At 60.0% G+C, this 57,671-nt stretch carries 51 protein-coding genes and 3 pseudogenes (1 of these 54 cut by a window edge); 33 read left to right on the top strand and 21 right to left on the bottom strand.

The genetic code is table 11. From position 1 onward, the window contains the following. Positions 1 to 5: 5 nt before the first annotated feature. Entirely contained in the window at positions 6 to 1,031 is a 1,026-nt protein-coding gene (locus KW403_RS19110) for a TRAP transporter substrate-binding protein (protein WP_223022819.1), read from the bottom strand. Positions 1,032 to 1,243: 212 nt separating this feature from the next. On the opposite strand from KW403_RS19110, the gene KW403_RS19105 reads away from it, so the two are divergent. The 7 genes from KW403_RS19105 (at position 1,244) to KW403_RS19075 (ending at position 8,490) form a co-directional block, all read left to right on the top strand. Beyond that, positions 1,244 to 2,170 carry a helix-turn-helix domain-containing protein gene (locus KW403_RS19105; protein WP_246638003.1) on the top strand — a complete coding sequence of 309 codons (927 nt, stop codon included), beginning with the start codon at positions 1,244 to 1,246 and terminating at the stop codon, positions 2,168 to 2,170. A 99-nt stretch (positions 2,171 to 2,269) separates the two neighbouring features. Continuing rightward, on the top strand, positions 2,270 to 3,118 hold the full coding sequence (locus KW403_RS19100) for a phosphodiesterase (protein ID WP_223022817.1): 849 nt from the start codon (positions 2,270 to 2,272) through the stop codon (positions 3,116 to 3,118). A 126-nt stretch (positions 3,119 to 3,244) separates the two neighbouring features. After that, on the top strand, positions 3,245 to 4,573 hold the full coding sequence (locus tag KW403_RS19095; RefSeq protein WP_223022816.1) for an extracellular solute-binding protein: 1,329 nt from the start codon (positions 3,245 to 3,247) through the stop codon (positions 4,571 to 4,573). A gap of 81 nt (positions 4,574 to 4,654) precedes the next feature. Continuing rightward, entirely contained in the window at positions 4,655 to 5,539 is an 885-nt protein-coding gene (locus tag KW403_RS19090; protein ID WP_223022815.1) for an ABC transporter permease subunit, read from the top strand. A 10-nt stretch (positions 5,540 to 5,549) separates the two neighbouring features. Further along, the gene (locus KW403_RS19085) at positions 5,550 to 6,467 is read left to right on the top strand and encodes an ABC transporter permease subunit (protein WP_223022814.1); all 918 of its coding nucleotides are present in this window, start codon (positions 5,550 to 5,552) and stop codon (positions 6,465 to 6,467) included. A 20-nt stretch (positions 6,468 to 6,487) separates the two neighbouring features. Beyond that, positions 6,488 to 7,636 carry a sn-glycerol-3-phosphate ABC transporter ATP-binding protein UgpC gene (ugpC, locus tag KW403_RS19080; protein ID WP_246638002.1) on the top strand — a complete coding sequence of 383 codons (1,149 nt, stop codon included), beginning with the start codon at positions 6,488 to 6,490 and terminating at the stop codon, positions 7,634 to 7,636. Continuing rightward, a complete protein-coding gene (locus KW403_RS19075; RefSeq protein ID WP_223022813.1) occupies positions 7,633 to 8,490 on the top strand; it encodes an endonuclease/exonuclease/phosphatase family protein in 858 nt (285 codons plus the stop codon). The genes ugpC and KW403_RS19075 overlap by 4 nt, the downstream gene beginning before the upstream one ends. Positions 8,491 to 8,512: 22 nt before the next feature. Here the strand turns inward: KW403_RS19075 and KW403_RS19070 are convergent, their stop codons facing one another. The 7 genes from KW403_RS19070 to deoC all read right to left on the bottom strand — a co-directional run bounded on the left by KW403_RS19070 (position 8,513) and on the right by deoC (position 17,025). After that, positions 8,513 to 9,259 (bottom strand): ABC transporter ATP-binding protein, encoded by a 747-nt coding sequence (locus KW403_RS19070; RefSeq protein ID WP_223022812.1) that lies wholly within the window; start codon positions 9,257 to 9,259, stop codon positions 8,513 to 8,515. Next, positions 9,256 to 10,062 carry an ATP-binding cassette domain-containing protein gene (locus KW403_RS19065; RefSeq protein WP_223022811.1) on the bottom strand — a complete coding sequence of 269 codons (807 nt, stop codon included), beginning with the start codon at positions 10,060 to 10,062 and terminating at the stop codon, positions 9,256 to 9,258. The genes KW403_RS19070 and KW403_RS19065 overlap by 4 nt, the downstream gene beginning before the upstream one ends. Beyond that, a complete protein-coding gene (locus KW403_RS19060; RefSeq protein ID WP_223022810.1) occupies positions 10,059 to 10,910 on the bottom strand; it encodes an ABC transporter permease in 852 nt (283 codons plus the stop codon). Before KW403_RS19060 ends, KW403_RS19065 begins: the two co-directional genes overlap by 4 nt. Continuing rightward, a complete protein-coding gene (locus KW403_RS19055; protein WP_246638009.1) occupies positions 10,907 to 11,857 on the bottom strand; it encodes an ABC transporter permease in 951 nt (316 codons plus the stop codon). Before KW403_RS19055 ends, KW403_RS19060 begins: the two co-directional genes overlap by 4 nt. A gap of 73 nt (positions 11,858 to 11,930) precedes the next feature. After that, complete coding sequence (locus KW403_RS19050) at positions 11,931 to 13,445, bottom strand: ABC transporter substrate-binding protein (protein ID WP_223022809.1); 1,515 nt, start codon at positions 13,443 to 13,445, stop codon at positions 11,931 to 11,933. Between the two features lie 212 nt (positions 13,446 to 13,657). Next, positions 13,658 to 16,054: an aldehyde dehydrogenase family protein gene (locus KW403_RS19045; RefSeq protein WP_223022808.1), complete on the bottom strand. Its 2,397-nt coding sequence runs from the start codon at positions 16,052 to 16,054 to the stop codon at positions 13,658 to 13,660. Positions 16,055 to 16,065: 11 nt separating this feature from the next. Next, positions 16,066 to 17,025, bottom strand: a complete 960-nt coding sequence (gene deoC, locus KW403_RS19040; protein WP_223022807.1) for a deoxyribose-phosphate aldolase — start codon at positions 17,023 to 17,025, stop codon at positions 16,066 to 16,068. Positions 17,026 to 17,256: 231 nt separating this feature from the next. Between deoC and KW403_RS19035 the strand changes: the two genes are divergently transcribed. Together KW403_RS19035 and KW403_RS19030 are read left to right on the top strand one after the other, a co-directional pair. Beyond that, positions 17,257 to 17,763, top strand: coding sequence for an RNA polymerase sigma factor (locus KW403_RS19035; protein ID WP_223022806.1), 507 nt, complete (start codon positions 17,257 to 17,259; stop codon positions 17,761 to 17,763). Continuing rightward, positions 17,760 to 18,515 (top strand): hypothetical protein, encoded by a 756-nt coding sequence (locus KW403_RS19030; RefSeq protein WP_223022805.1) that lies wholly within the window; start codon positions 17,760 to 17,762, stop codon positions 18,513 to 18,515. Before KW403_RS19035 ends, KW403_RS19030 begins: the two co-directional genes overlap by 4 nt. A gap of 103 nt (positions 18,516 to 18,618) precedes the next feature. On the opposite strand, the gene KW403_RS19025 is transcribed toward KW403_RS19030, so the two are convergent. Together KW403_RS19025 and KW403_RS19020 are read right to left on the bottom strand one after the other, a co-directional pair. Beyond that, entirely contained in the window at positions 18,619 to 19,359 is a 741-nt protein-coding gene (locus KW403_RS19025) for a c-type cytochrome (RefSeq protein WP_223022804.1), read from the bottom strand. A gap of 86 nt (positions 19,360 to 19,445) precedes the next feature. Then, the gene (locus KW403_RS19020) at positions 19,446 to 20,726 is read right to left on the bottom strand and encodes a sulfite oxidase (RefSeq protein ID WP_223022803.1); all 1,281 of its coding nucleotides are present in this window, start codon (positions 20,724 to 20,726) and stop codon (positions 19,446 to 19,448) included. A 372-nt stretch (positions 20,727 to 21,098) separates the two neighbouring features. On the opposite strand from KW403_RS19020, the gene KW403_RS19015 reads away from it, so the two are divergent. The 8 genes from KW403_RS19015 (at position 21,099) to KW403_RS18980 (ending at position 31,152) form a co-directional block, all read left to right on the top strand. Continuing rightward, positions 21,099 to 22,757 carry an ATP-binding protein gene (locus tag KW403_RS19015; RefSeq protein ID WP_246638001.1) on the top strand — a complete coding sequence of 553 codons (1,659 nt, stop codon included), beginning with the start codon at positions 21,099 to 21,101 and terminating at the stop codon, positions 22,755 to 22,757. 5 nt (positions 22,758 to 22,762) lie between these two features. After that, the gene (locus KW403_RS19010; RefSeq protein ID WP_223022801.1) at positions 22,763 to 24,370 is read left to right on the top strand and encodes a putative bifunctional diguanylate cyclase/phosphodiesterase; all 1,608 of its coding nucleotides are present in this window, start codon (positions 22,763 to 22,765) and stop codon (positions 24,368 to 24,370) included. A gap of 349 nt (positions 24,371 to 24,719) precedes the next feature. Next, on the top strand, positions 24,720 to 26,537 hold the full coding sequence (locus KW403_RS19005) for an IlvD/Edd family dehydratase (protein ID WP_223022800.1): 1,818 nt from the start codon (positions 24,720 to 24,722) through the stop codon (positions 26,535 to 26,537). A 36-nt stretch (positions 26,538 to 26,573) separates the two neighbouring features. Then, the gene (gene denD, locus KW403_RS19000) at positions 26,574 to 27,569 is read left to right on the top strand and encodes a D-erythronate dehydrogenase (protein ID WP_223022799.1); all 996 of its coding nucleotides are present in this window, start codon (positions 26,574 to 26,576) and stop codon (positions 27,567 to 27,569) included. 6 nt (positions 27,570 to 27,575) lie between these two features. Continuing rightward, on the top strand, positions 27,576 to 28,484 hold the full coding sequence (locus tag KW403_RS18995) for a GntR family transcriptional regulator (protein WP_246638000.1): 909 nt from the start codon (positions 27,576 to 27,578) through the stop codon (positions 28,482 to 28,484). 121 nt (positions 28,485 to 28,605) lie between these two features. Continuing rightward, a complete protein-coding gene (locus tag KW403_RS18990) occupies positions 28,606 to 29,340 on the top strand; it encodes an SDR family NAD(P)-dependent oxidoreductase (protein WP_223022798.1) in 735 nt (244 codons plus the stop codon). 25 nt (positions 29,341 to 29,365) lie between these two features. After that, a complete protein-coding gene (locus KW403_RS18985; protein WP_223022797.1) occupies positions 29,366 to 30,208 on the top strand; it encodes a fumarylacetoacetate hydrolase family protein in 843 nt (280 codons plus the stop codon). A 20-nt stretch (positions 30,209 to 30,228) separates the two neighbouring features. Then, positions 30,229 to 31,152, top strand: coding sequence for an NAD(P)-dependent oxidoreductase (locus KW403_RS18980; RefSeq protein ID WP_223022796.1), 924 nt, complete (start codon positions 30,229 to 30,231; stop codon positions 31,150 to 31,152). A gap of 3 nt (positions 31,153 to 31,155) precedes the next feature. Here KW403_RS18980 and KW403_RS18975 read toward each other — a convergent pair whose 3' ends face one another. The 7 genes and pseudogenes from KW403_RS18975 to scpB all read right to left on the bottom strand — a co-directional run bounded on the left by KW403_RS18975 (position 31,156) and on the right by scpB (position 37,945). Next, the gene (locus KW403_RS18975) at positions 31,156 to 31,596 is read right to left on the bottom strand and encodes a PACE efflux transporter (RefSeq protein ID WP_223022795.1); all 441 of its coding nucleotides are present in this window, start codon (positions 31,594 to 31,596) and stop codon (positions 31,156 to 31,158) included. Between the two features lie 129 nt (positions 31,597 to 31,725). Then, positions 31,726 to 32,625, bottom strand: a complete 900-nt coding sequence (ltnD, locus tag KW403_RS18970) for an L-threonate dehydrogenase (RefSeq protein ID WP_223022794.1) — start codon at positions 32,623 to 32,625, stop codon at positions 31,726 to 31,728. A gap of 26 nt (positions 32,626 to 32,651) precedes the next feature. Continuing rightward, positions 32,652 to 33,554 carry a carbohydrate ABC transporter permease gene (locus KW403_RS18965; protein WP_223022793.1) on the bottom strand — a complete coding sequence of 301 codons (903 nt, stop codon included), beginning with the start codon at positions 33,552 to 33,554 and terminating at the stop codon, positions 32,652 to 32,654. 11 nt (positions 33,555 to 33,565) lie between these two features. Then, a complete protein-coding gene (locus tag KW403_RS18960; RefSeq protein WP_223022792.1) occupies positions 33,566 to 34,495 on the bottom strand; it encodes a carbohydrate ABC transporter permease in 930 nt (309 codons plus the stop codon). Between the two features lie 73 nt (positions 34,496 to 34,568). After that, entirely contained in the window at positions 34,569 to 35,885 is a 1,317-nt protein-coding gene (locus tag KW403_RS18955) for an ABC transporter substrate-binding protein (protein WP_223022791.1), read from the bottom strand. Between the two features lie 124 nt (positions 35,886 to 36,009). After that, positions 36,010 to 37,073: pseudogene (locus KW403_RS18950) on the bottom strand (ABC transporter ATP-binding protein). A gap of 203 nt (positions 37,074 to 37,276) precedes the next feature. Then, a complete protein-coding gene (gene scpB, locus KW403_RS18945; protein WP_223022790.1) occupies positions 37,277 to 37,945 on the bottom strand; it encodes an SMC-Scp complex subunit ScpB in 669 nt (222 codons plus the stop codon). 511 nt (positions 37,946 to 38,456) lie between these two features. Between scpB and KW403_RS18940 the strand changes: the two genes are divergently transcribed. From KW403_RS18940 to KW403_RS18895, 10 genes are all read left to right on the top strand, one after another. Further along, complete coding sequence (locus tag KW403_RS18940; protein ID WP_343224070.1) at positions 38,457 to 39,800, top strand: sodium-dependent transporter; 1,344 nt, start codon at positions 38,457 to 38,459, stop codon at positions 39,798 to 39,800. A gap of 111 nt (positions 39,801 to 39,911) precedes the next feature. Next, on the top strand, positions 39,912 to 40,889 hold the full coding sequence (locus KW403_RS18935; RefSeq protein ID WP_223022789.1) for a LysR family transcriptional regulator: 978 nt from the start codon (positions 39,912 to 39,914) through the stop codon (positions 40,887 to 40,889). Continuing rightward, a complete protein-coding gene (locus tag KW403_RS18930) occupies positions 40,886 to 42,397 on the top strand; it encodes an NAD(P)-binding domain-containing protein (protein WP_223022788.1) in 1,512 nt (503 codons plus the stop codon). The genes KW403_RS18935 and KW403_RS18930 overlap by 4 nt, the downstream gene beginning before the upstream one ends. 7 nt (positions 42,398 to 42,404) lie before the next feature. Then, on the top strand, positions 42,405 to 42,911 hold the full coding sequence (locus KW403_RS18925; protein ID WP_223022787.1) for a CMD domain-containing protein: 507 nt from the start codon (positions 42,405 to 42,407) through the stop codon (positions 42,909 to 42,911). Beyond that, positions 42,908 to 43,483, top strand: coding sequence for a peroxidase-related enzyme (locus tag KW403_RS18920; protein WP_007010296.1), 576 nt, complete (start codon positions 42,908 to 42,910; stop codon positions 43,481 to 43,483). The genes KW403_RS18925 and KW403_RS18920 overlap by 4 nt, the downstream gene beginning before the upstream one ends. Positions 43,484 to 43,524: 41 nt before the next feature. Next, positions 43,525 to 44,616, top strand: a complete 1,092-nt coding sequence (locus KW403_RS18915; RefSeq protein WP_223022866.1) for an NAD/NADP octopine/nopaline dehydrogenase family protein — start codon at positions 43,525 to 43,527, stop codon at positions 44,614 to 44,616. A gap of 89 nt (positions 44,617 to 44,705) precedes the next feature. Next, entirely contained in the window at positions 44,706 to 45,815 is a 1,110-nt protein-coding gene (locus KW403_RS18910) for an ABC transporter substrate-binding protein (RefSeq protein ID WP_090330116.1), read from the top strand. A 174-nt stretch (positions 45,816 to 45,989) separates the two neighbouring features. Continuing rightward, positions 45,990 to 46,916 (top strand): ABC transporter permease, encoded by a 927-nt coding sequence (locus KW403_RS18905; RefSeq protein WP_052017439.1) that lies wholly within the window; start codon positions 45,990 to 45,992, stop codon positions 46,914 to 46,916. Further along, positions 46,913 to 47,698, top strand: a complete 786-nt coding sequence (locus tag KW403_RS18900; protein ID WP_223022786.1) for an ABC transporter permease — start codon at positions 46,913 to 46,915, stop codon at positions 47,696 to 47,698. The genes KW403_RS18905 and KW403_RS18900 overlap by 4 nt, the downstream gene beginning before the upstream one ends. Before the next feature lie 2 nt (positions 47,699 to 47,700). After that, positions 47,701 to 48,789 (top strand): ABC transporter ATP-binding protein, encoded by a 1,089-nt coding sequence (locus KW403_RS18895; protein WP_223022785.1) that lies wholly within the window; start codon positions 47,701 to 47,703, stop codon positions 48,787 to 48,789. Between the two features lie 30 nt (positions 48,790 to 48,819). Here the strand turns inward: KW403_RS18895 and KW403_RS18890 are convergent, their stop codons facing one another. Then, on the bottom strand, positions 48,820 to 49,536 hold the full coding sequence (locus tag KW403_RS18890) for a DeoR/GlpR family DNA-binding transcription regulator (protein ID WP_223022784.1): 717 nt from the start codon (positions 49,534 to 49,536) through the stop codon (positions 48,820 to 48,822). Positions 49,537 to 49,756: 220 nt separating this feature from the next. Here KW403_RS18890 and KW403_RS18885 point away from each other — a divergent pair. The 3 genes and pseudogenes from KW403_RS18885 to KW403_RS19405 all read left to right on the top strand — a co-directional run. Then, positions 49,757 to 49,980: pseudogene (locus KW403_RS18885) on the top strand (autoinducer 2 ABC transporter substrate-binding protein); the annotation flags it as partial. Positions 49,981 to 50,020: 40 nt separating this feature from the next. Next, a complete protein-coding gene (locus KW403_RS19410; protein WP_246637996.1) occupies positions 50,021 to 50,203 on the top strand; it encodes a hypothetical protein in 183 nt (60 codons plus the stop codon). Next, positions 50,200 to 50,289, top strand: a pseudogene (locus tag KW403_RS19405) (hypothetical protein); the annotation flags it as partial. The gene KW403_RS19410 and the pseudogene KW403_RS19405, both read left to right, overlap by 4 nt. Before the next feature lie 106 nt (positions 50,290 to 50,395). On the opposite strand, the gene KW403_RS19400 reads toward KW403_RS19405, so the two are convergent. Then, positions 50,396 to 51,874: a serine hydrolase domain-containing protein gene (locus tag KW403_RS19400; RefSeq protein ID WP_246637995.1), complete on the bottom strand. Its 1,479-nt coding sequence runs from the start codon at positions 51,872 to 51,874 to the stop codon at positions 50,396 to 50,398. A 116-nt stretch (positions 51,875 to 51,990) separates the two neighbouring features. Continuing rightward, positions 51,991 to 53,970, bottom strand: a complete 1,980-nt coding sequence (locus tag KW403_RS18875) for a putative bifunctional diguanylate cyclase/phosphodiesterase (RefSeq protein ID WP_223022783.1) — start codon at positions 53,968 to 53,970, stop codon at positions 51,991 to 51,993. A 220-nt stretch (positions 53,971 to 54,190) separates the two neighbouring features. On the opposite strand from KW403_RS18875, the gene KW403_RS18870 reads away from it, so the two are divergent. After that, a complete protein-coding gene (locus tag KW403_RS18870) occupies positions 54,191 to 55,273 on the top strand; it encodes a class I SAM-dependent methyltransferase (protein WP_378597098.1) in 1,083 nt (360 codons plus the stop codon). Between the two features lie 29 nt (positions 55,274 to 55,302). Here the strand turns inward: KW403_RS18870 and KW403_RS18865 are convergent, their stop codons facing one another. Then, positions 55,303 to 56,088: an N-formylglutamate amidohydrolase gene (locus KW403_RS18865; RefSeq protein ID WP_246637994.1), complete on the bottom strand. Its 786-nt coding sequence runs from the start codon at positions 56,086 to 56,088 to the stop codon at positions 55,303 to 55,305. A gap of 131 nt (positions 56,089 to 56,219) precedes the next feature. On the opposite strand from KW403_RS18865, the gene KW403_RS18860 reads away from it, so the two are divergent. Beyond that, on the top strand, positions 56,220 to 57,011 hold the full coding sequence (locus KW403_RS18860; RefSeq protein ID WP_246637993.1) for an ABC transporter ATP-binding protein: 792 nt from the start codon (positions 56,220 to 56,222) through the stop codon (positions 57,009 to 57,011). Continuing rightward, on the top strand, positions 57,004 to 57,671 hold the 5' portion of the coding sequence (locus tag KW403_RS18855) for an ABC transporter ATP-binding protein (RefSeq protein ID WP_223022780.1). Its footprint extends 55 nt past the window's final position; the window shows 668 of its 723 coding nt (coding positions 1-668); it begins with the start codon at positions 57,004 to 57,006; the stop codon falls past the right edge of the window. The genes KW403_RS18860 and KW403_RS18855 overlap by 8 nt, the downstream gene beginning before the upstream one ends.

Here is a 57,671-nt window from a genome sequence, read left to right as displayed (position 1 = left end):
GGCGCTTACTCTGCGCCCGCAGCCTCATATTCCTTTTCGTATACGGCGATCAGGTTCTCGCCCTCATCGCCGGCGCGCTCGATAAAAGCAGCGCGTGCAGCCGGATACATCTTGTCACGGAAAGCGGCTTTCTCTTCATCGCTCATCTCGCGGATGTCGATACCGGATGCCTTGATCTCCTCAAGCGCCGCAGCGACAGCCTCGGCCTTGTGGTTGATCAGTTCGGGAATGACCTCATTGAAGGTATCCACAATGGTCTTCTGATGCTCTTCGGGAAGGCTTGCCCACCAGGCCGGGTTGAAGAGGATCACGTCTTCCATCGCGCCATGGTCAGAGAGCACGAGGTGCTTCTGCACTTCGTAGAATTTCATGCGCTGGATGGTGTCGAGCGGGTTCTCCTCACCATCGACAACGCCCGTCTGCAGGGCGGTGTAGAGCTCGCCAAAGGGAAGCGCGATGGCCGAAGCGCCAAGCGAGTTAAACTGCTCGATCAGGATGTTGGAATCCATCACGCGGAATTTCTGTCCGGCGAAATCCTCAAGGCTTGCGAGCGGCTTGGAGGAGGTGAAACTCTTCTTGCCGTTGGGCCAAAGGCCGATGCAGGTCACGCCGCGCGAATTGAAGCTATCGCAAAGCGCCTCACCGAACGCACCGCCGCGGATCTTCTGGGCGGTTTCATCATTGTCGGGAAGCAGGAACGGGATATCCAAGATGGAGACGGCGGGGTTGAAACCGCCAAGGAAGGCAGCCGGAGCCACTGTCGCCTCAAGGGTTCCAAGCTGGACACCCTCGGTCATTTCGCGCTGCTGACCGAGCTGGCCCTGCGGGAAGAGCTGGAACTCAACCGCACCGTCGGTCCGCTCATTGACCAGCTTGGCCACCTTCTCAAGATGAACATGGCGCGACTGCTGCGCCGATTCCAGATGGCCGATCTTGGCAACGAAATCCGCAGCGAAGACGCCTGTCGCGAATGCCGCGCCAGCCACGCCCATAACAGTCGTTGCAGCCAGTTTCGTAAAGAGATGTTTCATTGTTCCGCCTCTCCTTTGGTTTTTAAACAAGCAGATTACGAGCCCCCAAAATGCCTGTCAACGGAAATTCTCAAAAATGAGACGATTTGCTTTTTTGTCCAAATTGTGAGCTTTTGGTGGGAATTTGAGCAGCTGCGTTGACAAGCCGGCACAGCGCACCCGATAACGGAAGGCACGGGAACTTGCGAGAAAAAAGCGTGTCACAGGGCGACTTGATCAGATTCAGCGACATCGGTGCCCGGCTGCGCGCGTATCGTCTCGGCAAGGGGCTTGCTCCCGATGAACTGGCAGAAAAGCTCGGCATCTCGCGCGCCGCGCTTTATCGCGCGGAAAAAGGCGCAATTCGCAAGATCGAAATGCTCACCAGCATCGCCGATGTGCTGGGCGTTTCGCTGCCAAGCCTGATGGGCGTCGGCGTGGAGTATGTTTCAAGCGCCATCGCCTTTTTCGAGCGCATGCGGCAACTCGAAGACGACTGCCAGCAGGTGATCGGCCTGTTCAGCCCGGTTTCCTATCTCCTCACTTCCGATGCCTATGACAATGCTTTGCAAGAGGTGCTGCGCGAATCCGTTCCCGCGGAAGTCGATCCCGACGACAGCGCGGGAGAGCTGGTCGATGCGCTCATCGATATTTTGCGCGCACGCAAGAAAGCGTTTCGTCTGCGCCGGCCACTGATCGTGAGCCTGATCGCCTCGTCCGATCTCGAAGGATTTCTGCTACATGGGCTGATCGGTCGGCACGACCTGCCCCCGGATGTCGTCGATAAACGCCGCCTTCAGGCACGCCGCGAAGCCGAATACATTCTTTCCATGCTACGCGAACAGCCAATCGGCATCCAGATCGGCATTGTACGCGAGCCGGTGCCCGCAACCAGTTTTCAGATCTTCCGACAACAGGACAGGTCGGTTCTGGCCATCAGTCCCTTCCGGCTCGGCGAACAGCCGAACATTCGCGTAGGCGTGGCGCTCATCACCTCGGCGCCGGAAGCCATGACCCTGCATGAAGACATTGCCGAACGGCTCTGGGGAGATGCTCTGAAAGGCGAAGAAGCGGCGAGTTATCTCGAGACGATGATCGAAAAATACGCAATCGCTTCCGCGCCTCACCCACAGGCCGACGCCTCGGTCACCCCCCTGTAATATAGTCGCAACAAATCTGTCAGCCGTCCGACACAGGGCGATGATACCCGCTGTGTGGTGGCCACCCGGCCCGAAACCACACAAGACAGCGGGGCAATCATGCTGAAATTCATCGTCATGAGCGACATCCATCTTTCACCGGAGGGCTTCGCCACAAACGGGCTGGACACGACCAAGCGCCTGCAGGCGGCCATCGACAGCGCAAATATCAATCATGGTGATGCTGATTTCTGCATTTTCGCCGGCGACCTTGCCGACCGCGGTGAAATTCCGGCCTATGAAACTCTCGACCGCATGATCGACCAGCTCCGGATGCCGGTGGTACTCACGCTCGGCAATCACGATCACCGCGACCGGTTCAAGGACGTGTTCGGCACCCTGCACGACGATGAAAACGGCCACATCCAGAAGGCCATAGACGCAAAGGGATACCGCGTCATCGTCATCGATTCGTCTGAGCCGGAGATCGTCAGCGGTGTGCTCTGTGACCAGCGGCTTTCATGGCTTGCGGCTCGCTTGGAAGAAGCGAAGGACCGGCCCGTCATCATCGTTATGCACCACCACGCTAACGATCTTTACATGCCCGTGGACCGGATCAAGCTTCAGGAATCGGAGCGATTCCTCGACGTACTGAAGACGCATCCCGACATTCGTCAGGTGATTGCCGGCCATGTGCACCGGCAGACGACGGGCCTGTGGCATGGCATCCCGCTGACCACGATTTCGGGCAACCATTATGACGTGAACGCCCATCTGCCGGGCATGCCTGGCGAGCCATTGCGTCTCGATGGCCCTGCCCAGTATGCCGTGGTTCTGGCAGACGAGAACAGCACGCTTGTCCACTTCCACGATTACATTCACCGCCACGCGGAAATGGCCGACGGCCTGTTCGGCAAACGGCGCAGGCACGCCGACGACGGTGCTGAGCGCGAAAAAGTGGCCGGCTAATCAGCCGCTTGCCAGCTGTCAAATAAGTTTCATTTCGCGGTCACCCGACTGTCAAGGCACACCGATAGGCCAAGGCGCGACCGGTGCTGGTGCCGGCGACCGCTTCTTCCATCCAAGGGAAACACAATGCAAAAGACACTTATTGCAGGCGCGTTCGCGCTGTTGGCACTGTCCACATCGGCCCAGGCCGAGAAGGTCAAGTTCGAATACTGGTACGGGCTTACCGGCCAGCTCGGTGAGCAGGTCCAGGCCACCTGCGACCGCTTCAACGCCTCGCAGGACACATACGAAATTTCCTGCGTCAGCCAGGGCGACTATGCCACGGCCCTGCAGAACACCATCGCCGCCTTCCGCGCTAAGAAGCACCCTACCATTGTTCAGGGCGTCGAGGTTTCGGCCCCGGACCTGATGCTTTCCGGTCAGGTTTATCCGGCTTACAAGCTTATGGAAGATCACGGCATCGACATCGACTGGGACTCCTATTTCCCGGGCATCGCCAACTACTACGCCGACTCTGAGGGCCGCCTGTGGTCCATGCCGTTCAACTCCTCCACGGCAATGATGTACTGGAACGTCGATGCGTACAAATCCATCGGCCGCGACGAAGCACCCAAGACCTGGGAACAGTATGAGCAGGTCCTGCGCGAGCTGAAGGAAGCCGGCAGCGCCTGCCCTGCCGGTTACGCTCCGTCCTCATGGGTCGACCTGGAGCAATTCTCCATGGTTCATGGCGAGCCGATCGCCACGAAAAACAATGGCTATGACGGTCTCGACGCCGAAGTGGTGTTCAACACCACGCTCCACGCCAAACACATGAAGGACATCAAGCGCTGGATCGATGAAGGCTTGCTGGTCATCAAGACCCGCGAAACCGGCCTCTCCACCCGCGACGCCTTTGCTGCCGGCGAGTGCGCGCATTACTTCGGCTCCATCGCGAGCCACCAGGCCGTCACCGAGCAGGTCGGCGAAGGGTTCCTCTGGGACGTGGCCATGCTGCCGGTCTATGAGGGCACGGAGCGCAAGAACTCGGTCGTGGGCGGCGCATCGCTCTGGACGCTTTCCGGCAAGACCGAAGAACAATATCGCGGCGCTGCCGAGTATTTCAAATTCCTCGCCAAGCCCGAATCCGCCGAGTTCTGGAGCACGGTGACAGGCTATATTCCGGTGACTGACGAAGGCTTCGACTATCTCGTCAAGAAAGGCTTTTACGACGAACGCCCCTACAAGGGTCGCGAGAAAGCCATTGAATCACTCACCTACACGCCGGTCACCCCACTGACCCGCGGCATCCGCCTCGGCAGCTTCGTGCAGATCCGCGCCGAGTGGACCTCGCAGATGCAAGCCGTGCTGAGTAGCCAGAAGACCCCGCAGGAGGCATTGGACGATGCCGTCGAGCGTTCCAACGCGATGCTGCGCAAATTCGAGCGCACCTACGCAGGCAAGACGCTTCCCTGACGTAGGGCAGATTCGGCGCGCCACGGCTGGTTAGCCGTGGCGCATCCATTTCAGCCTGCCTCCGCAACCCTCGGAACGTCCATGCAAAAGCGCGCTTATTTCAAGGCCAACTGGCTGGCCTATCTCTTCATTGCCCCCCAGTTGCTGATCATATTCGTGTTCTTCTATTGGCCGGCATCGCAGGCCATGTACTGGGCATTCACCCTTGAGCAGCCCTTCGGCGGCGGCAATCAATGGGTCGGGCTCGACAATTTCAAGGCCGTTTTCTCTGACGAAACCTACTGGGCCTCTATCTGGCGCAGCATTATCTTCGCCGTGCTTTCGACCGGGCTTGCTATGTCCATCGCGCTGGTGCTGGCGCTCTTTGCCGACCGACAGTTGCGCGGCTATCGTTTCTTCCGCGTCGGGATGATCTGGCCCTATGCCATCGCGGCACCAGCCGCGGCGCTCGCGTTCCGCTTTCTTTTCAATCCTCAATCAGGCGTCTTTGCCTATCTCAACACGCTGTCGCCCGGTCTGTGGAACCCGGCACTCTCCGGCGTCGATGCCATGACGGCGATCATCATCACCCAGGCGTGGAAACAGGTCTCCTATTCCTTCATTTTCTTTCTGGCCGGTCTCCAGTCCATTCCGCGCTCACTGATCGAGGCCGGCTCCATGGATGGTGCGCGGGTGATGCGCCGCATGCTCGACCTGCAGCTTCCGCTGCTCGCGCCGACCATCTTCTTCCTGCTGGTCATCAACATGACGGATTCCTTCACGGACTCCTTCGGCATTGTCGACATTCTGACCGAAGGCGGTCCGGCCCGCGCCACCGAGCTGATGGTCTACAAGATCTATGTCGATGGCTTTCAGGGGCTCGATTATTCGGGTGCCGCTGCGCAGTCACTGGTTCTCATGGGGCTCGTCATCCTCATGACCTTCTTCCAGTTCCGCTTCATCGAACGCCGCGTGCACTACACGTGAGGAGCAAGCCATGATCGAACGCACCCCCCTCCTCAACATCGTCACCCATGTGATCCTCGTCGCCGGCGCCCTGCTTCTGATCGTACCGATCTGGCTCGCATTCGTCGCCGCCACGCTGACCGTGGCCGAGGTCAACTCGACCAATGTGCACTACCTCCCCGGTGGGGAATTGTGGAACAATCTCACCGCCGCATGGACCCGCGCCGAATTCGGCGTGAAGTTCATGAATTCGATGATCGTCGCCATCGCCGTCGTGATCGGCAAGGTGATCATCTCGGCCATCAGCGCCTTCTCCATCGTCTTCTTCAACTACCGCCTGCGCATGGTGTTTTTCTGGGTGATCTTCATTACCCTGATGTTGCCGCTGGAAGTGCGCATCGTGCCCACCTACTCGGTGGCCGCCAACGCGCTCTACCCGTTCCAGACCATCCTCGATGTCACCGGCATAAGCTGGCTGATCGCGCAGGTCTCCGGCGTCGAGCTCTCGCTCGAATGGAACATGCTGAATTCCTATACGGGCCTGATCCTGCCGCTGGTGGCGACGGCCACCGGCACGTTTCTCTATCGCCAGTTCTTCCTCACCATTCCCGACGAACTGGTGGAAGCGGCCAAGATGGACGGCTCCGGCCCGTTCCGTTTCTTCATCGAGGTTCTGCTGCCCCTGTCGCGCACCAACATCGCGGCTCTTGCCACCATCATGTTTGTCTATGCGTGGAACCAGTATCTGTGGCCGCTGCTCATCATCACCGACCGGGCCAACTACTCCACCGTGGTGATGGAGCTGCGCCGCCTCATCCCCGGCCCTGACGCCATTGCCGACTGGAACGTCGCCATGGCCGGAACACTCATCGTCATGCTGCCGCCGCTGCTCGTCGTTGTCCTCATGCAACGCTGGTTCGTGCGCGGCCTCATCAGCACCGAAAAATAGTCTAGAGAAAGGCTGTCATCATGGCCGATATCAACATTCGCAAGGTCGAGAAATTCTACGGCAAGAACCAGGTCGTCCATGGTGTCGACCTCGACATTCACGATGGCGAGTTCATCGTCATTCTCGGCCCTTCGGGCTGCGGCAAGTCCACGCTTCTGCGCATGATCGCCGGGCTTGAAGAAATCAGCGCTGGCGAGATCGCCATCGAGAACACGGTGGTGAACCGGCTTGAGCCACGCGAGCGCGGCTGCGCCATGGTGTTCCAGAACTATGCGCTCTATCCCCACATGACCGTCGCGCAGAACATCGGCTACGCGCTGAAGGTCGGCGGCATGCGCAAAGCCGAACGGATGCAGAAGGTGGAAGCCACGGCCAAGAGCCTCGGCCTCGACCAGCTGCTTGACCGCAAGCCGGCACAGCTCTCGGGCGGTCAGCGCCAGCGCGTTGCCATGGGCCGCGCCATCGTGCGCGAGCCGAAAGTGTTCCTGTTCGACGAGCCGCTTTCCAACCTCGACGCCAAGCTGCGTGTGCAGATGCGCCTTGAAATCCGCCGCCTTCACCGCGCGCTGAAAGCCACCTCCGTCTTCGTGACGCACGATCAGGTGGAAGCCATGTCGCTCGCCGACCGTCTGGTGGTGATGAACGCGGGCCGCATCGAACAGGTCGGCACGCCCGAAGAGGTCTACCACGCGCCTGCAAGCGTCTATGTCGGCGGCTTCATCGGCTCGCCGGCCATGAACTTCCTGCCCTGTGGTGTCTCCGAGGACGGAACCTTCGCGGTGATCGACAACACACAATTTCGGCTGCCCATCGACCCCACTATCGGCAAGACCATCGCCGGCCAGTCGGTCATCGTGGGCCTGCGGCCCGAAGATCTGAAGATCGTGCCCGAGGCCAATGACCCGCACCTTCTCACCGTCGCCTTCGATTTCTCAGAGGAACAGGGCAGCGGCCGCCTCATGCATGGCCGTCTCGCCGGGCGCGATTTCGTGCTGCATTCCGCCGGACGCAGCCATCCGGAACCCGGCACACCCTGCTCGCTCTCGATTGCCCCTGAAAGCGTGCATCTCTTCGACCCAACGACCGAAAAACGCATCGTGGCGGAGACCGGCCCTGCCGACAAATTCGCTGCAGTAAGCCAACCCGATTTTGCCGGAGCCATTCAATGAAGCTCGTCAGCTACAACATCCAGTACTCCAAGGGGAAGGACGAGCAGTTCAACCTCGACCGCATTGTCGCAGAACTCCAGGGCGCGGATCTGATCGCCCTGCAGGAAGTGGAAACCCATTTTCCCCGCACCGGGCTCATCCATCAGGCGCAGGAGATCGGCGCGCGCCTGCCCGGTTACCACTGGGTTTATGGCCCCGGCATCGACATCGACGCCTCGATCGTCGCTGATGACGGCACGGTCACGCACCGTCGCAGACAGGTCGGCAACATGGTGCTGTCGCGTTGGCCGATCCTTTCCTCCATGAACCATCTCCTGCCCAAGATGGCGCTGACGAACCAGTATCACCAGCAGCGCGCAATGATTGAAACCGTGATCGCGACGGACAACGGTCCGCTGCGCTTCTGCTCGGTCCATTTCGATCATATCGGCCCGCAGACGCGGCTGCCGCAGGTGCATCATGCGATGGACCTGCTCCTCAACGCCTCCCATCGCGGTTCCGCATGGGGCGGAAACATCGCAGGCGACTGGTATGAGATCCCACCGCCACCCGTACCCGAGCGCACCATCGTGATGGGCGATTTCAACTTCACGCCCGACAGCGAGGAATATGCGCTTCTGATCGGCGACCGCTCGGAGAAGCATGGCCGCCTCGTGCAGGATGGCGGGTTTACCGATGCATGGGTGGCCGCCGGCAATGACGAGGATGAAGGCATCAGCTTCATCGGCACAGGCGTGCGGATCGACCATTGCGTGGTAAGCTCGAACATGGCCTCGAGCGTGCGGCGCGCCTGGATCGACATGGATGCGCAGGGCTCGGACCACCAGCCCCTGTGGGTCGAGATCGAAGGCTAATTCTTGACTGCGGGTGCCGGCCTTAAGCCGGCATCCGCGGCACGCTCGCAAGCAGCTTTTGCGTATAGGGGTGTTTTGGATTTTCCAGAATGTCGGCGGTCCTGCCGCTTTCGACGACCCGTCCCTTTTCCAGAATGACGATCTCTTCGCACAGCGCCGCGACAACGGCCAGGTCGTGCGAAACGAGCAGGATCGTTATCTCTTCCGAAAGCGCCTTGAGAAGATCGACAATGCGCGCCCGCGTCGAGAGGTCAAGCGCGCTCACCGCCTCATCGGCAAGGATGAGCTGCGGCCGCGCGACAATGGCGCGCGCAATGGCGATGCGCTGACGCTGACCACCGGAAAACTCGTGCGGATAGCGGTTTATGGCATCCGCCGGCAGGCCGACATCGTGGAGCGCTTTCTCAATCGCCTCCTGATGAGAGCCCGGAATGCCGAGCGCCCGCAATGGCTCGGCAATGATCGATTGCACCTTCTGGCGCGGGTCGAGCGATGAATAGGGATCCTGAAAGACAGCCTGAACCGCCTTGCGATACCCGCGCATGAAGGCGCGGTTGCCGGGATCGAGCTCGATGTCGCCGAATTGAATCTGCCCGCGAGTTGGACGCGCCAGCCCGAGCAGAAGCTTTAGGATCGTGGATTTTCCGGACCCCGATTCACCCACCAAGCCGACATTCACGCCAGCCTGAAGGCTCAACGAGACATCGTGCAGCACCTGCTGTTTGCGTGAATAGCCGAAGGAGACGTTCTCGAGTGAAATAAGGCTCATCGTGCAGGCCCCAGCGCCTTGTCAAACGCGTTCGCCGCATCGACAAGCGAGCGCGTGTATTTGTGTTTCGGCTCATCGAACACGGCATGGACTTCGCCCCGTTCGATGACCTCGCCACGGCGCAGCACGACGACGTTTTCCGTCACGCGCGCCACCACGGGCAGATCGTGGCTGATAAAGAGAAGCGCCATGCCTTCTTCGCGCACCAGACCGGACAGAAGATCGAGGATTTCTACCTGTGTGGTCACGTCGAGCGCTGTAGTTGGCTCATCCGCGACCAGCAGTTTCGGGCGGCAGGCGAGCGCCATGGCAATGGCCACGCGTTGCCGCTGACCACCGGAAATCTCGTAAGGATAAGACTTCACGATCCGGTCGATGTCGGGAAGCGAGACACGCTCAAGCAGCGACCGCACCTCGCGCGCGGCGGCTGCGCGGTCAACAGCCTCGCCCGCGCGGCGATGCCTGCGGAAGACCGGCTCGGCCACCTGCTTCCCCACCTTCATCAACGGGTTGAGCGCAGTGAGCGGCTCCTGAAACACGGTGGCAGCCGCCGCGCCCCGCAGGGGAATCATCGCACTCTCGGACGCTCCCACCATTTCTTGGCCATCAAGTTTGATGGAGCCCTGAATCTTGAACCCGCCCGGCAGAAGGCCGATGGCGGCAAGTGCCGTGAGCGACTTGCCAGAGCCGGATTCGCCGATCAGGCCAAGCCGTTCGCCGGGCGCGATGGAAAACGAAACGTCGGAAACCAGCGTCGTGCCACCGGTAGCGAGGGTCAGGCCGCGAATATCGAGAAGGCTCATTGCCGGCCCCTCCGGGTCGGGTCGCCCGCATCGCGCAGACCATCGGCCAGAAGGTTCATGCCGATCACCAACGTGACTAGCGCGATGCCCGGCGCGATAGCGCCGAAGGGCGCGGTGTAGACGGTGCCCTGCGCCTCCTGAAGGAGACGGCCCCACGAGGCGTTGGGCGGCGGCGCGCCGAGGCCGAGATAGGACAGCGAGGACTCCGCAATAACGGCGAGGCCGAACTGCAACGCGAAATTTACCGCCAGCATCGGCCAGATATTGGGCAGGAGATGGCGAAGGACGATGCTCGGCCACGACGCACCCGCCGTGCGCGCCGCGGTGATGTAGTCCATCGACAGAACGCGCTTGGCCAGAATGCGGGTCAGCCGCGCGACAATGGCCGAAATGGCGATGCCCAGCGCAAGCGTGGCCGAAAACAGGCTCGCGCTTTCGGTTGCCGCCACCACAAGCATGGCCAGAAGCAGCGTCGGGAAGGCGATCAGAATGTCGAAGGCGGCTGCCAGAATGTCATCGAGATACCGCGTGGCGAAGGCCGACAGAACGCCGAGCGTGACGCCGATCACCGCCGCAATGGCCACCGCGCCGAAACCGACGATCAGCGCGATGCGCGAGCCGATCATGATCTGCGTGAAGAGATCGCGCCCGAGACGATCCGTGCCGGCCCAATGGGCCAGTGACGGCGCTTCCAGCCGCCCACCGGCCATGCCCGTGGGGTCGTAGGGCGTCCACACCAACGTCAACAGTGCGACCGCGACATGCAGACCGACGAGAACAAGTCCCACGGTAAGCGTGAGGGAACCGCGCCGGTTGGGCATTGTCGCCGTTTCCACCTGCCCGCTCATGACCGCGCTCCCCGGCTCTCACGCAGTCTCGGATCGACCAGCCGCTGGCCGAGATCGGCAAGGAAACCGATCAGAAGAACCAGCAGCGTGGAGATGAAAAGCACGCCCTGAATGTTGGGGAAATCTCGTTGCTCAATGGCAAGGAGCAGCATGGAGCCGAGGCCCGGCAGGTTGAACACCCGCTCGACCACCACCGCACCAAGCAGCGCCGTGGCAAGCTCGATGCCGAGGATCGACATCACCGGCACCGCGCCGTTGCGGATGCCGTGGCGCACCAGCGCTTCGGAAAAGCCCGCGCCAAGCGCGCGCGCCGTGCGCAGATAGTCGCTGCCCAGCACATCCTGCGTGGCCGAGCGCACATAGCGCAGAAGCGAGGCGGACATCACGATGGCAATGGTGAGGATCGGCAGAAACAGGGTGCGCAGCGCCTCGACCGGCGTTTCCCAGCCGCGCGGCGGAAAGCCGCCAGAGGGGAATAACCGCAGATTGACGGCAAACAGCGTGACCAGAAGAATCCCCACCCAGAAAACGGGGATGGCGATGCCGAGCTGCGAGATCACCGAAATCGCCGCGCCATACCAGCGATCGGCCTTCACCGCCGAGAGAATGCCGAGCGGCACGGCGATTACCAGCGCCAGCAGGAACGAGAGAACGGTGAGCGGCAGCGTGACCGCCAGTCGGTCCATGATTTCCGGCAAAACCGGCGTGCGGCTGACAAAGGACGTGCCGAGATCGAAACGCGCCAGACTGGTGATGAACTGGACGAATTGCTGGGCAAGCGGCAGATCGGAACCGACCTGCCGCCGCGCGGCCGCGATCTGCGCCTCGTCGGCGCCGACCGAGATCAGCGCATTGGCGGGATCTCCCGGCAAAAGCCTGAGCAGTATGAACAGAACCACACAGGCCGCCAGAAGCGAGAAGAAAAGAATGGCGAGCCGCCGGGCGATATAAACGAGGATCGGAACCTCCCTCAGGACAATTCCACGCGAGGTGGAACCGTATGGCGGCTCGCCGGATCGGTTACTGAGCCTGCTTGACGATATCGTATGCGAAGAACTGCGAGTTCAGGCCGTTGACCGGATACCCGCTGACCGACGCGGTCGATACCACAATCTGCGGATAGAGATAAAGCCATCCGCTGGCAGCATCCTCGGCGATGATGCGATTTGCCTGCGTGAGCTTTTCATCGCGCTCGGCTTCCGAGCCGCTTGCCTCCGCAGAGGCAATCAGCTCCACCACTTCCGGGTTGTTGTAGCCCCAGTAAAAGTCGGGATTGCCGTAGAACACGATATCGCGGTGGTTCACATGCTCCTGAAGCGTCGCCTGAAAATCCTGCGCCTGGTAGATCTTCGTGTACCACTCATTGGCAGTGATGATGTTGATGTTCACCGTGATGCCGACCTTGGCCAATTCGTTCTGAAGGAACTGGGCGACGATCGGATGCGGATCGTAGTTCGGCGTGTCGAGCGTGAAAGTGAAACCATCCGCATAGCCCGCTTCCGCCAGCAGCGCCTTGGCGCTTTCCGGGTCGTAGGGGTCGACATCGGTGAGATCGACGTACCACGGGTCCGTTGGCGGTACGAAGGAGCCGATCAGCGTGCCGTAATCGCCCCAGATGGAATTCAACAGACGCTCGCGGTCAATGGCACGGGCAACGGCCTTGCGCACCTTCACGTTGTCGAAGGGGGCAACACGGTCGTTATAGGCGAGAACTTCCTTGGTGGTGGACTGGCCATCCGTGACGACAAACGACGGATTGTCCTGGAACTGGATCAGGGAATCCGGGCTCTGCACGCTGGTGATGATGTCCACCGCGCCGGTCAGAAGCGCGTTGTTGAGAGCGGTCGCCTCCTTGAAATAGGAGAAGGTCACGCCGCCATTCTTCGGCTTCTCGCCCCAGTAGTTTTCATAGGGCGAAAGCGTGATGCTGGAACCGCGCCGCCAATTATCGAGCTTGTAGGGGCCGGTGCCGTCCTCGCTGGAGGTCAGATCCTCGGCGGCATCATTGACGATCCATACATAGGTCAGATTGTAGGGCAGCGAGATGGAGCGCTCCTTGAGGGTGACCACAACGGTGCTATCGTCCTTGGCCTCCACGCTCTCGATGTTCGCCAGGCTGCGCTTGCGCGAGCTCTGGGAGGCCTCGGCGGTAACACGCTCGATGCTGTGCTTTACATCGGCTGCGGTCAGCGGGTCGCCGGAATGGAACGTAACATCCGGCTGCAGCGTGAAGGTATAGGTGAGCCCGTCCTCGCTCATCTCGAAACCGGAGACGAGCTTTTCCACCACGTCGCCATCGTCGGTGAGCTGGAACAGCCCCTCATAGACATTACCGTTGAAGGCCTCGTTGATGCCCTGCCCGGCACCTGCCGTGTTGTCGAGGTTTTGCGGCTCATAGAGCGAACCGATGCGAATGACGGCGGAAGGGTCTGTATTGTCCTGCGCCATGGCGCCCGTCGCGCCAACAATGGCGAACGCCACACTTATCGTCAGGCTGCGAAGGCCCAGACCCGTCTCTTTCAGCGATGCTGTCATCTTGCTTGTCCTTTGCGAATTCCAAACCGCGCGGTTACCTGCCCATGGCCTTGAACCCGCTGTTTCGTGGCTAATCTAACCGGCAAACACGATGACTGCGAGACATTTGAATCCCGCATGGAGCGAAATGTTCGCACCGGACCGACATTTCTACGGGGTCGGTGCGAAATCTATTCCTTCAGAACGCTAATTCGTAGAACACAAGACGCGCGTCAGGCGCCGTAGGGAACCCAGATGTTCTTCACCTGAACGGCGCGGCGCAGGTAATCGCGCCCGCGTCCCTGCGCGTCATCCAGCCAGTCCGGCATGCGGCCATGATTGACCCAGGTCGACTTCAGGTTCCCGGCCGATGCTTTCTCCACCATGGCGCTGCCTTCCGCCGATCCGAAATACCAGAGGGCTGCTACCTCGTCGTGCTCGGCAAGCGTCTTCACCAGAAGATCGCGCTCGCCGGTGACGATGTTCACCACGCCACCCGGCACATCGGACGTGTCGAGAAGCTGGTAGAAATCGCCGGCGATCAGGGGATGGCGCGCAGACGGCACGACCACGACCCGGTTGCCCATGGCGATGGCCGGCAGCACCAGCGAAACCAGAGACAGAAGTGGGGCCTCGTCCGGACAGGCAATGCCCATAACCCCAAAGGGCTCGTTCATGGCAAGCGTCACATGGCGCGACTGGGTGGAGTGGACCGCCCCGTCGAACTTGTCGGCCTGCGCGGCGTAATAAAAGATGCGGCGCAGCGCGGTATCGAATTCCTCTGCCGCCTTCTTCGCGCTGATGCCCGTGCTCTCGCACAGAAGCGCTTCCATGCCCTCGCGCCGCGCCTCCAGGTTCTCGCCCAGATAATAGAGCACCTGCGCGCGATTGTGGCCGGTCGCGCCGCCCCAGCCGCCGGCCTTCGCCGCTGCCTCGACCGCATTGCGGATGTCCTTGCGATTGCCGATGCCGGCCTGCCCGATCAGCACGCCGCCCTTGCCGGCGACCGAATAGACATAGCCGCCATCGGGCCGTGCCTGCTTGCCGCCGATATAGTTCTTCATGGTCCGGTCGATGCCCTCGACCAGAACCTTGCCCTCACCCGCCGGAGAGGCGGAGGGAATGAAGGCTTCCGATGCCTTGGGCGCGGAAAGCTTCTTTTCCCAGTCTGCAGCGAGATATTCGTAAAGCCCCTCGCGCGCGCCCTCGCGACCGAAACCGCTCTCGCGATAGCCACCGAACCCCGCGCCCGCATCGAGCATGTTGGTGCAGTTGATCCAGACAACGCCGGCTTTTACCCGCGCGGCAAGATCGAGCGCCACATTGATGTTTTCCGACCAGACGGAGGCGGCAAGCCCGTAGCGGCTGTTGTTGGCGAGTGCGGCGGCCTCGTCCGGCGTGCGGAAAGTCATGGAGGCGGCGACGGGGCCGAAGATCTCCACCTGGCAGACGGTTGCGGCAGGCTCGACATCGGTGAAGAAGCCGGGCGCAATGTAATTGCCCTTTTGAGGCAGCGGGGCGGAGGCCTGCCAGAGGGTTCCACCTTCCTCCACACCCTTTGCCACCAGCGCGGAAATCCGCTCCACCTGCACCGGCGAAACGATGGCGCCCACATCGGTGGATTTGTCGAGCGGGTCACCGACGCGCAGCGTTTCAAGACGCGCCTTCAGCTTGGCGTGAAAGCGCTCGGCGATGCCTTCCTGCACGATCAGGCGCGAGCCGGCGCAGCACACTTCGCCCTGGTTGAACCAGATCGCGTCCACCACGCCCTCGACAGCCGCATCGATATCGGCGTCCTCGAACACGATGAAGGGCGACTTGCCGCCCAGCTCCAGCGAGAGCTTCTTGCCGGAACCGGCGATCTGTTCGCGGATGACGCGGCCCACCTGTGTGGAGCCGGTGAAGGCCACCTTGTCGACGCCCGCATGGCCGCAGATGGCGGCACCCGTATCGCCATCGCCCTGGACAATGTTGACCACGCCGGCCGGCAGACCAACCTCGTGGCAGATCTCGGCAAAGGCGACCGCCGTAAGCGGCGTCAGGTCGGCGGGTTTCAGCACCACCGTGTTGCCAGCGGCGAGCGCCGGTGCGACCTTCCAGGCAAGCATCAGCAGAGGGAAGTTCCACGGGATCACCTGCCCGCACACACCCACGGGCGAGAAGCCGCGGAACTCGTCTTCCACCATCTCGGCCCAGCCGGCGTGGTGATAGAAGTGGCGGGCGACCAGCGGAATGTCGATGTCGCGCGTCTCGCGCACCGGCTTGCCATTGTCCATGGTCTCAAGCACCGCAAGAAAGCGCGAGCGCTTCTGCACATGGCGGGCAATCGCGTAGAGATATTTGGCGCGCTCATGACCGGAGAGCTTCGACCATTTGCCGAACGCACCACGCGCCGCTTTCACAGCAGCGTCCACATCCTCTGCCGTGCCGCAGGCGATCTCGGCAAGTTGCGAACCGTCCGAGGGATTGGAAACAGCAATCTGGCGTGCGCCCTTCGGTTTGACAAACCGTCCATCGATGAAATGGCCGAAGGAGCGGCCATGGGCATTGAGCCACGCGACAACATCGCCATTGGCTTCCGGAGAAGGGCCGTATTCCATGGTGCGCAGAATATCCTTGATGGAAGACATGTCTTTGATCCTCATGCGACCGCGTGACGGTTGGCGCTGGAATAGCGACCGGTCACGTAGTGCTCCAATTGCCGTTCGATGTCGCCCAGAAGCGAGCTTGCGCCGATGCGGAAGAGATTCGGCTCCAGCCAGCGGTTGCCCGCCTCCTCTTTCATGAGCGTCAGCCAGGCGAGAGCATCCTTGGCGGTCTTGAGTCCGCCCGCCGGCTTGAACCCGACGATCTGGCCCGAATAGTCGCGGTAATCGCGCAGTGCGCGCACCATGGTCAGGCTCACCGGCAGCGTGGCGTTCACGCCTTCCTTGCCGGTCGAAGTCTTGATGAAGTCGGACCCGGCCTGCATGGCGACCATCGAGGCGCGGTAGACATTGGTGAGCGTGCTGAGATCCCCTGTCGCCAGAATGGCTTTCATATGCGCCGCACCGCAGGCCTCGCGCATCGCGGCAATTTCGTCATAAAGCGCGCTCCAGTTCTGGGTCAGAACATGCTCTCGCGTGATGACGATGTCGATCTCGTGCGCGCCCTCTTCCACCGCATAGCGGATTTCGGCAAGCCGCAGCGGCAACGGCATGAGACCGGCCGGAAAGCCGGTGGCCACCGATGCTACGGGAATTTTGCTCCCTTCCAGCGCCTTGACCGCATGGCCAACCATGGTTGGATACACGCAGACAGCGCCGGTGGTGATGCCCGCATCGGCAAGCCCCAGCGCTTCCAGGATGTCCTCGCGCACCGGACGTCGCGCCTTGGCGCAAAGCCGGCGCACGCGTCCCGGCGTGTCGTCGCCGGCAAGCGTGGTGAGGTCGATACAGGTGATGGCCTTCACCAGCCAGGCCGCCTGATAGGCCTTCTTGATCGAGCGGCGCGCCGTCAGCGTGCCCGCCCGGCGCTCGGCCGCCGTGCGGTTCACGGACACATCCTCGAACCATTCAGTTTTCAGTTGCGTGCCGGTGTTTCGGGCGAGAGCGTCGGTCATGGCTGCGTCCGTGGTTTCGGGACCATCCGCCAAGGCGGGTGCCCGATTAATATGTTACGATAGAAACATTATGTTTGGATCGTTTCATAATATCCAACAACCTGTCAACCCACCTGTCCTTGCCTCACATAGACGCGAAGGTTTAATTTGCCGGAAGGACATCTCCGTGTCGGTCAACGCGTTCAACGCCGCGGACCGACCCGGAGACCGGGGGAACGCGGCCAGCAGAAAATGGGCAACCTTTCGCAGATCGAACTGCTTCTTCCTGAGCTACGCGCTTATGCGCGCTCTATTTGCGGTCCCACAGAAAGCGCGGAGGATCTTGTCCATGATGCGATCGAACGCGCGCTCCGCCACGCCACGCGCCCCGAACGTGTGGAAGAGTTACGCCCATGGATGTTCCGCGTCATCCGCAACCTGCAATATGACGAGCTCAGAAAAAGACGGGTGCGCCGTGAATATATCGCAGTGCAAAAACGTCTTTTGGATGAGAGTGATGGAACAGGCAGCGGGGGCCGTGACATCTTGATCCGCCTCGCCTTCGAAAAACTGCCCCCCGAAATCCGGGAGGTGTTGTTTCTGATCGATATTATGGGCTTCAAATATGCGGAAGCGGCCGAGGTGATGAACGTGCCCATCGGCACAGTCATGAGCCGTGTCAGCCGGGCTCGCAAGGAACTTTTGCGTCGCGTCAATGGCGACGGACAGAATGAAAAGCGGACAAAGCAAACCCCATGAGCAAAGTGACGGAAGAGGACTTCATCAAGGTCAACGCATTTCACGACGGCGAAATGACCGAAGACTGCGCAGCTTTCGCGCAGCGTCTCGAAACAGAGCCGGAGCTGAAGGCGTTGCTGACCGAGATCGGTGAAGTCTCCGCCAGTCTGAAGGCCCTGAAACCGCAACCGGCAATCCTTGCGCCTGCCCGAAATGACAATCGCGGTTTGTCACGACGGTTTTCACGCTCACGGAAACTCCGGTTGTTCGGGTCGGCTCTCGCGGCCTCCATTGCGCTTGCCGTCGCTCTCTCCCACACACTTCACCAACCGGACGAGTTCGCGCCAGACGGCCCACTCGCCATTCACGAGATGTTCTCTGCGCAGACATTCGTCGCACAAGACCGCGTTTTCCAAACGATTTCGGGCGAGCAGCTTGCGGCATTTCCTGATCTTTCAGCAGCCAATCTCACGCTCGTGGCTGTCAGGGCAGTGCCGCTCGGCATGGCAGCCCATTTCGCGGGGCATGAAGGTTGCCGGCTGACGGTTTTTTCGAGTGCAGAACCGCTGACTGAGGCGGGTTCGGCTCCCGCGCTTCAGAGTGCGGCATGGGAAGTGCCAGATCGCCGCTATCGCATCGTAGCCACCGGGATGGACGCGGGGAAGTTCGCCGCGATCGCCGCCTATCTGAAGCAGGCAACCCGTAAGATGGCGAAGCCCGACACCGTGATCGCCCTGAAGGACGCCACGGCCCGGGCCACGTCATGCGGGTAAGACACCCCGGGGAGAGAGGAACGCCCATCGGTCCGGCAATGCGTGAAAGCGAGCCCCACACCGTTTCACCCTGGCCGGTTGAAACGCTCGCTGCCAACAAGCCCTAGTTTGGGTTGGGGAAGTTGGGACGATCTTCATTATAGTGCGTTGAGAGATAGTCCAGAATATCGTTGCGGTCCGGCTCTGGAATGTCGTCCATGCCCTGCTCATCGATCATCCAATCAAGCATCTCGTCCCAGCCCTCACGGGTAAGCCCCTGCTGCGCAATGATCATCTCCGAGTGGCAGGCCGTGCAGGCATAAAATATCGTGTCGACCCCCGGCGCAACCTTGAGACGCCCGAAATCACCTTCGATCTCCTGAACGTCATTCTTCGCCGACTCCGCGCTCGCTGTCTGCTCGGCCGAGGCGGTCTCTTCCATCGCAGCACCAAACCCAACCGGCACTTCGGAGAATGTGTTGAGATAAGCGATCAGGTTGAGGCGATCCTCTTCCTTCTTCAGGCCGGCAAACGCCATTTTGGTGCCCTTCACCGCCGTGCGCGGCTGAAGCAGATAGGCATCCAGCCGTTCAACTGTCCATTCCCCGCCATAGGCCTTCATCGCCGGGGAATAGGCATAGCCCTCGGCTTGCGCCACCGGTTTTCCCACGATGCCGTAGAGATTGGGGCCGAGCTTGTTTTTTCCGGCCTTTTCAATCGTGTGGCACGCGACGCAACGTTTGAAGATCTTTTCTCCTTTGCCAATATCAGCATTGGCCAGCGAGGCCTGGGCATCCGCAAATGCGGGTGCTGAGGCAAAAAGAGAAAATGCGACAAGGCCCAGCCGAACGCGAGCAAGGTTCATTCTTCAATTCTCCATGAAAATGGTTGCGTGAAGCGGCATTCGCCGCCTCACGGTTTCCAGATGATTGAATGTCTGGCGCTATGCGATCAGCTGGCGCGTACACCAACGCGGTGCATGGTGTTGTTCAGATAGCCCTTGGGGTTCCAGGCGATCGCAAAAGGCTGCATGTCGCCTTCGCTGTCCGTCGCGCGCGCCCAGATTTCATAGTAGCCGGCCTGCGGGAATTTGACTTTGGTGCGCCAGTTTTGCCAGGCCCCGTCATTGACCGGAGCGTCCAGTTCCACCGTCTGCCAGGTCGTGCCGAAATCAATGGAAATGTCGAGCTTGCTGATGGACCGATCACCTGACCATGCATGACCCCGCACGTCCGTTTCCATGCCGATGTCGGAACCGTTGGCCGGAAAGGTAACCAGAGATTTCACCGGCATGCGCTCGATGATGACGAAATCCTCTTCCGGAACATCCTGCCCGGGCGCCACCGGGTAGGCCGGCACGCGGTAGGAGGTACCGGTCATCTTGGGGCCGTCATGCATCTGGTCGCGCAGTTCGATCCGCGTCAGCCATTTCTGGGCGGTCGAGGCCGGCCAGCCGGGGACCACCAGGCGTAGCGGCGCACCGTTCATCGGGTGCAAGGCCTCGCCATTCATCTCGAAGGCAATGAGAATGTTGTCGGTCATCGCCTTGTCGATTGGCAAGCCTCGCGATATCGGCAACTTGTCGGGATTGCCTGAAAGGTGGCCATCGGCGCCATAATGGGCGGTGTAGACCACATTCGACTGAACGCCCGCCTTTTTCAGAACATCCTTCAGCCGCACACCCGTCCATTCCGAGCAGGCCACGGCACCATGAGTCCATTGGTTGCCCTTCGCCGGCGGGTTGAAGGCGCTGCGTCCGTTGCCGCCGCATTCCAGCGTCAGTTGCAGCGTAACCACTTCAAACTGCTCGCGCAGATCGGCGATGGAAAGCTCCAGCTTGTTGTCAACGAAACCGTCGATCGTCAGCGTCCAGCTTTCCGGGTCCACATCCTCAGGCGGAATGCCATTGTTGCGAATGAAATGCCGGCTTGTCGGCGTCACCGCATCATCAAGCAGTTCAGCCGGCGTCTCGGCATTGACCGGGCGATCGTTGAGAAGCGTGAGACCGTCCTTTCCGGCCAACGCGTCGGTGACTTGGGCAAACGCGGCCGGCAAAAGCCCTGCAGGCATGTTCCGGTGAAAAGGTATCGAGGCACCAACCATCGCTGCCATGGTGGCAAGGCCAGTATTCTTCAAGAAATTGCGTCGCCCTGAATGAACCACACCGGCTGATTCCTCGTCGACAGGTGCTGCTTCGCTGTGCGCTCTGGTCGTTTCGGCAATGCGCGTCATCTGGTTCCTCCCTCTGCGCTGGCACTATTGGCTGGCGGACACGCCTGACGGCATGCTTCACCCCAAAGACGTGCAAGCGAGGAAATTTATTCCGTCGCTCCGTGAGGAATTCAGTCAGAAAAGCCGGCTTCTTAACGCAATAATTATGAAATGCGTGGCAAACTCTCGTTCTACGCGACTTCAAAGAAGCACAATTCCGATAGGTTGCAGGAACAAGGCACGATGGTTGAGCGCTCAAACGGTTTTGCAAGTGCGGTATCCGGACAGAATGAATCGGGCTGCCATGTATGCTCGGTCAAAGGATCCGAAGCATATATCGAGCTTCCGATCATCGGGACGACCGAAGAACTTCGCACAACGGTTGGGAAGTTCTTGGCGATCGCCGCTGGCGCACGTGAACTCTTGGGCGTGGTCACCGAAGTCTCGTTGAAAACTGCTCAGGCAGACTCCAGCCCAGAACCGAGAGCGATCGCCCGCGTCGACCTGGTGGGTGAAATCTCCCGAGACGAAACAGGCCGGCAGCGCTTTCGAAGAGGCGTTGGAGCATATCCCGCCATCCGCGACCGGGCCCGCATCATAAGCAGCGAGCAGCTGCGGCTGATCTTCCGTGGAGACAAGACGACCTTTGCCGAGATCGGGCGATTGCACAACGACACCACTGTTCCCGCCTATGTAGATGTCGAAAATCTCGTCACAAAGCATTTCGCGGTGCTGGGATCCACCGGCGTCGGCAAATCCAGCGGGCTTGCCGTCATCCTTCGACAGGTAATCAAAACCTGGCGCGAATTACGCGTGCTGATCCTTGATCACCACAATGAATATGGCAGCGTTTTTGGAAACGAGGCTAATCTCATTGGTGCAAAAAACCTGCGCCTGCCTTTCTGGCTTTTCAACTTCGAAGAATTTTCGGACGTCCTGTACGCGGGCAAGCCACCCGTTCCGGCAGAGCAGGACATTCTCTCCGAACTCATACCGCTTGCGAAGACCCAGTATCTAAATCGCCGTCACAGCATGGAGCGGGCAAGCGCATTGCGGAAAGTGGAGCCGCGGCAGTCTGGTTTCACTGCCGACACACCGGTTCCGTATCTGATGCAGGACCTTCTAGCGCTGATCGATGAGCGTATGGGCAAGCTGGAAAACCGCTCTTCGCGCATGACGCATCACCGATTGATTGGGCGCATCGAAACGCTCAAGAACGACCCGCGTTACGCCTTCATGTTCGCCAACGCAACGGTCGGCGGCGATACGATGGTAACGATCCTGACCGAGCTTTTCCGCCTCGAGGCAAATGGCCGGCCTGTCACAGTGATACAGCTTGCCAGCCTGCCGATCGAGGTCGTGGACGCCGTCGTGTGCGTTATCTCAAGGCTCGCCTTCGATTTTGGCATGTGGAGCGATGGCGCCATGCCGCTGCTGCTTGTCTGTGAGGAAGCGCACCGCTTCGCGGCTGCCGATCCAAGCGTCGGCTTCCTTCCGAGCAAGAACGCGCTTTCGCGTATTGCCAAGGAGGGCCGCAAATATGGTGTCTATCTCGGCCTGGTGACCCAGCGGCCTGCAGAACTCGATGCAACCATCATCTCGCAATGCAACACACTCTTCGCGATGCGCATGGCGAATGACCGCGATCAGGCGCTGCTGAAGTCAGCTGTGTCTGACGCGACCGCAAATCTGGTGGACTTCGTTCCTTCACTCGGAACCGGGGAAGTGATCGGTTTCGGAGAGGGTATGCCACTTCCCGTTCAGTTCGTCTTCAATCGGCTGTCTGAAGAGCTTCTTCCCAGAAGTGAGGCCGCGGCGGCGCTTCCAAAAGATCTCAATCCCGGTTCGCGACGCGAGTTCGTTCATGCGGTCGTCGAACGCTGGCGCGGCTCTATCATGAGCCAGGCTCAGACTGAGGCTCCACCGGAAGCCGCGCCATCCATTGTCGCCGAAACACACACGCTCCGTCGCAACCCCACGCCCGCAGAAGCCGCAGAGGACAAGATCTCGAAGGCTCTTCAACTGGCGCGGCGTGAATATCTAAACAGGTAGTCACAATGAATTCGGGCCGCCCGGCAGGCGTCGATCTCGAGGCGATACTCGAACAGGCTCCCTTCGGCCTGACCATTGCCGACCCAAACGGCCAACGCGTTTACAGCAATCAGCAGGGCAATCTGTGCTCCCCCTCGCTCGATACGCAAAGCATGCGCGAGCTACGCTTTGTGTCAGAAACAGGGGGCCGGACCTTTACCTGCAGCTTTTGGCTAGAGCTGGAACCGAAGCCTCCAGTCGATGAAGAGATTTTCAGGCTGGCCTTTTTTGACGAATTGACCGGTCTTCCAAACAAAACGCTTCTGGCACGCACAATCGGTGCGGAGCTTCAGGGCCAGTCCGATGCCGAGTCTGCCCTCATGTTGATTGACCTCGATGGTCTCGGCCGAACCAACGATTATTATGGTGCAGCTTTTGCCGATGGGCTCATCGCTGCATTTGCCGAACGCCTCGCTGCCTGTGTTCGACGTTCCGATATTCTTGGTTATCTCGCAAACGGCATGTTCTGTGTGTTTGTGACCGACCTCTCAGATTTCGACCTGACGGAATACGCGAACACGATCCTCAATCGGTCCAAGGAGCCTTTCCAGGTCAAAGGGGTCGAAACCTTTTCTTCTGCTTCCATCGGCATCAGCATGTTTGCCAAGGACGGGAGCAATTTTGAAGAATTACTGGTCGCGGCGGATCAAGCGTTGCGCGGCGCCAAATCCGAATCAAAGGGAAGGGTTGGTTACAAGCCCGAGAAGGCAGTGGGCAACGTCCATGGCGACATGTCAGTTGAACAGCGCCTGCGCACCGCATTGAGAGACCGCAAACTTTGCTGTGCCTACCAACCGAAAGTCGACATCCATACCAATGGCGTTGTCAGCGTCGAGACATTGCTGCGCTGGAGAGATGACGACGGTCAGCTGCGCGTGTTGGGCGATTTCGTCAATCTCGCCACCGACGCCGGAATCATCGATGCCGTCGCCGAGCATGTTGTTGATGAGGTGATGTCATCGCTTCCGCAGATTGATTCCGTTTTCTCTCCCGGCACATCAATCAGTCTTAACATCACGGCGCATCAGTCGACCAATCCCGAGTTCATGAGCAAGTTACTCAGGCAACTCACGTCCTATCACCGGCCGCAGCGCTTCATCCTCGAGATCACCGAAGAGGCGTTTCTGAATGGTGACCTTCTGAGCAAAAACATCATGCCCATGGTACGAGAGGCGGGTGTGAAGGTCTCGATTGATGATTTCGGCGTTGGATATTCATCCCTCTCCGCGCTGGCTGCCGTGACAGCAGACGAGTTGAAGATCGATCGGTCGTTCGTGCAGAACGTCCATCAGAGACCACGCAGCCAAAGTGTACTCAAGGCCATCGAATCGCTCGGACGCGCGCTCGGCATGGCTCTCGTCATCGAGGGCGTCGAAACCCGCGAAGAGGTGGACTATCTGAGGCAGAATACCGCGATCAGGATCGGGCAGGGCTATTACTTCAGCAAGCCCTTCGCGCTTGAAGAGTTCGTGCTCGAAGACGAAGCACTTCCGCCGGCGCGCCAACCGGAAGCGGCCCGCACCCACACTCCCACCCGCATTGCAGGAAGCCGCTCGCCAAGGCAGCATCCCTGAGCATCTGTCTAATCAATAGGAACTGAACGCCGGTCCGCAACCGCGTTCCATTGATGGATTTCGGGTTTCATTGGGCAGTGGCCGGCCTGGACCCTCATCGAAACCAGCTCGCTTCTAAAGCCGCACGACGTATCCATAAATGATACAGCATCTACCACTGCTACCGGGGCGCGAAACCTGGGGAGGGAAACAGCGTTCGAAAATGATGTTTTCCATGGATTTTTGCCAAATTATTGACGCGGAAACCACCCCGCTGGCGAAACAAAAATGGAAGCTGGAAAACATTTTGTGTATACATTATGACGTCAAAAGCTAAAATGTGATTGTTCTTTAAGTATCCGGAGACGACATGACCGAGAAACCAAAAGCCCCCGCACTGCGCTCGCGCGCGTGGTTCGACAATGCGGGCAATCCGGATATGACAGCGCTTTATCTGGAACGCTACCTGAATTTCGGGCTCTCGCAGGAAGAGCTCCAATCAGGCAAACCCATTATCGGGATTGCCCAGACGGGTTCGGATCTTTCGCCCTGCAACCGGCATCATCTGGAGCTGGCCAAACGCCTGCGCGAAGGCATCCGCGAAGCCGGTGGCATTGCCATCGAGTTTCCGGTGCATCCCATCCAGGAAACGGGCAAACGCCCCACTGCCTCGCTCGACCGTAACCTTGCCTATCTCAGCCTTGTCGAAATTCTCTACGGCTATCCGCTCGACGGCGTTGTGCTCACGATTGGCTGCGACAAGACCACACCGGCGCTACTCATGGCGGCTGCGACTGTCAACATTCCGGCCATCGCGCTGTCGGTCGGGCCCATGCTCAATGGCTGGTTCCGAGGCGAGCGCACGGGCTCGGGCACCGTAGTCTGGAAAGCACGCGAGATGATGGCTGCCGGCGAGATCGACTATGAAGGGTTCGTGAGGCTCGTGGCCTCCTCCGCCCCTTCCACCGGCTATTGCAACACGATGGGTACAGCCACCACCATGAACTCGCTCGCCGAGGCGCTTGGCATGCAGTTGCCCGGTTCCGCCGCGATCCCCGCGCCCTATCGCGATCGGCAGGAAATGGCCTGGCGCACCGGCCTGCGTATCGTCGACATGGTGCATGAAGACATCAAACCCAGCGACGTGATGACCCGCGACGCCTTCATTAATGCGATCCGCGTCAACTCGGCCATTGGCGGCTCCACAAACGCCCCCATCCATCTCACAGCCATTGCGCGGCATCTGGGCGTCGAGCTTTCGATCGACGACTGGCAGACCTACGGAGAAAGCATTCCTCTTCTCGTGAACCTGCAGCCCGCAGGCGAGTATCTGGGTGAGGATTATTATCATGCCGGCGGTGTGCCGGCGGTGGTCAATCAGCTCATGTCTGCCGGACTTATCAACGAGGGTGTGTTGACGGTGAACGGCAGGAGCATCGGTGAAAACTGCCGAGATGCCGCGATCGCCGATGAGAAGGTGATCCGACCCTTTGGAAAACCGCTCAAGGAGAATGCGGGCTTCCGTGTGCTGAAGGGCAATCTGTTCGATTCCGCCATCATGAAGCTCTCTGTCATTTCGGAAGAGTTCCGTGCTCGCTATCTCTCGAATCCCGAAGACCCCATGGCCTTCGAGGGCCGCGCCATCGTGTTCGACGGCCCTGAAGACTACCACGCACGGATCGACGATCCGGCGCTCGCCATCGATGAAGAGAGCATTCTCTTCATGCGCGGAGCCGGCCCCATCGGCTATCCGGGTGCGGCGGAAGTTGTGAACATGCGCGCGCCCGATTACCTCATCAAGCGGGGAGTCACCTCCCTGCCCTGCATCGGCGACGGTCGCCAGTCGGGAACGTCGGGCTCGCCGTCGATCCTCAATGCCTCACCGGAAGCCGCTGCCAATGGCGGGCTCGCAATCCTCAGAACCGGCGACCGCGTGCGCATCGATCTCAGGAATTGCACCGCCAACATCCTGGTTTCCGAGGAGGAGATAAACCAGCGCCGCTCCGAGCTGGAGAAAGCAGGCGGATACGCCTATCCCGCGCACCAGACACCCTGGCAGGAAATTCAACGCGGGATGGTCGCACAGCTAGAGGCAGGCATGGTCCTGGAACCCGCCGTCAACTACCAGCGGCTCGCCCAGGGCGGAAAGGATGGAACCATGCCACGCGTCCCGCGCGACAATCACTGAAGACAATGCGGAAAACACCACAGGGAGGAGAACCGCATGCGCATCCTGATTATCGGAGCCGCCGGTATGGTCGGTCGTCGGCTTGCCGACAGGCTGCTCACCGACGGAAAACTCGGCAGCGAAGCCATCAAAACGATCCACGCCTTCGACGTGGTCGAGGCCTCACTCACTCCAGCCAACGGCATTCAGATCGAGACAGAGGCCGGCGATGTCGCTGATGAAAAAACCGTCGAGCGACTGATCGCGCAAAAACCCGATATTATCTTTCATCTGGCCGCCATCGTCTCCGGAGAAGCCGAACTCGCGTTCGAGAAGGGCTATCGGATCAACATGAATGGCTCGCGCCATCTTCTCGAAGCCATCCGGCTTGTCGGCGAGAATCGCAACGACGCCTATCGGCCACGCCTCGTTTTCACATCATCCATCGCGGTCTTCGGTGCACCGTTTCCCGAAAAGATCGACGACGAGTTCTTCCGCGCCCCGCTCACCAGCTATGGTACCCAAAAGGCGATCGGCGAGCTTCTATTAGCCGACTATACCCGTAAGGGCTTCGTTGACGGGATTGGCATTCGCCTGCCCACCATTGTCGTGCGGCCGGGCAAACCGAACAAGGCCGCATCAGGCTTCTTTTCAGGCATCATCCGCGAGCCGCTCGCCGGGCAGGACGCCGTCCTGCCTGTGTCGGACGATGTCCGCCACTGGGTGGCGAGCCCGAATGCCGCGGTTGGCTTTCTGCTGCATGCAGGCACGATGGACCTGGCGCAGCTTGGCGCGCGGCGCTCACTCACCATGCCCGGCCTTTCGGTGACCATCGCGGAAATGATCGAAGCCCTGCGGAGCGTTGCGGGCGACCAAGTCGTTGCCCACATCAAGCGCGAACACGATCCGCAGATCGCGGCCATCGTTGACGGCTGGCCGCGCGATTTCAGGACCGAGCGTGCAGAGCAGGCAGGTTTCACAGCGGACAGTGATTTTGAAGCGATTATCCGCGCCCACATCGCCGACGAGGAGAAACGCAAGACCCTCCGTTGAGATACAATGCCGGCAGGCGGGCATCCGCCCTTCCCTGTGAAGAACCCGCATGACAAGCGCCAGGTACTTGGACATGACAATGGATATCTGCCAACCATCATCGATGGTGTTAAAGTGCACCAGACAAGAATGGAGGGGGCGCTGAGCACGAGCGAGCGCAGAAAGGTGGGCGCCGGAAGGCGAAAAACGGGTAGCAGAAGCGTTGAGGCGCAGGCAGTTTCACGCCCGCGGCCCAGCCTGCAGGGCATTGCCAAAATGCCCGCGCGTGACCGTGCCTATCACGAGCTCAAGTTCCGCATTCTGGAAGGCCGGCTGCCACCGGGAACGACGCTTCTCGAAACGGAAGTCGCAAGCCTTCTGTCACTCAGCCGCACACCCGTGCGGGAGGCGCTCATCCGACTGGAGGAAGATGGGCTTGTGGATGTGCGGCCGCGCCACGGCATCACCGTCAAGGCGCTGTCCGTCGACGAGATCGAACAGATCTATCAGGTTTTTTCGACACTGGAGGTCAAGGCAGCTCAGCTTACGGCCCGGCGCGGCATCACGACGGCTGACCATGAGCGTCTGGACGACATCCTGACCCAGATGGAACGCGCCTCGAAACGCGGAGACATCGAAGCATGGTCCGAGCTCGATGACGAATTTCATTCAGAACTCGTCGGCCTGTGCGGAAATCCGCGCCTGCAGGCCATGCTGCGACAGCTCTGGGACCTGCAATATCACGCGCGCCGCGCAATCATAAAGCTGCGTCCCCTGCCGATCATTTCGGATCGCGAGCACCGCGCCATCCTCACCGCCATCGCCGACGGCAACGAGGAGGAGGCCACCCGCCTCCATCAGCAACACCGAAACCGTGCGGACGAACAGCTCATCTCTCTCTTGCGTCAGAAAACAACATTCCCGACGAGCGAATGAAACAACCAGGCGCTCCGACGCAACAACAGGGTCACCATGGGTCACTCAGCAATGTATACATTGTGATTTTGCCATGACTGTGCGATGAAAGCGCAAGGTGGAGAACAGGGAGGGGGCTGCAATGAATCGAATTGACCTGACCGGGCGGCGGGCCATTATCACCGGCGGAGCTCAAGGCATCGGGCTGGCCACCGCAGAGCGTTTCGTCGCAAGCGGCGCAGAAGTGGTTCTGTGGGACATCAACGCCCAGTCTCTCGAAAAGGCGTCAGAAAAGCTCGGAGCGAAAGCAAACGGGCGTGTTGTGGAACTGACGGACGAGGGCGCAGTCAACGACGCCGCGCGGGAGGCCGGCGCAATCGACATTCTCGTCAACAATGCCGGCATCACGGGAGGCAATGGCAAGACCTGGGAACTGGCGCCGGATGTGTGGCGCCGCACCGTCGAAGTCAACCTCGTCGCCCCCTATCTCACCTGCCGCGCACTGGTGCCAGGGATGATCGAGCGCGGCTATGGCCGCATCGTCAACATCGCTTCCATAGCCGGGAAAGAAGGAAACCCCAACGCTTCCCACTACTCGGCTTCCAAGGCCGGCCTGATCGGATTGACGAAATCGCTCGGCAAGGAACTGGCCAAAACAGGCGTCATTGCGAATTGCCTCACGCCAGCAGCGGCGCGCACACCGATTTTCGACCAGATGAGCCAGGAGCATATCGACTACATGCTCTCCAAAATCCCGCTTGAGCGCTTCCTCGAACCGGCTGAAGCCGCGGCGATGATCGCCTGGCTGGCTTCGGAAGAATGTTCGTTCACAACAGGCGGAGTCTTCGACATCTCGGGCGGCCGCGCAGTCTATTAGTTGTTAAAACACAGAGGGAAAGAACATGAAATTGTTGCGTTACGGTCCGGTGGGTCATGAAAAACCCGGCATGCTCGCCGCCGATGGCACCTTGCGAGACCTTTCCGGCGTGGTTGCTGATATCGCCGGCGATGTCATTTCGCCGGCGGGGCTGGACAAGCTGCGCGCGATCGATCCTCAGACCCTCCCGTCCGTCGATGGAAATCAACGTCTTGGGCCGTGCGTCGCGGGTCTTCAGAAGATCGTGTGCATTGGCCTCAATTATTCTGACCACGCCGCCGAAACAGGTGCCGAACCGCCGGAAGAGCCCATCGTTTTCGCCAAGGCGCTGAATGCCCTTTGCGGCCCGAATGACGATGTGGAACTGCCGCGTGGCTCCAAGGCGCTCGACTGGGAGGTCGAGCTTGCCGTCATCATCGGCTCAAAGACCAAATATGTCAGCGAGGCCGACGCGATGGATCATGTCGCGGGCTTCGCCATCATGAACGACGTCTCCGAGCGTGACTTCCAGACAAAACGCTCGGGCCAGTGGACCAAAGGCAAGAGCCACGACACGTTCGGCCCGCTCGGCCCCTGGCTCGTTACGCGCGATGAAGTGGCCGACCCGCACAATCTGGATATGTGGCTCGATGTGAATGGCGAACGGCGCCAGACTGGCAACACCAACACGCTGATCTTTAACGTGCCGCACGTCGTGTCCTATCTCTCGCAGTTCATGACGCTCATGCCCGGGGACGTGATCTCCACCGGCACCCCGCCCGGCGTCGGCATGGGTATGAAGCCGCCGCAATATCTCAAGGCAGGCGATGTCATGACGCTCTCTATCGCCGGACTTGGCGAACAGCGCCAGATTGTCGTTCAGGCCTGAACCTGAAAACGGAGCCCGCCATGACCATCAGGAACGTCACCGTCATCGGCACCGGCATCATGGGTGCGCCGATGGCGCGAAACATTGCCGGGGCGGGCTTCGATCTTACGGTATGGAATCGCACCCGCGCCAAGGCGGAGGCACTCTCCGATGTCGCGACTGTCGCCGACGATCCCCGTTCGGCGGTCGCCAGCGCCGATGCGATTGTGACAATGGTCGACAATTCGCCCATCGTGACCGAAATCTATTTCGGCGATAATGGCGTTGTGGAAGCCGCACCGAACGGTGCGCTTTTCGTCGACATGTCGTCCATCCAACCGGCAGTCGCGCGCGACCATGCCGCAGCACTTGCGAAATCTGGGCACCGGCATCTCGACGCCCCGGTGTCGGGCGGCGAGAAAGGCGCGATCGAGGCATCGCTCGCAATCATGGCGGGCGGTGAGGCCGCCGATTTTGCGGAAGCCGAACCACTTCTATCCGCCATGGGCCGGGCCACCCATGTGGGTGTGCATGGCGCGGGTCAGGTCGCCAAGCTCGCCAATCAGGTGATCGTCGCCGTCACCATCGGCGCGGTGTCGGAGGCGATGCTTCTGGCGCAGGAAGGCGGCTGCGACCCCGCAGCACTGCGCGACGCATTGATGGGCGGTTTTGCCACTTCCCGCATCCTGGAGCTTCATGGAGAACGGATGGTCGAGCGGAATTTCGTGCCGGGCGGACCGCTCGAACTGCAGCTCAAGGATCTGGAAAACGCTCTTGAAGTGGCCCGACGTGCCGGGCTTTCGCTCCCGCTAACCGAGAAAACACGCGACGCATTCCACACGCTGGCTCACGAAATGAAGATGGGGCGCCATGATCACGCTGCCTATCTCCTCTGGCTCGAAGCCATCAATCCGGGCAAGCGGCTGGGCACCGGAGAAACCAGCGCCCCACCGCCCAAGGCATAGCGATCAGGCGCTATGTTCCGCTGAGGCGGAGACGTCTGGTATCGGAAAAATCACATCATATGCCCAGTTGAACACGAATGCATACACAAGATAGAAAACGGCGAAAGTCGCGTTGACAAACAGGGCTTGAAGCGCCGAAACGCCCAGCAGGAATGCCGTAAACGGCATCAGCACGACCAGCAGCCCGCCTTCAAACAGAACCGCGTGAACAACGCGCATCATGATGCTCTTGCGGACGCTTCCGGTCAGCCGGCGCAAAGCGTGATCGAAACCCAGATTGTAAAGATAATTCCACAATGTTGCGACCGTGGCGCTCACCACGACGACAACTCCCATCTCGAACATGGGCTTTCCGAAAAACCATGACGCGGCTGGTGTGACAATCAAAAGCGCGATCAGCTCAAAGCTGATGGCGTGACGAATACGATCTGCAGCGGTGCGCATTCTTGCTCCCCGATTGATTCTCGGGCCGTCCCGATTTGATTCCCGGAATGGGGGAGGTCGTCCTCGCTTTCGATGGCAATATAGGTGTGATGGCCCCCATCGCAAGGGGATGTGGCGGATATCCCGCGGCTACCTTTCCTCCCCCTCGTCACCCGGCAAAGTGATACCCGGAAACACCTTGATCACGGCGCTGTCATCCCATTGGCCATAGCCTGCCGTGCTGGCGGAGGCAAACATCGTGTAGGCCGTCGAGGCGAGCGGCAGAGGAAATCTGAGCGCTCGCCCTGTCTCTGTGACGAGACCAAGGTCTTTCACGAAAATGTCGACCATCGAATGCGGTGTGTAGTCCCCGTCCACCACATGGCGCATACGGTTTTCAAACATCCAGGAATTGCCGGCCGCGTTGATCACCACCTCATACATGGTGTCGAGCGGAATGCCGGCACGTGCGGCCAGCGCCATGGCCTCCGCGCCAGCGGCGATATGCACACCGGCCAGAAGCTGGTGGATGACCTTGACGGCTGCCCCGTCGCCAATCCTCTCGGAAATGCGAAAAACACGTTCCGCCACTGCATCCAGCACCGGCGCAAGCCGCGCGAAGGCCTCTTCCCGCCCCGCCGCCATCACCGTCATCGCGCCCTCTCGCGCCTTGACCGGTCCACCCGAAACCGGAGCGTCGAGCATGATGTGCCCCGCGTGCTCCAACTCCAGGCCAAACCGCCGTGCATCGTCCGCCGATACAGTTGACGAGATCATCACCGGCGTTCCAGGAGGTAATTTGCCAGCAATTCCCTCCTCCCCGAAGAGAACGCTTTCCACCTGCTCCGCGTTGACAGTGAGGATCAAAACGGCCTCGGCACGAGAGGCGAAATCCAGCCCTCGCGAGCCGGTTTCTTTGGCCCCCGCATTGGCCAGCTGAGCGCAGGCATCACTGCGTGGGTCCACGCCGAAAACCTCATGCCCGGCACGCAGAAGCGAAAGCGCCGCCCCCATTCCCATCGACCCGAGGCCGATCACCATCACCTGCATCGCTTACCCCCAGAAACGCAGAGTTGTCATTCCTTCACCGCACCGGTCATGGACGAGACGTAATAATCGACAAAGAATGAATAGAGGATCACCACGGGCAGGGAGCCAAGCAACGCCCCCGACATCAGCGCCCCCCACTCATAAATGTCGCCGCGCACCAGCTCCGTCAGAACGCCGACAGGCACCGTCTTGTTTTCCGACGAGGAGATAAAGGTCAGCGCATAGATGAACTCGTTCCACGACAGCGTGAACGCGAAGATGCCGGCCGAGATGAGGCCGGGCACGGCCAGAGGCAGGATAACCTTGGTGAGGATCTGCCAGCGCGTCGCCCCGTCCACCAGCGCGCTTTCCTCCAGCTCGAAGGGAATGCTGCGGAAGTACCCCATCAGAAGCCAGGTGCAGAACGGGATCAGAAAGGTCGGATAGGTCAGGATCAGAGCCAGGCGTGAATCGAAGATTCCGACCTTGAACACGATGAAAGCCAGCGGAATGAACAGGATGGATGGCGGCACGAGATAGGCGAGAAAGATCATCAACCCTGTCACCCGCGCACCGGTGAACCGCACCCGCTCGATTGCGTAGGCGGCGAAGACCGACGCGGCGAGCGAGATGAAGGTTGAGGCAAACGACACCAGCATCGTGTTCCACAGCCAGCCCGGATAGGAGGTTTCGAACAGCAGGAATTTCACATGTTCAAATGTCGGCTCAATCACCCAGAATGGACTGTAGTTTTTGTAATCCGTGAGCTGGTAATCCGGTTTGATGGCGGTGATCGCCATCCAGTAAAACGGAAACAGAAGCACGAAAATGAACACCGCCAGCGGCAGATAGACCGTCACGATCCGCCGCGGCAGCGTGTTGAACTGTTCCATACCTTCCGAATCGTCATGAAGACCGGCCTGTTTTGTGTTTTGGGTGATCTCGCTCATGGCCGTCCTCCTCAATCGCCGCCGCCCTGCTGCCATTTGCGACGCTGCAATCCGAAGAAGGAAAACAGGATCGCCGCCAGCAGGAAGGGGATCATCGCCACGGCAATCGCCGCGCCTTCGCCCAGTTGTCCGCCGGGAATGGCGCGCTGGAAGGAAAGGGTTGCCATCAGATGGGTGGCGTTAACCGGCCCGCCTCGCGTCAGCACATAGATGAGCTGAAAGTCAGTGAAGGTGAACAGCACCGAAAACGTCATCACCACGGCGATGATCGGCGTCAGAAGCGGGAGAGTGATCTTGGTAAAGCGCTGCCACGACGTTGCACCATCCAGCGCTGCCGCTTCATTGAGCGATTGCGGTATGGTCTGCAGACCGGCCAGAAGTGAAATCGCCACAAAGGGAATGCCGCGCCAGACATTGGCCGCAATCACCGATGCCCGTGCCATGCCCGGATCGCCAAGAAAATTGATCGGCTCGCTGATGACACCGAGATTGATCAGCACATAGGAAATGATCGAGAACTGGGAATCGTAGATCCACCAGAAAGCCAGCGCCGAAAGCACGGTCGGCACCACCCAGGGTAGAAGGATGATGGCTCGGAAGAACGTCTTGAACGGCAGGTGCTGATTCAGGATCAGCGCCAGCCAGAGCCCCAGCACGAATTTCAGAATGGAGGCCACCACGGTGTAAAGCATGGTGTTGAAGACGGAGAGCCAGAAGACCGGATCGTCAAACAACCAGATATAGTTTTCGAGCCCGACGAAAATACCCTCGCGCCCGATCCGCGCATCCGTAAAGCCCAGCCACACGCCCAGCCCCAGCGGATAGGTGAGAAAGCACAGAAGGAAAACCGCCGCCGGCAGCATGAACAGAAGCCCGAGCCCGTTGCGGCTTTCCAGAAACCATCCGAGGATCGATGTTGAACGCGCGGGCCTGGCCTGCATGGGTCATCCTGCCTTTTTTGATACTGACCTCGTGAAGCAGCAGCGCCGACGGTCAGCCGGCGCCGCCAGTCCATCAGCGGTAGTAGCGCGCGATGCGCCGCTCCGCATTGGCAATGGCCTCTTCGGGCGTGCGTTGTCCGGTCACCGCCTCAGCGAACATGTCGACGAGAACATAATCAGCCATGACACCTGCGGATGCCGGTCCGAGCGGGCCTGCATAGCCGTTGGGCCGCAGCGAAGCCGAAGCCTTGGCATAGGGAGCGTGAACCGGGTTCGAGGTCCAGACGGGATTGCTCTCGAAAGCCTTGAGCGCCTGGCAGCAATAGGCGCTCGCGCCTTCCAGCCACGCATTCATGCGCTCAGCCTGATACATGAAGGCGATATTGGCCTTGGCCGCCTGCGGATACTGGCAATGGTTGAAGATCGAAAGCGTCGAGGTCTGGTGTAGTTCCACCGATTTGCCCACCGGCCCGATCGGCAGGTTGGTAGTGCGGATGTCCTCGGCGATCTCTTTCAGGGCCTCATCCTTCGCCGCAGCATAGTAAAGTGAAACGCCATTGGCCGTCAGCGACACCTCGCCGGCAAGAAATGCCCGGTTGTTGTTGATGTCGAGCCAGCTTTCCGTGCCCGGAATGAAAGTCTCGTAGAGCGCCTTCGCATAGTCGATGGCTGCCTTGGTTTCAGGGCTGTTGATCGCCACCGCACCGCTTTCATCGACGGTCATGCCCCCATGGCTCCACAAGAGCCAGTGCGCGTAGTTGTTACCGTCGCCCACCGCCTTGCCATGCGGAAAGCCGGCCGGCGTGCCATTGGCCTTCATCGCCTTGCACAGTTCCAAGAAACCGTCCGTGTCCTGCGGGAACTCGCTGAAACCGGCCGCCTTCATGTGGCTCTCGCGATAGCAGATAGCGTTGCCGATGGCGCAGAGCGGAATGGCGATGAACTTGTCGCCCTGCCGGGCGTAGCCCTCAAGGCCCTCATACCAGCCGCCATGCTCCTCGCCGAGCGCATTGGCCAGATCCGTCACGTCCACCAGCTTGTCAGGATATTGGAACGGATCGTCGAACCAGCTCATCACCATGTCCGGTCCCGAGCCGACATTGGCCGCCACCGCCGCTTTCGGACGCACGTCTTCCCAGCTTTCCTGGTCGATGCGCACCTCCACGCCCGTCGCCTCGGTGAAAGCGGCGGTGTTGGCGTTCCAGGCCTCCTCTTCGCCTGTCACGAAAGGCACCCAGCGCAGAAGGCGCAGCGTCGCGCCTTCCTCCGGCGTAAACATCGATGCCGACGCCTGCGCCAGCGAATGCCGTGTTCCCAGCGTTCCCGCCAGGAGGCCCCCGGCGGCAAGACCCGCCGTGCCTGATAGAAATCTCCTGCGATTGATCGTCATTGCACGTCTCCTCCTCAAATTTGCTGGCACCTTCCCGATGCCGCAAAACGGTTGACTGCCGCATTAACGCCAGGCGCCGAAACGCCCTGTCCTGACGCCGCCCTCCCCGGCGGCGCCAATCCGATCATGCTGAGAGCCTTTGTCCTCCCTCCGTATCGAAAAGATGGATCGCCTCCGGATCGATGGAGACCTTCAATTCATCCCCCGGCCCGGCCTTGATGCGTTCCCGGAAAACGCAGGTCATCTCATTGCCATCGAGTTCAGCCACGACATGAGCTCAGACCCTGTCGGCTCGACCACCTTCACTCGCAGGGCGACGTCGCCGCGCAGGTGGATCGCTTCAGGCCGGATACCGCAGATCAGTTTCTGGCCGGGTCTTGCCGCTCCGGCATTGGCCACCGCAATGCGTTGCCCCTCTCCCGTGACGAACATGCCGGGTTCACCTTCCGCCAGCGTGCCCGGTGTCATGTTCATCGCCGGCGATCCGATGAAGCCCGCGACGAAAAGATTGGCCGGCCGATCATAAAGCTCCAGCGGTTCGCCCACCTGCTCGACAATGCCGTCATGCATGACGACAATCTTGTCGGCCATGGTCATGGCCTCGATCTGGTCATGGGTCACATAAACGGTCGTCGTTTTCAGCCGCTGGTGCAGGTTCTTGATTTCCGAACGCATGGAAACGCGCAGCTTGGCATCCAGATTCGAGAGTGGCTCGTCAAAGAGAAACACTTGCGGATCGCGCACGATCGCCCGCCCCATGGCAACGCGCTGGCGCTGGCCGCCGGAAAGCTGGCGCGGATAGCGGTCGAGCAATTGCGTGAGACCAAGGATCTCGGCCGCCGGGCGCACCTTCGCCTCGATATCGGATTTGGATGCGCCCTTGAGCATGAGTGAGAAACCCATGTTCTCGGCCACCGTGAGGTGTGGGTAAAGCGCATAGTTCTGGAACACCATGGCGATGTCCCGTTCCTTGGGCGGCAGCGCATTCACAACCCGATCGCCGATCACGATCTCTCCGGAGGTGATGTGCTCAAGGCCTGCCAACATGCGCAGGAGGGTCGACTTGCCACAGCCGGACGGTCCCACCAGAACGACGAACTGTCCTTCCTCGATGTCCACTGAGACGCCATGGAGAACCTCCACCTGCCCGAACGCCTTGCGGACATCGCGAAATTTCACTGTGGCCATTAAGGCTCCTCCCTCCTTAATGTATTCATTAATGCATAGTGGCTGCATTACGCACCAAGCGCAACAGGCAAAGCAAGGAAACGCGGGAAGTGATGGAGATTCGAACGGTCTGAAACAACGTATGCAACAGGGCTGATCTCAGAGAGCAGGGTCGAAGTCCAAAGAATCGCATCTCAGCGGCAGGGAAGTCTGCCGGAAAGGGTTTACCCGCCCCAACCGTGGCTCACGACGCCCGGGATGTCCTCTAGAAGCCGTTCCTTGTTCAGGAGACCTGCATCCTCCAGCTTTTCGAAGTCAGGAAGATCCCTAAGCGTTTCAAACCCGAAATGGGCAAGGAAGGCCGTTGTGGTTACATAGGTATACGGCGCGCCGGGCTGAGGACTTCGCGGACCGGAAGCAATGAAGTCCGCACGTCGCAACTTGCCAATCACATCGCGTGAGACTTCGCGTGCGAAAAACCTGGAGAGCTCTGCGCGCGTGATCGGCTGAAAGTAGGCCACGGCCATCAGCACAAGCGCGTCGGTGTCGCTCAGATTTTCTCCCTGCTGGACGATACCGAATGCCGCGCGGATCGCCTCGGCAAGTGAGGGGCGGGTCCGATGCTGCCACCCGCCTGCCACATGCACGAGTTCGTATGGCCGGTCTGCGAGTTCTGCGCGAATGTCCTCGATCAACAGATCAACATTGCAGTCACGCCCGACCACACGAAGCAATGTCTCGCGCGAGACCGGCTCAGACGCGGCGAAAATGACGGCTTCCACACGCGCCATCCATTCCCGCCAGCGCAGCGCCGGCGGCAGGTGCTCCAGCTCACGGTCGAATAGAGGAGTGTCCGCGCCCGCATCATCCTTGCGCCGAGCGTTGTTTGCCATGGGTCAACCGTCCCCAAGGTGGCGGGCTACACCCACCAAACCACGGTCTTCGAACATATCACACAATGAGGCCGGGCATCGTAAACACATCGCGCTGCCACATGTTGGGGCGCGGCGTTTTCCGGCTGATTGTGGGGCAATTCGAATCATGAGACCACCATGAGCAAGGTCGACCGGTCTTTCAACGAAAGAGCATCCGCGTCGTTCTGCCGTCGACAGGTTTTCACATGACATTGCAAGCGCGTCGACGGACGATGAAGGACACATTCAGAACAGTCTATTTGCGGATCATCAAATGTTGCGTACCGATGACCAAAGTGATTTGGCACCATCGCACGATTGACCATACACGCCAGCGGCTATGGTCATTTCCTACTGCCAATGATCCATGGTCAGCGATTCATGGAGAAACGCAACGCATTTTTGACGTCCTCAAGTCGACCGGGCACACGATGAGCGGGAAGGTTCCTGCTCAGGCAAAGATTTCACCTTGAGATAACGACTCCTTGAAATGATGAATCCATCTCGCGAACACTGGACCTCCAGAATGGGGTTCATTCTTGCTGCCGCCGGCTCGGCTGTGGGCCTGGGAAATGTCTGGCGCTTTCCCTATGTCACCGGGGAGAATGGCGGCGGAGCGTTTTTGCTGATCTATCTCGGCATCGTCTTTTCGATTGGCGTTTCTGTCCTGATCGCTGAGCTGATAATCGGCCGGGCGACACAACGCGATCCGGCTGGTGCTTTCAGAAAACTCGCCGGTGGCGCCTGGCCGCTGGTTGGCTATATGAGCATACTCACAGCCTTCTTGATCCTCTCATTCTATTGTGTGATCGCCGGATGGACCCTCGCCTACATGATCAAGTCGATCACCGGGACCATCCTGACGGCAAACTCCGAGGCGATCGGCGCTGTATTCTATGCCTTCATCACCGATCCGCTCGAACCCGTCTTATACACTGCCCTGTTTATCGGGTTGACCGTCTTTGTCGCGCTCGGCGGTGTCGCCAGCGGGATCGAACGTGCCGCGCGCATCCTCATGCCGGCATTGTTTGTTGTTCTGCTCGTTCTGGTCGTGCGCTCCGTTACGCTGGAGGGAGCAGGCGAAGGCATTGCCTTCTTTCTGGAGCCTGACTTCTCCAAGGTAACATGGGGCACTTTGCTGGCTGCCCTGGGGCAGGCCTTCTTCTCCCTCTCGCTCGGCATGGGGGCCATGATCACCTATGGCTCCTACATGCAGCGCCATGACGATATTGCCGGTTCCGCCCTTGCCGTTACGGTTCTGGATGCGCTCGTCGCCGTGTTGTCCGGGCTGGTCATTCTGCCGGCGGTCTTCGCCTTCGGAGCCGCACCGACGGCAGGACCCGGGCTCACCTTCATCACCCTGCCATCCATTTTCGCGCAGATGCCCTTCGGTTTTCTTTTCGCAACGCTGTTCTTCTTCCTGCTGGCCATCGCCGCGCTGACCAGCGCTGTTGCGCTGCTTGAAGTGGTCATTGCCTATTTCATGGACGAAAGCGGCGCCAACAGAAAGAAAGTGGCCGTGTCTGCAGGCGTGGCCACTTTCGCCCTGGCCGTGCCCGCATCTCTCAGCCTCGGCGTGATGTCCGGCTTCACCATCGGTGGACAGGTGCTCTTCGATGCACTGGATTTCCTCACCAACAACATCACGCTGCCGCTCGGCGGGCTTCTGGTTGCCCTGTTCCTCGGCTGGGTTATGAAGCAAGAAGGCGAAGAGGAACTCCGAGATGGTTCGGCTCTGGCTCCAGCTCTGGTGGGAGCGTGGCGGCTGATTATCCGCTTTATCGCGCCCGTCGCTATCCTGATGATACTGGTCAATGGCCTCGGCTTCATTTGAAGCCGAGGAGCGAGGAAGCAACCCGCAGCTGCATCCGCCCTTTTCAAGCGCGCATTGATGTATGTCAATTTTGGATGGATTATCTGAATTCATTCATATAGCATATAAACGATGGAGACGCGGGACCTTCAGACTTTTCTGGCCGTTGCCGAAACAGGAAGCATCACCAAAGCGGCGGTGCTGCTGGAGCGCTCACAGCCGTCCGTCACCCGCACCATCCAGGAGCTTGAAGCAAAGCTCGGCTTTTCACTTCTCCAGCGCGCCGGCCGGCGTGTCATGCTGTCGGACGAGGGCATTGCCTTTGAAGAAGAAGCCCGGCGCGTTCTCAACTCCCTCACCGGTCTGGCTGCGCGTGCCCGCGCGATCGCCTCGGGCCGTGGCCGCACATTGCAGGTGGCGGCGACATCCGCCATTGCCACCGGCGTCATTCCCTCCGCGCTGTCCCAATTCGCCGTCGAGAAACTGCCGCCTGAAATCCAAATCGCACAATATCTGCCCAACCGGGTTGCGCAGGAAGTGGGTTCCGGCGGCGCCGAGCTCGGCTTTTCCAGCATGCCGCTGGATGTGCCTGGTCTTGAGGTCGTGCGCCTTTATTGCGCCAACGACGTCGCCGCTCTGCCGGAAGATGATCCGCTTGCCGACTATGACGTTGTGCCGCTATCAGCCTTCGCCGGCCGCCGCTTCGTTACCATGCTCGACCCGGGCCGCTTCCAGCGCCAGGTTTCGCAGAGGATGGAGGCGCATGGTGTCACGCCGGGTCCGCTGATCCGCACCAATGTTTCCTATTCGGCGCTCCGGCTTGTTCAAAATACCGGCGTCGTGTCCATCATCGATCCGGTTAGCGCCTACGGTGTTCAACTGCCCGGTGTCGTGATCCGGCCGATCGACGTTGCCGTCCCGTTTTACTGGGGCGCCGTCACCGCATCATCACGCCCGCTGCGCCCGCTCGTCACCGAGATGATCGAAGCCGTCGAAGCAGAAGCGCTTCGTCTCATTCCCGACCTGCAGATACTCGACCCTGCTCGCAGTGCGCAGACCATAGACCGGATTGTTTCGGACGACCCGGTCTCCCACCGAGGATCAGAATGACCAGTCAGCCCCATACCGCGCCCGGAGCAGCGAACAGTCTGGAGGCGCTGGCGAAGCGCATCCGCTTCGATCTGGACTGCCTCAATCTCCCCTCGCCCAACTGGGTGCCTGAACGGCGGACCGAAACGGGCGAGAAGGTGCATGACGTGGTCGTCATCGGCGGGGGCATGTGCGGGTTGGTGGCAAGCTTCGCGCTCCGCACCGGCGGCATTCGCAACATGCGCATCTTCGACCGCAACCCGGAAGGGCTTGAAGGTCCATGGTTGACCTACGCCCGGATGGAGACGTTGCGTTCGCCCAAAACGCTGCCCGGTCCGGCCTTTGGGATGGGCGCGCTGACCTTCCGCGCATGGTACGAGGCGCAGTGGGGTGCGGACGCGTGGGAACGGCTCGACAAGATTCCCCGCCCCTTGTGGATGGACTATCTCATCTGGTACCGCAACGTTCTCGATCTCCCCGTCGAGAACGAGGTGGAAGTCACCAGCGTCACGCCGGAGGGTGAATTCCTGCGGCTGGAGCTGCGCGGCGCGGGCGCAGAGGAAAGCTCCGTCCTCACCCGCAAGTTCGTCATGGCAACTGGCCGAGACGGCACTGGCCACCCCAACATCCCAGATTTTGTTTCTGGTCTGCCGAAACACCTATGGGCCCATTCTTCCGAAGACATCAATTTCCCTTCGCTCAAGGACAAACGCGTTGTCGTGATCGGCGTCGGCGCCTCGGCGGTGGACAATTCGGCCGAAGCGCTGGAAGCCGGCGCAAGGGAAGTGCGCCACCTCATCCGCCGCCGCGAAATGCCCACCATCAACAAGATGATGGGCATCGGCTCCTTCGGCTTCACATCGGGCTATGCCGCACTGCCGGACGAATGGCGCTGGCGCTTCATGCAGTATTCCTTCGCCACGCAGACGCCCTCGCCACGCGGTTCGACCATGCGCGTCAGCCGGCATGAGAATGCCTTCTTCCATTTCGGGCAGGGCATAGAACGCGTCTGGAACGACGGCGACGAGGTGGTCATCGAAACCACCGCCGGCAAGACCGTACGCACCGACTATCTCATCCTCGGCACCGGTTTCACCGTCGATCCGCTGGCCCGCGCCGAGCTCGGCGATGCTGCTGGCGAGATCCTGCTTTGGCGCGACCGCTATACGCCGCCGGCCGGCGAGGAAAGCCGCGAACTGGCGAACTTCCCCTACCTGAACGCCGATTTCTCTTTCCGCGAGCGCACGCCCGGTGCGGCCCCTTGGCTCTCCAGCATCTACTGTTTCAACTACGGTGCTTCCGCGAGCCTCGGCAAGGTTTCCGGCGACATTCCCGGCATCAGCGACGGCGCACGCTGGCTCGCCTATTCCCTCGCCGCAACGCTTTATGGCGAAGACGTCGAGACCCACTGGCAGGCGATGCTCAACTACGACAAACCCGAACTGCTTGGCGACGAATGGACCGAAACCGAGCTTGAAGACTGTGCCGCCATGGGCGCGCGCGAACCGACCTATCAGACTGGAGGCTGAACACCGCATGAGCGACCTTTCGCCCAACGACATCGTCATCGCACAGGCCGGGATCGGCGCAAACGGCTCCGTTCGCGAAGCGCTCGAAGGCCGTGCGGACATCATGGCCATGACGCAGGCAACGCATGATGCTGCCCTGAAGCCCAGCGACCCGGGCGGCCTCTCCCATGGAGAACGCGCCGCACTCGCCGCGCGCGTCGCCCGGCTCAACGAAGACGAGGCCCTTGCCGCGCATTACATGGCACTGCTCGAAGAAGCTGGCGCCGACGAAGCCGTCTCAGCGATGGCCGACCCGGCCCATGACAGCGCAGGGGATGCCCGACGGGCCGCGCTTCTCGCCTACACCGATCTCGTTTCCACGCATCCGCGAGACACGACACCGGAAGACATCGAAGCCCTGAAGAGCGCCGGCATTTCCGACGCCGACATTGTCCGGCTTTCCGAACTGAACGCATTCCTGGCCTATCAGATCCGTGTGATCGCTGGCCTCAAGCTGATGAAGGCGACAGCATGAGCACCATCATCCACGAGTTCACCACGAAGATCCCCGGCTGGCGCCCGCGTGTTAAACCCATCAAGCTGGACGAGGCCACGCCCGAACAGCTCGACGCTCTGAAGGTCACGCCTTCCAACACGAAGGTCTCCGACTATGTTCTGGTGCTCGCCAACGATGTCGAGACGCTGAAAGTCCGCACCCCGCTTTTCAACGCGATCATGTATAATCGCGGCGGCATGGGCCGTGCGGAGCGCGAATTGAGCGCCGTGGGTGCCTCGGTGGTCAATCGCTGCGTCTATTGCGCTGCCGTCCACGCAAGCCGGTACAACCAGCTCACCAAGGACGAGCAGGTGATGGAGGCCATCTTCGCCGACGGCGAGAAGGCCGAACTTGACGAACGCCAGAAGGCGATCTTCCTGTTTGCGGCAAAGCTGTCCAAAGCGCCGAGCGAGGCGACAGAAGAAGACATGCAGGCGCTGCGCGATGCGGGGCTCAAGGACGACGAGATTCTCGATCTCATTCTGTCCGCATCGCTGTTCGGGTGGGCGAACCGGCTGATGCACACGCTGGGCGATCCGGTGGTCGAGTAGAACTTTTTGGGGCTGATGTTTTGAGCAAGGTGAGAAACAATCTGCGTGTGGGCATCGCCGGGGCCGGAGCCATCGCCTTTGGTGCGGCAGCCTTCCTTGAGCATTCGGGCCACAGCCCGGTTCTCTGGTCGCCCTCGGGCGAACGCACAAAGAGACTGGCAGCGGGCGAACCGCTGGTCGCTACCGGTGCTGTCGAAGGCACGTTCCATCCGGGCGTTGCGCCATCGGCCGAAGCCCTCGTCGCCGATGCAGACGTGATCCTGATTGCCCTGCCCGGCTACGGCCACAAGCACGTCTTCGATGCGATCGCCCCCCATATCCGCTCCGATCAGGCGGTGATCATTTCCTCGCACGCCTCCTTCGGCGCGCTCTACCTGTCCAAGCTTCTGGCCGCGCGCGGCGTGACAGTCCCCATCGTCGCATGGGGCACCACCGCCACCACAGGCCGCCAGCCGAGCCTGGTGGAGGCCAGCGTCAACACCGTGCGGAGCAAGATCGATCTCTGCACGGTTCCTGAAAGCCGGGCCAGCGAAGGTCTGGAGCTTTGCCAGCGTCTTTTCGGCGACCGTTTCGTGGAGCGCGACGGACTGCTTGCCATTGCACTCAGCAATCTGAACCCGCAAAACCATATGGGCATCGCCCTTTGCAACATGACCCGCATGGAGCATGGCGAAACCTGGAGCCAGGGTTTCAACGTCACACCCAATGTGGGGCGGCTTCTCGAAGCGCTCGACCGTGAGCGGCTGGCCATTGCCGAGGCGCTTGGCCTTTCCGTGCGCACCATCTTCGAGCATTTCCACCTGTCTTTCCATGTGCCGCAGGACACCGTCTCGGCCATGAACCAGAAAATGCATGAGGAAGGCCGCGGCGGTACGGGTCCGGCAACGGCAGACAGCCGCTACGTGACCGAAGACGTGCCCTACGGCCTGCTCATGACGGTGAAGCTGGGCGAAATGACCGAATGTGACGCCAGTCTGCACCGATCCGGTGTGGAGATTTTCTCGGCCATGTACGGGCGCAATTTCTTTGCCGAGAACGAACTTCTGGGCGCTTTAGCACTGGACAGCATGACGCTCGATGACCTGAAGACCCTGTGTCGTGAGGGCTATCGCGCACAAACGGTACCCGCATAAGAACAGGGCGACAACAGGAGCCGTAAAGAGCTCCGACAGAACTGCGCAGAACGCGACGAACAGAAAACAACCGAAAGAGGGTTAGAACGATGACCAAATTCATCACCAACCGCAGGCAATTCATCAAGAGCAGCGCCGCCGGCGCCGCCCTTGTCGCTGCTCCCGCCTATCTCCGTTCCACTGCCGCGCGCGCCTCTGGCGTCGTCAATGTGTGGACCTACGCCAACTTCATTCCCGATGATTTCAAGGCCGAGTTCGAGAAGGACACGGGCATCGAGATCCAGATCCGCCTCGTGGACGATCAGGGCAAGCAGTTCAACCTGCTCGCCGCCGAAGCACCGAACCCGACTGCCGACATTGTCACGGTCGCCGGGCACCGTTTCCTTCAGTTCATCTCTTCCGATCTTTTGGCTCCGCTCGATACGGATCGCCTCAAGAACTGGGGCAACATCAATCCGATCTATTCAGAAAGCGACTGGGCCACGATCAACGGCAACAAATGGGGCGCGCCGATCCTTTCGGGTGCCGAAATCCTTGCCTACAACACCGAAGTCGTCAGCGAAGACGAAGTGAAGAGCTGGGACGTTCTCTTCTCGGACAAGTACAGCGGCCAGACGGCCTACACCATTCAGGACATGATGTCCGTCGTGATGCTCTACAAGGGCTATGATGGCAACATGGTCGCCTATATGGACGATCCGGAGAAGGCTGCGGCGGTCGTTGCGGAAGCGCGCGACTTCCTGATCGAGAAGAAGCCGCTCGTGCGCAAATATTACGACGCAGGCGCAGAAGTGCAGCAGATGTTCATCAATCAGGACATCGTCCTAGCTCACGCCTGGAACGGCCCGATCGCCAAGCTCATCACCGATGGCTTCCCGGTCGACATGACCATTCCGAAGGAAGGCACCTATGGCTTTGTCTACACGCTGAACGTCGCCAACAACGCTCCCAATTCCGACAATGCCTATGCGCTTCTCGATGCGCTGCTGGCCAACCCTGAAGTGGGTGCCAAGATGACCCAGTCGTCGGGCTTCATCTCCACCTACAAGGGCGCCGACCAGTATCTCTCGGACATCGAGAAAAAGGCATCGTCCTTCACGGAAGAGGAACTGGCCGGTCTGCAGTTCTTCCGCGCCGAGGCCAACGACATGAAATACAAGCTCGTCGACCCGGCAGTGGAGCAGATCAAGGCCGCCTGATGGCCAAAACGCCGGGCGGGCAACCCTCGCCCGGCAGGTCTTAAACCTTCGTCGTGCCGCTGGGTTCATCACACCCCGGACAGCGCGCAATGAAAAATACGAGCAACCGTCTCAATGGCCCACGCAGATACCGACAGGGCAGACCTTCGAAAGTCGACCGCGCCGGATGGCAGGATGACCTTTTGGGGAGCACTGCTGCAGAACGGCGCTTATCAGGCCGTCGCCAACACGCTGTTCAAGTCGCAGCGCCGCCAGTTCTGGATTCTGGCGAGCCTGCCGCTCTTCTGGATATTCTTTGCCAACCTCGGCCCCATCGTCGAGATGTTCTGGATCGGATTTCTGGACTCTTATCCGCCGAAAGTGGGTCATGAGCCGCAGTTCACGCTCGCGAACTGGGCAGCGTTCTTTCAGGACCGGGTGTTCATCATCCCGTTCTTCCGCACACTGGCCTTCTCGTTCATCTTCACCGCGATCACGCTGCTCATCACCTATCCGGTGGCCTATTTTCTGGCCAAGCATGTAAGCCGCAAGAACCAGCTTCTGTTCCTGCTGCTCCTGCTCATTCCGTTCTGGGTGGGTGAGATCGTGCGCACCTACGCGATCATGATCCTGCTCGGCAACAACGGCGCGGTCAATCTGGCGCTCAAGTCGCTCGGGCTCATCGATCGACCCATACCGTTCATGTATACGGGCTTCTCGCTCGGTGTCGGCATTATCTATCTGACCGCGCTTTACATGCTTCTGCCGCTCTACTCGGCGCTGGAAAAGCTGCCAGACAATTATCTCGAAGCCGCAGCCGATCTCGGTGCGGGTGCGTGGACGCGCTTCCGCCGCATCACGCTGCCGCTTTCCAAAGAAGGCATCGCCTCGGGCTGCACCCTCGTCTTCCTGATTTCCACGGGCTATTACGCGACGCCGGTGCTGCTCGGCGGGCCACGCTCGACAGTCTTTGCTGAAACGATCGCCGGCTTCTTCCACGTCGCGGGCGATCAATGGCCCATGGGCGCCGCTTTTTCCTCGATCATGCTGATCGCGACGCTCGGCGTAACCGGCCTTTTCCTCAAGCTGATGGGCCGTGACGGAAAGGGGATGATGCGATGACCCGCAACACACGCATTTTGATGTCGGTCATCTACTGGGCCTTCATCGTATATCTCTTCGTGCCGCTGGCGCTCATGGTGACCATGGGCTTCAAGGATTCGAAGTTCATCGGTTTCCCGATCCGTTCCTGGACACTCGACTGGTACGCCACCGTCATACAGGACACGGAGGTCCTGTCGGTCTTCGGCTATTCCATGACCATCGCCATTGCGACCACGATCCTGTCCCTGATCATCGGCACATGGGTGGCGGTGTTTCTTGGCCCCAACCAGTTCCGCGGCAAGGCGATCATCTTCGCACTCGCCTGCCTGCCGGCGGTCATCCCCGGCATCATCTCGGCGATCGCGCTGCGCATCTTCGCCCGCCTGATCGACATCGAGCCGGGCATGTTCGCCATCATTCTGGGCCACACGGTGCACAATGTGCCCTTCGTCGCTCTGGTGGTGATGGCCCGCCTTTCAACCCAACCGAAAAGCCATATCGAGGCTGCGCGCGATCTGGGAGCCGACAGCATCGTCGCCTTCTTCCGCGTCACGCTGCCCTATTTGAAGCCCGCGCTGATCGGAGCCGGCATCTTCTGCATGCTCCTGTCCTTTGACGACTTTGTGCGCGCCTTCTTCCTCGGCGGTTACCAGCCGACGCTTCCGGTGCTGATCTTCGCCAAGCTGCGTTCGGGCATGTCGCCCGAAATCAACGCCATTTCCACCATCGTTCTCATCATGACCGCGATCCTCGGCCTCTGGGCCGAGCGTTCCATGCGGCGCCTGAACAAAGGGTCCTGACCATGACCGGCGAAAAGGACACCATCGTCCATATCGACAACGTCACCAAGCGCTTCGGCAATGTTGTCGCCGTGGATCAACTGGACATGAAGATCATGGCCGGCGAATTCGTCACCTTCCTCGGCCCCTCGGGCTGCGGCAAGTCGACGACCCTACGCATGCTGGGCGGCTTCGAAAACCCCACCGAGGGCCGGATCGTGCTTGATGGGGTCGATGTGACCCGCCTGCCCCCCAACCGGCGCGACGTCAATATGGTGTTTCAGGACTATGCGCTCTTCCCGCACATGACTGTGGGCCAAAACGTGTCCTTCGGGCTCGAACTCAAGGGAAAATCGCGCCCGGAGATCGAGCGTCGCATGGCGGAACTGCTCGACTTCCTGCAGCTTTCCGGCTTCCGCGATCGCACGCCGGATCAGCTCTCCGGCGGCCAGCGCCAGCGCGTCGCGCTTGCCCGCGCGCTCGCTCCCGACCCGAAACTCCTGCTGCTCGACGAGCCGCTCGGTGCACTCGATGCCAAGCTGCGCGGTCAGGTCCAGATCGAACTGAAAGACATTCAGAAGCGCACCGGCAAGACCTTCTTCTTCGTCACCCACGACCAGGAAGAAGCACTCACCATGTCCGACCGCATTGTCGTCATGAATGCGGGCCGCGTGGAACAGGACGGTACGCCTGAAGATCTCTATTTCCGCCCCGAAAGCCGTTTCGTCGCCGAGTTCATCGGCGAAACGAATTTGATCAACGGCACCGTTCGCGGGGTTGAGGAGAATGCCGTCGTTCTTGACTGGAACGGCCTTTCCATTCGCGGCTCGGGCCACGGTCACCGTCCGGCCGAGGGCCAGAACGTCACCGCCTCTCTGCGCCTGGAAAACGTGAACTGCCACAACAAGAAGCCCGCCAATCAGAACGCGATCGAAGGCAGGGTGGTGAGCAAGCTATTCAAAGGCAGCCGCACCTCGCTGGATATCCGCGTCGGTGAACGCGAAGACAGTGTCATCCGCGCCTATATGGATGCGGGCAAGGCCGCCGAAATTGCGAATGAGCAGCTCTGGATCAGTTGGGAGTCGGAACGGCTTACCGTTCTGCGCGACTGAATTTTTGGCGCCGTGATGAAGCGGCGCGCCTCATTCGGTTTCGGGTTGCCCGATCCATGTCTCAAACTCATTGAGCTGGGCAAAAGTTGCCGGGCGCAGCTTTCCCCATTTGGAGGCATCGGAAACCAGAAATCTCCGCTGCGACCGCGCCATCGCCGCGCGTTTGACGGAAACCTCATGAAAGTGAAAGCAGGTCACGCCTTCGCTTTCATGGATTCCGGCGGCGGAGAAAAAGCCTTTGGTGATGTTGATTTCCCGCAGCATGCCAAGCGCGGTGTCAGAGCTGAAGCTTCCGCTCTCGGGATGATAGATTCCGGCCAGCAGGATCAGGGTCACGCCATCCAGCCGGGAGACCATCTCCGCGATGTTCATCGCCTGCGTCACGACCGTGACATTCGCATTCTGCGGAAGGCTCGCGGCAAGATATTGCAGCGTCGATCCACAATCCACGAAGATCGTGTCTTCCGGTTCGACCAAAGCCGCTGCCCGACGCGCCACCTGCGTTTTGGCCTGCGTGTTCGTGCCCTGAGCATGCGACAAGGAATAGCGCTCTCCATTTTCGTTGGCCGACATGATGTAGCCGCCCAGACACAGAATGCCGTTTTCGCCATCCCCCAGATCTCGCCGGATCGTTATCTCGGAAGTGTTGAGCTCCTGCGCGGCTTCGGCGATGTGCAAAATCGTGCCGGAGGCACAGAGCTTCTTTAAAGCCTCGATACGCGCCGCTCGTCCGGAAGGTCTCGCCACATGATTCTCCTGGCCATTTGGTTCGAGCGATACTCCATCGCCAGGCCACTTGTGTGCAAGTTTGGTCATTCGCTTACAAGGGCTGCGGGTTATGATTGAATATGATCATATTGAAGTGAATGGATCAATATTATGACAAGGTAATGAGCTGATTCGTTCAATATGAGTCCTGGCCGCACGTGTCCGCGCGTTCTCGGGATCGAGCAGGGGGGACACGTCAATGAATGCTCTGCTCACCGCAGCATCTATCGCCCTGTCCCCTTTTTGGGCACATCAGCGCTCGCAGAACAGATCGTGGATACATCCAAGCTCAACAATGAGCTGATCGCCACGAAAGACGACGAGAAATACACGATCGCGACCGTCGTGAAGGTCGACAGCATTGCCTGGTTCGACCGCATGCGCGACGGTGTCGAGCAGTTCAACGCCGATACCGGCCGCGAAGGAACTCAACGTCGCAGATCTCGAAAGCCTCGGATTCCTCGTGCCAAATGAGAGCGAATTCTTCCTCCTCTCAGGCATGCCGACTGGTACCGAAGATGAAATCCTTGCCGCTGCCCGCAGCCTCATCGAAAAAGGCATCTGCACGATCATCGTCACGCCTGGGCGCGGGGCGCACGTCTCGTCACCCCAGATCGATTTGCTTCCATCGAGCCGGTTCGTGTGACCCAGGTAAACACGACCGGTGCGGGCGATGCCTTCATCGACTCCTTCGCACATTTCCTCGCAGCAACGGGAGACACGGAACAGGCGCTCAATCGCGCGGCCCGCTACGCGGCCTATTCTGCAGGCTGGCGCGGCACGCAGAAATCCTACGCTTCAGCAGCCGAGTTCAAGCGTCCTGCAAGGTGTTTGCCAGCTAAAGGCGCTGGTATTCCACACCCCGCGCCCTTGCAAGGGAGAGCCTCAGCCGGTCGTCCGAAAGGCGGTCAAGGCAAATGCGCCGGCCATTGGCTTCAAACAGCCATCGGCCATTCCCGAGCGGAGTCATGGGCGCCGCGCATTTGCGCGGACCCCCTCCCCAATTGAGAACCCGTCCCCGGATCTGCAAGAATGCACCATCGCTGATCCAGTTTCCGTCGAGATCAGGCACCGCCTGATCGTCCCGGGCGGGAAGAAGACGTACCGGGCGGTGAAACAGCGTCCCGGTCAGAGCCCCCTCGGCAAAGCGCAACCGCATGTCCGATTGTGCCGCCCTGGAAACAAACCAGCCGTCGTCACCCTCAAACAGCTTTTCTTCCGCGTCGCGGACGATGATCGACCCTGGCCGAACCTCGGCCCATAGCGCCCCCCCCGCAGCCACATACAAACCCGGAGGTGCCCATTCCCCTGCGGGCTTCGGCAAGGTGCCCGGCGCGACCCCGCAAAGCGCCGCCCAGACATGGGCAATCAGCCCGGTGGCATCGGCATCATCCCGGTTTGTGAGCGCGACGAGCACAGTTCCATCCTCGGGGTCACAAAGAAAACCCGCACGATACCCGGCCTGCGCGCCGCCATGGCCCGGCACCGCCATACCGCCAATTCGTGCCAAGCTTATTCCAAGACCGTAGCCCGTTGCCTCTCCCGAGCCCAGCGGCATGGGCCGGGCAATACGGTTGAAAATCGCGCGGGGCATCAGATCACCAAGCCAGCGTGCAAGGTCCATCGCCGATCCGGAAAGCGAGCCGGCAGCTGAAAGATGCATGCCCTGGAACCCCTCAGACCAGCCATCGGCCTCGGGTACATGCCCGGGCACCAGACCCGGCACCGGATCGGTCCAGTGTTCCGAGGTCCGCATGCCGATGCCGAGCCGCTCTGCATGTGCAGCGACCATTTCGGAGAAAACAAAACCCCGACGCGCCATTGCCACTTCCAGCAATCGATAGCCGCCATTCGAGTATGCGACCTCTGTGCCCGGCACCGCATTGAGCCAATCGCAACCGGCCATCCACTGATACAGCGCATCCGCCTCGGTGCGTTCATGGTTTCCCACACCGAGCAGGGTCAGGCACTCGCGCGGATCCGGCAAGCCACCCTGCATGGCGAGCGCCTGGCCGACCGTCACCGCCGCAGGCGCGGTGGCCAGCTCGGGAAGTGCCTCGACCAAGGGCATCTCGAGAGCGAAGGTCTTCGATTCCAGAAGACAGGTGGCAAATACATGTTTCGTGATGGAAGCCCAGCGAAACACCGTGTCCGCATCGATCGGCCCGAGCCCTGCACCGCAATGCCCGGCGGCTGCGATCAGTTTCGGGGCGCCGTTCTGCATGCCGAGAACCACGCCCCCCGGCACGTTGCCCGACCACGCGTCGAGCCATTCATGTGCGGCCGCTTCGGCAGCCGACCAGTCGCGTTTCACCATTCCCGGCTCCCATCCACCGATACAATCCGACACAAGGTTGTTGCCGGGCGATGCCGTGTTCGGGATTCTATGTCAACGAAGGTTGTGGTTTGCCGGTAAACGATGACCGCCGCCTCTCAGGCGACTTCGGACTTCTGATCCCCAATGAACTCGCTCACAGGCTGCGGCCGGCCAATCAAATAGCCCTGTGCGAGATCGACACCAAGCTCCTCGAGCAGTCTCTTCTGTTCCACAGTTTCCACACCTTCAACGAGAACGGTGCGGCCAAGGCTTCGCAGAAGCTGAATCATCCCGGTGAGCATCCGCACATCGCGTGGGTGCCGCCCGTCGGGCAGAAAGCTGCGATCGATCTTGACGATATCCAGTTCAAAACGGCGCAGACAATCGATACCGGCATAACCGGTCCCGAAGTCATCAAGCCAGATTTGCACGCCGAGTTTTCGTAGCTGCTCAACCGTCTGCGCAGCCTGTGATTGCCCCAGTATGTCGCCTCTCTCGGAGAGTTCGAGCGCAAACTGAGCGGGTGCCAGCCCGTGACGCGCGAGCATCTCTGCGACGCGGAGCGCAAAGCCGGGAGCCTTGAGCTGGACCGCGGAGATATTCACGGCAATAACACCATCAAGCTTATAGCGCGCCACGTCGGCGCAGGCTTGCTCGAAAACCCATGCGCCCAGTTCGACAATCGCTCCGTTCTGCTCTGCAACCGGTATGAAGATGTCGGGCTTCACCAAGCGCCCGTTGTTGCCCTTAAGCCGCATCAAGGTCTCGTAGCCGATGATCTCCTCGGTGCCGAGTTGAATGATCGGCTGGTAGACGACTGATATGCACTGTCTTTCGATGGCATGCGCCAACAGGCCGGCCAGGCTTTCGCCCGAATGGTCCGCATCGATGATCTGCGGATCGTAAATAGTCACGCGGGAACGGCCAGTGAATTTCGAAATGTAGAGAGCGCGGTCGGCTTCCTGCAACACGTCCTGCAACTCACCGCCACCATTGGCCGATGCTTGAGACGCGCCCGCACTGATCGTCACGATATCGACACCGTCCCCCCTGTCCGGATGATAGATCTCGAGGTTTTCGACCACACGGCAGAATTCCTCCGCCAGACTTCGTAATTCGTCAGGCCCGGATATCCGGCTCAGCACGAGGAATTCCTCCCCGCCATAACGCCCAACTATGGAACCATTGGCCTCTGCCGTCTCCTCCAGCGTCTGCGCCACGCGGATAAGGCAATCGTCGCCGGCCTGATGCCCGAGTCGGTCGTTGAACTTCTTGAAGTGGTCCACATCGATAAGTACCACACCAATCTCGTCTTCCTGTCCCGCACACGTTTCGTAAAGTTCGGAAAAGGCATTTGTGATCGCTCGGCGGTTGCGAAGTCCAGTCAGAGGATCCGTGTTGGCAATCCTGTGCAGTTCATCACCCTTCTTGGTCGCGGCATGAGCCTGCGACTTGGCCTGAAGAGCCTCGAGAAACGTCCAGTATCGCTCCACACCCAATCGCCATGAAAGATAAAGGGAAAAGACGAGGCAGTTGATGAAGAGCGCCGCGATCACGAGGCGGGACGTGAACTCGATCTCGAGCACGAGCAACGTCGCCGCCACGAAGACAGAAGCGATGATCGTCGACGAGATAGCCGACAATATGAAGCGGAAATTAAAGAATAGGTTGGCACCAAGCACAAACACGATGCCGAAGACGATAAAATGCGAAAGTGCCTGCTGATGCGCCGTGACAAGCGCAAGAAGCAACCACCCCACCGCTCCGGTGACGATGGCAGCGGCGGCGACAAGATGCATGGCAGCAAGTGAAGCGCCGCGACGAATCCCGAATTCAACCACCGCCAGGAATGAAATACCGATAGCACACCGGGCAAACACAAGTTGCCCTGCAATGTCGGGAAACAAAATCCAGTCGAAAACGCCGTAAGCCATGTAGCTGAGCACAGCAGCCCACATGCCCCAACGAACCACCAGACGCTGCTGGGCAGCGTCGTGCTGGAACAGCAATCGCATCAACTTGGGATCTACCAGTCCCGAACGAGGGCTCGAAAGCGCTTCCATTAGCTTTCGTGCAATATCCGCAGATAGTTGCATCGTGACCTTCCTTTGCAACGTATCCTTATTACACGGCAAACAATTAGGATGTCTTAACTCGACATCTTGGGCCTCTGCCACCGGTTGGAAACGACATTTTATGTCAACAATGCGTTAACGAGACCACGGGAAGCAGTCTTAGCTGCCGGCGAATCCTGGCAATCCTGACCCGCATAAGTTTTAGTCTAAATTGATTAAATTCTTTCGTAACGGGCTCGGTATGGGTATAGTGACCGAGACCAGCCAAGGGGACGGACAAGTGGCACAAGCCTCTCATTTGAAGCTTGACGAGCAGAGTTTGATTACATCTCAGCTCATCAAGAAACACGCGACAACGTCTGATGTTGCCGATTCCACAGAGCTGAAAGAGAAGATTGCTCAATTGGCGCTGATTCTCGATCTTGCACGGCAGGGTTTCGAAGCGGGCACGCCAGCGGGGCAGGTCGTCGATCGGCTTGCAGGCCGCCTGCACGAACTGCGTAATCAGGCATCGCCCGCCGTATGGCAGCAGCTCATTCCCCTGGCGCAGGAACACCCTGTTTCAGAATTTCTGAAACAGGATCCCTTTACGCGCTGGTCCTTTGAAAAGCCGCGCGGCTATTCCGGCGATGCCAGCCTGCTCGACATCTACTACAAGCATTCCAGCGCCGACGAGATCGTGGCTTCCTCAACGGAACTCGGCCGCGAAATCTACGCGTATACAAGCGAAGCGGCGAGCTCGGTGGCCGGCCGTGAGAGGCGCGATATACTGGCGCGCACAGTGGATGCCACTGCGGAGCGCGTCGAGAACGCAGAAGTTCTGGCCATAGCCTGCGGCCATCTTCGCGAAGCGGAACTGTCCAACGCCCTGGCCGGGAAAAAACTGAAGCGCTGGATCGGTCTCGATCAGGATCCGATCAGTGTCGGCACGGTCAACCGGGACCTGGCCGGAACCGGAGTCGAAGCCATCGACGGTTCGGTGAAAGGCATTCTTCGCCGCGCCTACAAACTCGGCACGTTTGATCTTGTCTATGCCTCGGGGCTCTACGATTATCTTCCGCGGGCTGTCGCCATCCGCCTCACGCAGCGCGCCATGGAGCTGGTCAAACCGGGCGGCGAATTCCTGTTCGCCAATTTCAGCGACGAGATCACGACTGATGGGTACATGGAAACGTTCATGGACTGGCCATTGATCCTGCGCGCGGACAAGGACATGCAGGACATAATCGATCGTGCGATCGACAAGAATCATGCTGACACCGAAGTCTTTTATGGCGGCAATCGCAACATCGTCTACGGCGTCATCCGCAAACACGCTGACTGAACGGCTGTCTCATTTTGCGGTTTGAGGCGTCAGAGCAGCGGCTCGGACGCCACCAGACCCCTGGCAATGAGATCCGCCCATTCGGCTGCGTCTTCCTCAGACCCGATGAGATCATTGCGGATCTCGATTTCAACGCAGGGTATGCCGCGCCTTTCACCATGGACTGGCACGGCATAGTCCGTGGCGTCACTCACGGCATAGGGCTGGTTGCTCCCCACGCACAGATCCGTGTTCCGGCGAAACCATTCGAGCATCGCCGGTGACAGCGACTTGTCGCGATTGAACAGAATGCCGATTTCCCACGGACGGCTCTTACCCAGAAAAACAGGGGTGAACGAGTGGATCGTCACAAGCCTTGTCTTGCGCCCTTCCTGTTCGCGCTTGTCGAGCGCCTGTGAAACGGCGTTGTGGAAAGGCCAGAAAATCTCGTCTGCCCGCATTCTGCGCTCATCAGGTGAGAGAGTCCTGTTTGCCGGGACCACCGTTCCCTCGCTGGTTTCAGGCGTGAAGGTTTCCGCATCCGGTTGACGGTTGCAGTCGCACACGAGACGCGAATAGCGTTGCGTGTAGAGCGGTGCATTCAGGATGTCCGAAAGCGTCCTGGCAACCGAAAGCGCACCGATGTCCCAGGCGATGTGACGTGTGAGGTCCTTTTCGGAAAGCCCCATCGTGCCCAGATTTTCGGGGATCCTCCGCCCCGCATGCTCACAGATGATGAAGTAGTCTGAGGCCGCGCTTTCATTGAACGTTTCAAGCGGGTGCGGCTCATGCGCCTTCAGGACCCCGTGGAGCGCGGTTTCATTCAGATCAGACACGCAGATGCCTCCCAAGAGATTTGTATGAAATCGTACAAATCCATTTGTTTCATTGCAAGATGTATCTTTTTGTTGACGCTGGTCCCGCAGCCGCCATATCGTTGGGCCAACAACAAGGGAGCAGATTTGCCGTGAGTGACACGCCGGTTATCGAGGCCTTGGGCCTTGCGAAACGGTTTGGCGGGCTCTTGGCCGTCGATGGATATGATTTGCGGCTCGGCAGGGGAGATCTTGTCGGGCTTATTGGACCGAACGGAGCGGGCAAGACAACGGCGTTTAATCTTCTGACCGGTGTGCTCAAACCTTCAGCCGGGAGCATTTCTGTCTCGGGAAAGGATATGACAGGGCAGCCGCCTCACCGGATGGCCCACGCCGGCCTTGCCCGAACATTTCAAAACATTCGCCTGTTCGAGGATCTGAGCGTGCTCGAGAATGTCATGTGCGGTGGTCACATGCGCCACTCGGCGAGCACGCTGGCAACCATGTTTCAACTACCGTCCTTCTGGCGCTCGGAAGAGACGCTGCGTCAGATGAGCCGCGACATCGTTGATCGGATTGGCCTGAGCGCCTTTGCGCAGCAGCGAGCGGGCGACCTTTCCTATGGCGACCAGCGGCGAGTCGAGATTGGGCGCGCCCTCGCCGGAGAACCCGCAGCACTGCTTCTTGACGAGCCTGCAGCAGGGCTGAACCCTTCCGAAACGAGTAATCTCGTCTCCTTCATTCGTCAGGTCAATGCGGAATTCGGCATAGCCATCCTGGTGGTGGAACACGATATGCATCTGGTCATGGGGCTGTGTGACCGCATTCAGGTTCTGAACCGCGGCAAACTCATAGCAGAAGGCTCCCCGCAGGAGGTTCAGAAGGATCCGGCGGTCATCGAGGCCTATCTCGGCACCGGACGCAAGGAGAAGACCCATGCTTGAGGTGCGCGATCTCAATGTCTATCGCGGCGCGACCCATGTGCTGAAAGGTGTATCTTTCGATGTACGACAAGGCCAGCTCGCGGCTTTGATCGGCGCCAATGGCGCAGGCAAATCGACCACGCTTCTCACGCTCTCGGGCCTTCTGCGCCCGCGTTCGGGCAGCGCTTTGCTGCACACCGAAGGTGAGACGTTGGATCTTACCCGGCTGTCATCGGAGAAGATCGTGCGCGCTGGTCTGATCCACTGCCCGGAAGGACGGCAGATTTTCCAGTCGCTCAGCGTCGCCGAAAACCTCGACATGGGTGCCTACGCGCAGCGAGACCGCGCAGAGGTGCGCCGCACGATGGAGGAGGTACACACGCTCTTCCCCATTCTGGCAGAGCGGGCCAATGTCGCTGCTGGCTCACTTTCAGGCGGGGAGCAGATGATGGTGGCCATTGGGAGAGCGCTCCTTGCCAAGCCAAAGATGCTGTTGCTCGACGAGCCATCCCTCGGACTTGCGCCCCTGGTCGTCGAGACGATTTTTGACGTTATCCAACGGTTGAAATCCACCGGCGTCACCATCCTCCTGATCGAACAGAATGCAGCCATGGCGCTTGAGATTGCCGACAGCGCCTATGTCATGGAAAACGGAAACATCGTCTTGTCGGGAACCGGTAA

Origin of the sequence: Nitratireductor kimnyeongensis (assembly GCF_019891395.1) — a bacterium.
Lineage (GTDB): Bacteria > Pseudomonadota > Alphaproteobacteria > Rhizobiales > Rhizobiaceae > Nitratireductor > Nitratireductor kimnyeongensis.
This window is presented reverse-complemented; position numbering and strand designations above follow the sequence as displayed.

Bases quoted from the DNA above. Each gene is read 5' to 3' on its own strand.
- KW403_RS19110 (WP_223022819.1), bottom strand. From the start codon at position 1,031: ATGAAACATCTCTTTACGAAACTGGCTGCAACGACTGTTATGGGCGTG.
- KW403_RS19100 (WP_223022817.1), top strand. From the start codon at position 2,270: ATGCTGAAATTCATCGTCATGAGCGACATCCATCTTTCACCGGAGGGC.
- KW403_RS19095 (WP_223022816.1), top strand. From the start codon at position 3,245: ATGCAAAAGACACTTATTGCAGGCGCGTTCGCGCTGTTGGCACTGTCC.
- KW403_RS19090 (WP_223022815.1), top strand. From the start codon at position 4,655: ATGCAAAAGCGCGCTTATTTCAAGGCCAACTGGCTGGCCTATCTCTTC.
- KW403_RS19085 (WP_223022814.1), top strand. From the start codon at position 5,550: ATGATCGAACGCACCCCCCTCCTCAACATCGTCACCCATGTGATCCTC.
- ugpC (WP_246638002.1), top strand. From the start codon at position 6,488: ATGGCCGATATCAACATTCGCAAGGTCGAGAAATTCTACGGCAAGAAC.
- KW403_RS19075 (WP_223022813.1), top strand. From the start codon at position 7,633: ATGAAGCTCGTCAGCTACAACATCCAGTACTCCAAGGGGAAGGACGAG.
- KW403_RS19070 (WP_223022812.1), bottom strand. From the start codon at position 9,259: ATGAGCCTTATTTCACTCGAGAACGTCTCCTTCGGCTATTCACGCAAA.
- KW403_RS19065 (WP_223022811.1), bottom strand. From the start codon at position 10,062: ATGAGCCTTCTCGATATTCGCGGCCTGACCCTCGCTACCGGTGGCACG.
- KW403_RS19060 (WP_223022810.1), bottom strand. From the start codon at position 10,910: ATGAGCGGGCAGGTGGAAACGGCGACAATGCCCAACCGGCGCGGTTCC.
- KW403_RS19050 (WP_223022809.1), bottom strand. From the start codon at position 13,445: ATGACAGCATCGCTGAAAGAGACGGGTCTGGGCCTTCGCAGCCTGACG.
- KW403_RS19045 (WP_223022808.1), bottom strand. From the start codon at position 16,054: ATGTCTTCCATCAAGGATATTCTGCGCACCATGGAATACGGCCCTTCT.
- deoC (WP_223022807.1), bottom strand. From the start codon at position 17,025: ATGACCGACGCTCTCGCCCGAAACACCGGCACGCAACTGAAAACTGAA.
- KW403_RS19035 (WP_223022806.1), top strand. From the start codon at position 17,257: ATGGGCAACCTTTCGCAGATCGAACTGCTTCTTCCTGAGCTACGCGCT.
- KW403_RS19030 (WP_223022805.1), top strand. From the start codon at position 17,760: ATGAGCAAAGTGACGGAAGAGGACTTCATCAAGGTCAACGCATTTCAC.
- KW403_RS19025 (WP_223022804.1), bottom strand. From the start codon at position 19,359: ATGAACCTTGCTCGCGTTCGGCTGGGCCTTGTCGCATTTTCTCTTTTT.
- KW403_RS19020 (WP_223022803.1), bottom strand. From the start codon at position 20,726: ATGACGCGCATTGCCGAAACGACCAGAGCGCACAGCGAAGCAGCACCT.
- KW403_RS19010 (WP_223022801.1), top strand. From the start codon at position 22,763: ATGAATTCGGGCCGCCCGGCAGGCGTCGATCTCGAGGCGATACTCGAA.
- KW403_RS19005 (WP_223022800.1), top strand. From the start codon at position 24,720: ATGACCGAGAAACCAAAAGCCCCCGCACTGCGCTCGCGCGCGTGGTTC.
- denD (WP_223022799.1), top strand. From the start codon at position 26,574: ATGCGCATCCTGATTATCGGAGCCGCCGGTATGGTCGGTCGTCGGCTT.
- KW403_RS18995 (WP_246638000.1), top strand. From the start codon at position 27,576: ATGCCGGCAGGCGGGCATCCGCCCTTCCCTGTGAAGAACCCGCATGAC.
- KW403_RS18990 (WP_223022798.1), top strand. From the start codon at position 28,606: ATGAATCGAATTGACCTGACCGGGCGGCGGGCCATTATCACCGGCGGA.
- KW403_RS18985 (WP_223022797.1), top strand. From the start codon at position 29,366: ATGAAATTGTTGCGTTACGGTCCGGTGGGTCATGAAAAACCCGGCATG.
- KW403_RS18980 (WP_223022796.1), top strand. From the start codon at position 30,229: ATGACCATCAGGAACGTCACCGTCATCGGCACCGGCATCATGGGTGCG.
- KW403_RS18975 (WP_223022795.1), bottom strand. From the start codon at position 31,596: ATGCGCACCGCTGCAGATCGTATTCGTCACGCCATCAGCTTTGAGCTG.
- ltnD (WP_223022794.1), bottom strand. From the start codon at position 32,625: ATGCAGGTGATGGTGATCGGCCTCGGGTCGATGGGAATGGGGGCGGCG.
- KW403_RS18965 (WP_223022793.1), bottom strand. From the start codon at position 33,554: ATGAGCGAGATCACCCAAAACACAAAACAGGCCGGTCTTCATGACGAT.
- KW403_RS18960 (WP_223022792.1), bottom strand. From the start codon at position 34,495: ATGCAGGCCAGGCCCGCGCGTTCAACATCGATCCTCGGATGGTTTCTG.
- KW403_RS18955 (WP_223022791.1), bottom strand. From the start codon at position 35,885: ATGACGATCAATCGCAGGAGATTTCTATCAGGCACGGCGGGTCTTGCC.
- scpB (WP_223022790.1), bottom strand. From the start codon at position 37,945: ATGGCAAACAACGCTCGGCGCAAGGATGATGCGGGCGCGGACACTCCT.
- KW403_RS18940 (WP_343224070.1), top strand. From the start codon at position 38,457: ATGATGAATCCATCTCGCGAACACTGGACCTCCAGAATGGGGTTCATT.
- KW403_RS18935 (WP_223022789.1), top strand. From the start codon at position 39,912: ATGGAGACGCGGGACCTTCAGACTTTTCTGGCCGTTGCCGAAACAGGA.
- KW403_RS18930 (WP_223022788.1), top strand. From the start codon at position 40,886: ATGACCAGTCAGCCCCATACCGCGCCCGGAGCAGCGAACAGTCTGGAG.
- KW403_RS18925 (WP_223022787.1), top strand. From the start codon at position 42,405: ATGAGCGACCTTTCGCCCAACGACATCGTCATCGCACAGGCCGGGATC.
- KW403_RS18920 (WP_007010296.1), top strand. From the start codon at position 42,908: ATGAGCACCATCATCCACGAGTTCACCACGAAGATCCCCGGCTGGCGC.
- KW403_RS18910 (WP_090330116.1), top strand. From the start codon at position 44,706: ATGACCAAATTCATCACCAACCGCAGGCAATTCATCAAGAGCAGCGCC.
- KW403_RS18905 (WP_052017439.1), top strand. From the start codon at position 45,990: ATGACCTTTTGGGGAGCACTGCTGCAGAACGGCGCTTATCAGGCCGTC.
- KW403_RS18900 (WP_223022786.1), top strand. From the start codon at position 46,913: ATGACCCGCAACACACGCATTTTGATGTCGGTCATCTACTGGGCCTTC.
- KW403_RS18895 (WP_223022785.1), top strand. From the start codon at position 47,701: ATGACCGGCGAAAAGGACACCATCGTCCATATCGACAACGTCACCAAG.
- KW403_RS19400 (WP_246637995.1), bottom strand. From the start codon at position 51,874: ATGGTGAAACGCGACTGGTCGGCTGCCGAAGCGGCCGCACATGAATGG.
- KW403_RS18875 (WP_223022783.1), bottom strand. From the start codon at position 53,970: ATGCAACTATCTGCGGATATTGCACGAAAGCTAATGGAAGCGCTTTCG.
- KW403_RS18870 (WP_378597098.1), top strand. From the start codon at position 54,191: ATGGGTATAGTGACCGAGACCAGCCAAGGGGACGGACAAGTGGCACAA.